Source organism: Variovorax defluvii, assembly GCF_039541515.1.
Lineage (GTDB): Bacteria > Pseudomonadota > Gammaproteobacteria > Burkholderiales > Burkholderiaceae_C > Variovorax > Variovorax defluvii.
This window is the reverse complement of record NZ_BAABGJ010000080.1, coordinates 408,441-464,184: the sequence shown is the minus strand read 5'-3', so window position 1 is coordinate 464,184 and position 55,744 is coordinate 408,441. Positions and strand designations below refer to the sequence as shown.

52 protein-coding genes and 1 tRNA gene (1 of these 53 running past the window's edge) are annotated in these 55,744 nt (G+C 66.9%); 33 read left to right on the top strand and 20 right to left on the bottom strand.

Annotation, left to right across the window (positions count from 1 at the left end):
• Both ABEA07_RS25040 and ABEA07_RS25035 read right to left on the bottom strand, forming a co-directional pair.
• Positions 1–439, bottom strand: partial view of an NUDIX hydrolase gene (locus ABEA07_RS25040; RefSeq protein ID WP_345541284.1) — the 5' portion only. Its footprint begins 68 nt before the window's first position; the window shows 439 of its 507 coding nt (coding positions 1–439); its start codon is at positions 437–439; its stop codon lies off the left edge, out of view.
• Between the two features lie 46 nt (positions 440–485).
• Positions 486–1,496: a Bug family tripartite tricarboxylate transporter substrate binding protein gene (locus ABEA07_RS25035; RefSeq protein WP_345541282.1), complete on the bottom strand. Its 1,011-nt coding sequence runs from the start codon at positions 1,494–1,496 to the stop codon at positions 486–488.
• 179 nt (positions 1,497–1,675) lie between these two features.
• On the opposite strand from ABEA07_RS25035, the gene gntR reads away from it, so the two are divergent.
• Both gntR and dusA read left to right on the top strand, forming a co-directional pair.
• Complete coding sequence (gene gntR, locus ABEA07_RS25030; protein WP_345541281.1) at positions 1,676–2,701, top strand: HTH-type transcriptional regulator GntR; 1,026 nt, start codon at positions 1,676–1,678, stop codon at positions 2,699–2,701.
• Between the two features lie 41 nt (positions 2,702–2,742).
• The gene (gene dusA, locus ABEA07_RS25025; RefSeq protein WP_345541280.1) at positions 2,743–3,825 is read left to right on the top strand and encodes a tRNA dihydrouridine(20/20a) synthase DusA; all 1,083 of its coding nucleotides are present in this window, start codon (positions 2,743–2,745) and stop codon (positions 3,823–3,825) included.
• Positions 3,826–3,859: 34 nt separating this feature from the next.
• Here dusA and ABEA07_RS25020 read toward each other — a convergent pair whose 3' ends face one another.
• Both ABEA07_RS25020 and ABEA07_RS25015 read right to left on the bottom strand, forming a co-directional pair.
• Entirely contained in the window at positions 3,860–4,738 is an 879-nt protein-coding gene (locus ABEA07_RS25020) for a TauD/TfdA dioxygenase family protein (RefSeq protein ID WP_345541279.1), read from the bottom strand.
• A gap of 52 nt (positions 4,739–4,790) precedes the next feature.
• Positions 4,791–5,786, bottom strand: coding sequence for a tripartite tricarboxylate transporter substrate binding protein (locus tag ABEA07_RS25015; protein ID WP_345541277.1), 996 nt, complete (start codon positions 5,784–5,786; stop codon positions 4,791–4,793).
• An 87-nt stretch (positions 5,787–5,873) separates the two neighbouring features.
• On the opposite strand from ABEA07_RS25015, the gene ABEA07_RS25010 reads away from it, so the two are divergent.
• Positions 5,874–6,662, top strand: a complete 789-nt coding sequence (locus ABEA07_RS25010; protein ID WP_345541276.1) for an IclR family transcriptional regulator — start codon at positions 5,874–5,876, stop codon at positions 6,660–6,662.
• An 8-nt stretch (positions 6,663–6,670) separates the two neighbouring features.
• On the opposite strand, the gene ABEA07_RS25005 is transcribed toward ABEA07_RS25010, so the two are convergent.
• Positions 6,671–7,318 (bottom strand): GntR family transcriptional regulator, encoded by a 648-nt coding sequence (locus tag ABEA07_RS25005; RefSeq protein WP_345541275.1) that lies wholly within the window; start codon positions 7,316–7,318, stop codon positions 6,671–6,673.
• A 130-nt stretch (positions 7,319–7,448) separates the two neighbouring features.
• Between ABEA07_RS25005 and scpA the strand changes: the two genes are divergently transcribed.
• The 5 genes from scpA to ABEA07_RS24980 are packed head-to-tail and all read left to right on the top strand — an operon-like array spanning position 7,449 to position 14,817.
• The gene (gene scpA, locus ABEA07_RS25000; protein WP_345541273.1) at positions 7,449–9,611 is read left to right on the top strand and encodes a methylmalonyl-CoA mutase; all 2,163 of its coding nucleotides are present in this window, start codon (positions 7,449–7,451) and stop codon (positions 9,609–9,611) included.
• A 2-nt stretch (positions 9,612–9,613) separates the two neighbouring features.
• A complete protein-coding gene (meaB, locus tag ABEA07_RS24995; protein WP_345541272.1) occupies positions 9,614–10,714 on the top strand; it encodes a methylmalonyl Co-A mutase-associated GTPase MeaB in 1,101 nt (366 codons plus the stop codon).
• A complete protein-coding gene (locus tag ABEA07_RS24990) occupies positions 10,711–12,243 on the top strand; it encodes an acyl-CoA carboxylase subunit beta (RefSeq protein ID WP_345541270.1) in 1,533 nt (510 codons plus the stop codon). The genes meaB and ABEA07_RS24990 overlap by 4 nt, the downstream gene beginning before the upstream one ends.
• Positions 12,244–12,260: 17 nt before the next feature.
• The gene (locus tag ABEA07_RS24985; RefSeq protein WP_345541269.1) at positions 12,261–14,309 is read left to right on the top strand and encodes an acetyl-CoA carboxylase biotin carboxylase subunit; all 2,049 of its coding nucleotides are present in this window, start codon (positions 12,261–12,263) and stop codon (positions 14,307–14,309) included.
• A 13-nt stretch (positions 14,310–14,322) separates the two neighbouring features.
• Complete coding sequence (locus ABEA07_RS24980; RefSeq protein ID WP_345541267.1) at positions 14,323–14,817, top strand: VOC family protein; 495 nt, start codon at positions 14,323–14,325, stop codon at positions 14,815–14,817.
• 21 nt (positions 14,818–14,838) lie between these two features.
• Here ABEA07_RS24980 and ABEA07_RS24975 read toward each other — a convergent pair whose 3' ends face one another.
• From ABEA07_RS24975 to ABEA07_RS24960, 4 genes are all read right to left on the bottom strand, one after another.
• The gene (locus tag ABEA07_RS24975; RefSeq protein WP_345541266.1) at positions 14,839–15,474 is read right to left on the bottom strand and encodes a LysE family translocator; all 636 of its coding nucleotides are present in this window, start codon (positions 15,472–15,474) and stop codon (positions 14,839–14,841) included.
• On the bottom strand, positions 15,471–16,106 hold the full coding sequence (locus tag ABEA07_RS24970; protein WP_345541264.1) for an RnfABCDGE type electron transport complex subunit B: 636 nt from the start codon (positions 16,104–16,106) through the stop codon (positions 15,471–15,473). The genes ABEA07_RS24975 and ABEA07_RS24970 overlap by 4 nt, the downstream gene beginning before the upstream one ends.
• Positions 16,107–16,108: 2 nt before the next feature.
• Entirely contained in the window at positions 16,109–17,512 is a 1,404-nt protein-coding gene (locus ABEA07_RS24965) for a polyhydroxyalkanoate depolymerase (protein ID WP_345541262.1), read from the bottom strand.
• 109 nt (positions 17,513–17,621) lie between these two features.
• Positions 17,622–18,818, bottom strand: coding sequence for an amino acid aminotransferase (locus tag ABEA07_RS24960; RefSeq protein WP_345541261.1), 1,197 nt, complete (start codon positions 18,816–18,818; stop codon positions 17,622–17,624).
• A gap of 130 nt (positions 18,819–18,948) precedes the next feature.
• Here ABEA07_RS24960 and uvrB point away from each other — a divergent pair, with 130 nt between their 5' ends.
• The 14 genes from uvrB (at position 18,949) to ABEA07_RS24890 (ending at position 30,077) form a co-directional block, all read left to right on the top strand.
• Complete coding sequence (gene uvrB / locus ABEA07_RS24955) at positions 18,949–21,069, top strand: excinuclease ABC subunit UvrB (RefSeq protein WP_345541260.1); 2,121 nt, start codon at positions 18,949–18,951, stop codon at positions 21,067–21,069.
• A 231-nt stretch (positions 21,070–21,300) separates the two neighbouring features.
• Complete coding sequence (iscR, locus tag ABEA07_RS24950; RefSeq protein WP_345541259.1) at positions 21,301–21,837, top strand: Fe-S cluster assembly transcriptional regulator IscR; 537 nt, start codon at positions 21,301–21,303, stop codon at positions 21,835–21,837.
• Between the two features lie 93 nt (positions 21,838–21,930).
• Positions 21,931–23,151, top strand: a complete 1,221-nt coding sequence (locus ABEA07_RS24945; RefSeq protein ID WP_345541258.1) for an IscS subfamily cysteine desulfurase — start codon at positions 21,931–21,933, stop codon at positions 23,149–23,151.
• Positions 23,152–23,174: 23 nt separating this feature from the next.
• Complete coding sequence (gene iscU / locus ABEA07_RS24940; RefSeq protein WP_345541257.1) at positions 23,175–23,585, top strand: Fe-S cluster assembly scaffold IscU; 411 nt, start codon at positions 23,175–23,177, stop codon at positions 23,583–23,585.
• 1 nt (position 23,586) lies between these two features.
• Positions 23,587–23,910 (top strand): iron-sulfur cluster assembly protein IscA, encoded by a 324-nt coding sequence (gene iscA / locus ABEA07_RS24935; RefSeq protein ID WP_345541255.1) that lies wholly within the window; start codon positions 23,587–23,589, stop codon positions 23,908–23,910.
• 58 nt (positions 23,911–23,968) lie between these two features.
• Positions 23,969–24,487, top strand: a complete 519-nt coding sequence (hscB, locus tag ABEA07_RS24930) for a Fe-S protein assembly co-chaperone HscB (RefSeq protein ID WP_345541254.1) — start codon at positions 23,969–23,971, stop codon at positions 24,485–24,487.
• 4 nt (positions 24,488–24,491) lie between these two features.
• Complete coding sequence (hscA, locus tag ABEA07_RS24925; protein WP_345541252.1) at positions 24,492–26,348, top strand: Fe-S protein assembly chaperone HscA; 1,857 nt, start codon at positions 24,492–24,494, stop codon at positions 26,346–26,348.
• A 7-nt stretch (positions 26,349–26,355) separates the two neighbouring features.
• The gene (gene fdx / locus ABEA07_RS24920) at positions 26,356–26,694 is read left to right on the top strand and encodes an ISC system 2Fe-2S type ferredoxin (protein ID WP_345541251.1); all 339 of its coding nucleotides are present in this window, start codon (positions 26,356–26,358) and stop codon (positions 26,692–26,694) included.
• Entirely contained in the window at positions 26,694–27,413 is a 720-nt protein-coding gene (dnaQ, locus tag ABEA07_RS24915) for a DNA polymerase III subunit epsilon (protein ID WP_345541250.1), read from the top strand. The genes fdx and dnaQ overlap by 1 nt, the downstream gene beginning before the upstream one ends.
• 61 nt (positions 27,414–27,474) lie before the next feature.
• A tRNA-Val gene (locus ABEA07_RS24910) sits at positions 27,475–27,549 on the top strand.
• A 118-nt stretch (positions 27,550–27,667) separates the two neighbouring features.
• Positions 27,668–27,811: a stereocilin gene (locus ABEA07_RS24905; RefSeq protein ID WP_345541249.1), complete on the top strand. Its 144-nt coding sequence runs from the start codon at positions 27,668–27,670 to the stop codon at positions 27,809–27,811.
• Between the two features lie 38 nt (positions 27,812–27,849).
• Positions 27,850–28,947: an NAD(P)/FAD-dependent oxidoreductase gene (locus tag ABEA07_RS24900; protein ID WP_345541248.1), complete on the top strand. Its 1,098-nt coding sequence runs from the start codon at positions 27,850–27,852 to the stop codon at positions 28,945–28,947.
• Between the two features lie 92 nt (positions 28,948–29,039).
• Positions 29,040–29,348: a glycine zipper domain-containing protein gene (locus tag ABEA07_RS24895; RefSeq protein WP_076998875.1), complete on the top strand. Its 309-nt coding sequence runs from the start codon at positions 29,040–29,042 to the stop codon at positions 29,346–29,348.
• Between the two features lie 33 nt (positions 29,349–29,381).
• Positions 29,382–30,077 carry a phage holin family protein gene (locus ABEA07_RS24890; protein WP_345541245.1) on the top strand — a complete coding sequence of 232 codons (696 nt, stop codon included), beginning with the start codon at positions 29,382–29,384 and terminating at the stop codon, positions 30,075–30,077.
• A 15-nt stretch (positions 30,078–30,092) separates the two neighbouring features.
• Here the strand turns inward: ABEA07_RS24890 and ABEA07_RS24885 are convergent, their stop codons facing one another.
• Positions 30,093–31,160, bottom strand: coding sequence for a quinone-dependent dihydroorotate dehydrogenase (locus ABEA07_RS24885; protein WP_345541244.1), 1,068 nt, complete (start codon positions 31,158–31,160; stop codon positions 30,093–30,095).
• Between the two features lie 40 nt (positions 31,161–31,200).
• Between ABEA07_RS24885 and rpiA the strand changes: the two genes are divergently transcribed.
• Entirely contained in the window at positions 31,201–31,902 is a 702-nt protein-coding gene (rpiA, locus tag ABEA07_RS24880; RefSeq protein ID WP_345541243.1) for a ribose-5-phosphate isomerase RpiA, read from the top strand.
• A 39-nt stretch (positions 31,903–31,941) separates the two neighbouring features.
• On the opposite strand, the gene ABEA07_RS24875 is transcribed toward rpiA, so the two are convergent.
• The 5 genes from ABEA07_RS24875 to ABEA07_RS24855 form a co-directional block, all read right to left on the bottom strand.
• Entirely contained in the window at positions 31,942–32,577 is a 636-nt protein-coding gene (locus ABEA07_RS24875; protein ID WP_345541242.1) for a glutaredoxin family protein, read from the bottom strand.
• Between the two features lie 34 nt (positions 32,578–32,611).
• The gene (locus tag ABEA07_RS24870; RefSeq protein WP_345541240.1) at positions 32,612–34,672 is read right to left on the bottom strand and encodes a M3 family metallopeptidase; all 2,061 of its coding nucleotides are present in this window, start codon (positions 34,670–34,672) and stop codon (positions 32,612–32,614) included.
• A gap of 34 nt (positions 34,673–34,706) precedes the next feature.
• Positions 34,707–35,552, bottom strand: a complete 846-nt coding sequence (gene folD, locus ABEA07_RS24865; RefSeq protein ID WP_345541239.1) for a bifunctional methylenetetrahydrofolate dehydrogenase/methenyltetrahydrofolate cyclohydrolase FolD — start codon at positions 35,550–35,552, stop codon at positions 34,707–34,709.
• A gap of 84 nt (positions 35,553–35,636) precedes the next feature.
• The gene (locus tag ABEA07_RS24860; protein ID WP_086924991.1) at positions 35,637–36,269 is read right to left on the bottom strand and encodes a response regulator transcription factor; all 633 of its coding nucleotides are present in this window, start codon (positions 36,267–36,269) and stop codon (positions 35,637–35,639) included.
• Complete coding sequence (locus tag ABEA07_RS24855; protein ID WP_345541237.1) at positions 36,266–38,809, bottom strand: PAS domain-containing sensor histidine kinase; 2,544 nt, start codon at positions 38,807–38,809, stop codon at positions 36,266–36,268. Before ABEA07_RS24855 ends, ABEA07_RS24860 begins: the two co-directional genes overlap by 4 nt.
• Before the next feature lie 227 nt (positions 38,810–39,036).
• Here ABEA07_RS24855 and aceE point away from each other — a divergent pair, with 227 nt between their 5' ends.
• Genes aceE through lpdA form a run of 3 tightly spaced genes read left to right on the top strand, consistent with a single transcriptional unit; the run spans position 39,037 to position 45,356 of the window.
• Positions 39,037–41,763, top strand: coding sequence for a pyruvate dehydrogenase (acetyl-transferring), homodimeric type (aceE, locus tag ABEA07_RS24850; RefSeq protein ID WP_345541236.1), 2,727 nt, complete (start codon positions 39,037–39,039; stop codon positions 41,761–41,763).
• Between the two features lie 49 nt (positions 41,764–41,812).
• Positions 41,813–43,513 (top strand): dihydrolipoyllysine-residue acetyltransferase, encoded by a 1,701-nt coding sequence (gene aceF / locus ABEA07_RS24845; protein WP_345541235.1) that lies wholly within the window; start codon positions 41,813–41,815, stop codon positions 43,511–43,513.
• Between the two features lie 10 nt (positions 43,514–43,523).
• Complete coding sequence (lpdA, locus tag ABEA07_RS24840; protein WP_345541234.1) at positions 43,524–45,356, top strand: dihydrolipoyl dehydrogenase; 1,833 nt, start codon at positions 43,524–43,526, stop codon at positions 45,354–45,356.
• A gap of 91 nt (positions 45,357–45,447) precedes the next feature.
• Here the strand turns inward: lpdA and ABEA07_RS24835 are convergent, their stop codons facing one another.
• A complete protein-coding gene (locus ABEA07_RS24835; RefSeq protein ID WP_345541414.1) occupies positions 45,448–46,005 on the bottom strand; it encodes a C40 family peptidase in 558 nt (185 codons plus the stop codon).
• A 309-nt stretch (positions 46,006–46,314) separates the two neighbouring features.
• Here ABEA07_RS24835 and ABEA07_RS24830 point away from each other — a divergent pair, with 309 nt between their 5' ends.
• Positions 46,315–47,385: a PQQ-dependent sugar dehydrogenase gene (locus ABEA07_RS24830; protein WP_345541413.1), complete on the top strand. Its 1,071-nt coding sequence runs from the start codon at positions 46,315–46,317 to the stop codon at positions 47,383–47,385.
• 86 nt (positions 47,386–47,471) lie between these two features.
• Positions 47,472–48,074, top strand: coding sequence for an isochorismatase family protein (locus ABEA07_RS24825; RefSeq protein ID WP_345541233.1), 603 nt, complete (start codon positions 47,472–47,474; stop codon positions 48,072–48,074).
• A gap of 7 nt (positions 48,075–48,081) precedes the next feature.
• Here ABEA07_RS24825 and ABEA07_RS24820 read toward each other — a convergent pair whose 3' ends face one another.
• A complete protein-coding gene (locus ABEA07_RS24820) occupies positions 48,082–49,203 on the bottom strand; it encodes a 3-deoxy-7-phosphoheptulonate synthase (protein WP_345541232.1) in 1,122 nt (373 codons plus the stop codon).
• 162 nt (positions 49,204–49,365) lie between these two features.
• Between ABEA07_RS24820 and ABEA07_RS24815 the strand changes: the two genes are divergently transcribed.
• A complete protein-coding gene (locus tag ABEA07_RS24815; protein ID WP_345541231.1) occupies positions 49,366–50,397 on the top strand; it encodes an isocitrate/isopropylmalate dehydrogenase family protein in 1,032 nt (343 codons plus the stop codon).
• Between the two features lie 9 nt (positions 50,398–50,406).
• On the opposite strand, the gene ABEA07_RS24810 is transcribed toward ABEA07_RS24815, so the two are convergent.
• The 3 genes from ABEA07_RS24810 to ABEA07_RS24800 form a co-directional block, all read right to left on the bottom strand.
• Positions 50,407–50,901 carry a flavodoxin family protein gene (locus ABEA07_RS24810; RefSeq protein WP_345541230.1) on the bottom strand — a complete coding sequence of 165 codons (495 nt, stop codon included), beginning with the start codon at positions 50,899–50,901 and terminating at the stop codon, positions 50,407–50,409.
• 34 nt (positions 50,902–50,935) lie between these two features.
• Entirely contained in the window at positions 50,936–51,703 is a 768-nt protein-coding gene (locus ABEA07_RS24805) for an alpha/beta fold hydrolase (protein ID WP_345541229.1), read from the bottom strand.
• A gap of 61 nt (positions 51,704–51,764) precedes the next feature.
• The gene (locus ABEA07_RS24800; protein ID WP_345541228.1) at positions 51,765–52,664 is read right to left on the bottom strand and encodes a DMT family transporter; all 900 of its coding nucleotides are present in this window, start codon (positions 52,662–52,664) and stop codon (positions 51,765–51,767) included.
• Between the two features lie 367 nt (positions 52,665–53,031).
• Here ABEA07_RS24800 and ABEA07_RS24795 point away from each other — a divergent pair, with 367 nt between their 5' ends.
• From ABEA07_RS24795 to ABEA07_RS24780, 4 genes are all read left to right on the top strand, one after another.
• Positions 53,032–53,367, top strand: a complete 336-nt coding sequence (locus tag ABEA07_RS24795; RefSeq protein WP_345541227.1) for an HPF/RaiA family ribosome-associated protein — start codon at positions 53,032–53,034, stop codon at positions 53,365–53,367.
• A 107-nt stretch (positions 53,368–53,474) separates the two neighbouring features.
• Positions 53,475–54,485: a TerC family protein gene (locus ABEA07_RS24790; RefSeq protein ID WP_345541226.1), complete on the top strand. Its 1,011-nt coding sequence runs from the start codon at positions 53,475–53,477 to the stop codon at positions 54,483–54,485.
• Between the two features lie 234 nt (positions 54,486–54,719).
• Positions 54,720–55,142 (top strand): DUF6640 family protein, encoded by a 423-nt coding sequence (locus ABEA07_RS24785; RefSeq protein WP_345541225.1) that lies wholly within the window; start codon positions 54,720–54,722, stop codon positions 55,140–55,142.
• A gap of 3 nt (positions 55,143–55,145) precedes the next feature.
• Positions 55,146–55,709 carry a HupE/UreJ family protein gene (locus ABEA07_RS24780; RefSeq protein WP_345541223.1) on the top strand — a complete coding sequence of 188 codons (564 nt, stop codon included), beginning with the start codon at positions 55,146–55,148 and terminating at the stop codon, positions 55,707–55,709.
• The last annotated feature ends 35 nt before the right edge of the window (positions 55,710–55,744 follow it).

Below are 55,744 nucleotides of genomic sequence, written 5' to 3'. Positions count from 1 at the left end.
GATCGATGAAGACGCGCAGCCCGTCGAGGAGGTAGGTGCGCGCCGCGGTGGTCGTCAACCAGGCCGCGCGGTCGACCTCGGGGTAGCGCATCTTCTTGCCCGACCGAGGCGGCCACTCCAGCTCGAAATCGTTCGAGACCAGCGCTGCCGGATCGCCATCGCCTTCGAAGGCCCAGGCCGACACGATCTTGCCCGAGCGCTGGCGCGCTTCGCCGAGCGCCTCGAACCGCGTGCCGACCGCGAAGCCGGTCTCCTCGGCGAACTCCCGGCGTGCCGCCTCGAGCGCGTTTTCCGTGGCCGGGTCGTACTCGCCCTTGGGGAAGGTCCACGCGCCCTCGTCGCGCTTCGCCCAGAAGGGCCCGCCCGGATGGACCAGCAGGACCTCGGGCCGGCCGCTGCGGCGACGGTACATGAGAAGGCCGGCACTGCGTCGTGGCATGGACGCCATTGTGGTCGCGTACGACCACCGGCGCCCCCCCCTTGCCTCAGTCCGCCCGGATATTGTTGGCCTTGACCACGTCGCCCCAGGTCTTGAACTGGGTTCGGACAAGGCTGCCGAGCTCCTCGGGCGTGCCGCCGCCCGGCTCGTCGCCGCGTTCGAGGATGCCCTTCGTGATGGCCTGGTCCTTCATGGCGGTGTTGAGCGCCGCGTTCGCCTTTTTCACGATGTCCTGGGGCAGGTTGGGCGGCCCGAACAGGCCGATGAACGACAGCACCTCGAAATCCTTGAGGCCGGCCTCGGCGGCGGTGGGGACGTCGGGGAAGCTCGGCACGCGCCTGGCGCTGGTCACCAGCAGCGGGCGCAACTGGCCCGACTTGATGAAGGGCGCGATCACCGAGGTGGCATCGAACATCGCATCGAGCCGCCCGGCGATCAGGTCCGTCATGGCGGGGCTGCTGCCCTTGTAGGGCACGTGGTTCATCGACACCTTGCCCAGGCGCTCGCGCAGCAGCTCCATGGTGACGTGCGGCAGCGCGCCGACGCCGCCCGTGCCGTAGTCGATGCCCTTGCCGGCCTTGCTGCGGGCCTTGACCAGCTCGACGAAGTCCGCATAGGTCTTGACCGGCGAAGTGGCCGGCACGGCCAGTACCAGCGCGGACTGCAGCATCACGCCGATCGGTGTGAGCTGGCGCGGGTCGACGAGGCCGATGGTGGTGTAGACGTGCGCGGAGATCGTCATCGAGCCGTTGCCCACCAGCAGCTTGGAGCCGTCGGGCGGCGCCTTCATCACGTCGACCGCGGCCAGGTTGCCGTTGACGCCGGCCTTGTTGTCGATGACCACCGGCTGGCCCAGGCTGTTCTGCAGGCTCGCCAGCAGGACGCGGCCCGCGAAGTCGGTCTGGCCGCCGGGCGGGTAGCCGACCAGGAGGGTGACGGGCTTGGTCGGCCAAGGGGTGGTCTGGGCCCACGCGGTGGGCGCCGCGAGGGCGGCGATGCCGAGTGCCGTGGCGAGCAGGGCACGGCGGCGCGAAGTGGGGGCGGCGAGGGATGTCATGGCGCTCCTGGTCAGGTAAGAGATGGGATAGCGCTATCCTAGGACAGCGCTATCCAAAATCGATAGGGGTTTGCACCTACCGTTTTCCCAAGAGAGAAGGATGAACGGCTGCCAGGGTCTATCGGTGTGGGCTTGGACAACGCTGTCTGATAAAGTCCGGCCAGTCGAACCGTTCCCGCATGCCGCCCCGTTCCGCCCATCCTCGTTCCACCGGCCGCGTCACCCTCGCCGACGTGGCCGCCATTGCCCGCGTCAGCCCGATCACGGTGTCGCGGGCCTTGCGGGGCGAGCGTTCGGTCGATCCGGAGCTGGTCGCCCGCGTCAAGGCGGCCGCCGACCGGCTCGGCTATGTGCCGGACCCGGCGGCGAGGGCGCTGGCCTCGCGCCACAGCACGCACGTCGCGCTGCTGGTGCCCATGCTGTCCAACTCCCTGTTCGTCGACCTGCTCGAAGCCGTGCAGGGCGCGTTGCGCCGAGAGGGCTACCAGACGCTGATCGGCGTCACGCACTATGACGCCGGCGAGGAGGAGCAACTGCTGCGCGAGCAACTGCAGCATCGTCCGGCCGGCCTGCTGGTGACCGGGCTGGAGCAGAGCGAAGGCACGCGCGCGTTGATCCATGGCAGCGGCCTGCCTTGCGTGCACCTGATGGAAACATCCGCCGCCCAAGGCGTGTACAGCGTCGGCTTCTCCCAGGCCGACGCCGGTGCGGCCCTGACCCGCCACCTGCTGGAGCGCGGCCACCGCCGCATCGCCTTCGGCGCCGCCCAGCTCGATGCGCGGACCCTGCAGCGCCTGGCCGGCTGGCGCCGCGAGATGCAGGCGGCCGGTCTGCATTCGCCGACGCTGGAGTGGCTGAACCCGGCGCCTTCGTCGCTCTCGCTGGGCCGCACGATGTTCGAACAGATGATCGCGCAGTCGCCGCCCCTCGATGCGATCTTCTTCTGCAACGACGACCTGGCGCAGGGTGCATTGCTCAGTGCATTGCGGCTTGGCATTTCGGTGCCGGAGCGCATCGCCATCGCCGGGTTCAACGACCTGACGGGCAGCGACCAGATGCTGCCGCCGCTGACGACCGTGCGCACGCCGCGCGCGGAGATCGGGGCGGCTGCGGCGGTGATGCTGCTGGGGCTGATGCGGGGTGAGGTGCCGCCTTCGGCGTGCGTGGATCTGGGGTATGAGGTGGTCGTGCGGCAGAGCAGCTGAGAGGACAGCTGAGAGGACAATGCAGGGCTGGACCAGATCGAATGACACCGAACGAGAACCGCGAAAACACGGGGCTGCAGCCCGATCCGCCTCGCAAGCCGAGCGTTGCCGAGGCCATGCGCGTGTCGGTTGCGCCCATGATGGACTGGACTGATCGGCATTGCCGCTTCTTCCACCGCCTCCTCACCCGCCGCGCGCTGCTCTACACCGAAATGGTGACCACCGGCGCCCTCCTCCACGGCGACGTGCCGCGCCATCTGCGCTTCCATGCCGAGGAACATCCCGTCGCGCTGCAACTCGGCGGCAGCGAGGCGGCGGACCTGGCGCGATGCGCGAAGCTGGGCGAGGACTGGGGCTACGACGAGATCAACCTCAATTGCGGATGCCCCAGTGAACGCGTACAGCGCGGTGCCTTCGGGGCCTGCCTGATGAAGGAGCCACAGCTGGTGGCCGACTGCGTGAAGGCGATGGTGGACGCGGTGAGCGTGCCGGTCACGGTCAAGCACCGCATCGGGGTGGACAAGACCGAGTCCTACGAATTCGTGCGCGACTTCGTCGGGCGGGTGAGCGAGGCCGGCTGCCGCACTTTCATCGTCCATGCGCGCAACGCATGGCTGAAGGGCCTGTCGCCCAAGCAGAACCGCGAGATCCCGCCGCTGCGTTACGAGCTGGTGCACCGGCTCAAGCATGACTTTCCGGACCTGTCGATCGCCATCAACGGCGGCTTTGCCGACGAGGGCGAGATGCAACAGCACCTGCGGCTGCTCGACGGCGTGATGGTCGGGCGCGAGGCCTATCACAACCCCTGGTGGCTGGCGCGCTGGGACGAGGTCTTTTTCCGGGAGGCACCTTCCGCGCTCACGCGCGAAGCGGTGGAAGCAGCGATGTGCGACTACATGGCGCGCGAGGCGGCCGAGCACGGCACGCCCTGGTCCAACATCGCGCGGCACATGCTGGGCCTGCGCAACGGGCTGCCCGGCGCGCGCCGCTGGCGGCAGGTGTGGAGCGACCACCGGCTCAAGGCGCTGCCGCCGCACGAGGTGATGGCGATTGCGCGCGCGGCCGCGCCCGCGCGTGCCGACGAGGACGCCGGGCCGCAGCCGGCGGCGCAGGCACTGCCCTGAGCCGTCCGCCTCGGCGCCTGCCGGCCGGCGAAGTTCAGGCCGCCATCAGCCGCGCCTCGGGCACGTCCTCGATGGTGGTGCGGCGCAGCTCGCGGCGCTCGGCGATGTCGTAGCGCCGGCCGCGGTGCAGGGTGCTGCGGTTGTCCCACATCACCAGGTCGCCCACCTGCCATTCGTGACGGTAGACAAACTCGCGCTGGGTTGCGTGTTCCAGCAGGTCCTGCAGGTACATGCGCGACTCGGCGGTGGGCCAGCCGATGATCTGACGCGCATGCACGCCGACGAAGAGCAGCTTGCGGCCGGAACCGGCATGCGTTTCGACCAGCGGCCAGACGGCGGGCGGGATGGTCTTCTTCTGCTCGTCGGTATAGGCCTCGTCGCCCAGCAGGATGCGGGTGTGCAGGGCGTAGTGTTCGGCGCGCAGGTCCTGCAGCTCGGCCTGGGTGCGCTCGGGCAGCGCGTCGTAGGCCGCGCGCAGGTCGGCGAACTCGGTATTGCCGCCCCAGCTCGGCAGCACCAGCGCGTGCAGCATGGAGTAGGCGGCACGCGGGTTCTGGAAGGAGCTGTCGCTGTGCCAGAGCTGGTTGGCGAAGTTCGACAAGTTCTTGGGCGAGTCGCGGCGTGCGACATTGCCCTCGGCGTCCACGTTGGAGATGTCGATCAGGCGCTCGTCCTCCAGGCGTTCCTGCCGCTTGAAGACCTTCTTGAGGCCCAGGTCCAGGGGGCCGAAGGACTTCGCGAAGTCGATCTGCTGCTGGCCGGTGAGGGGCTGCCCGCGCCACACCAGCACGGCGTACCGGTTCATGGCGGCGTTGATCTGGCGCACCTCGGTGTCGGACAGGGGGCGGGTGATGTCGATGCCGCTGGCTTCGGCGGCGAACAGGGGATGGAGGGGCTTGAGTTCGAGGGGCATGGGGTCGGGTCTTCGTCGGCGTCTGGCTAGGGTGCGGCTGGTGCTGTGGCGTTCATTCGGCCTGGATGCCGGCGTCCTCGATGACGCGGGCCCAGCGTTTCATCTCGGCCTGCACGAAAGCCTCGAACTGCTCGGGCTTGGACGCGACGACCTCCATGCCCTGTTCCTCGATGCGCTTGCGCATGTCGGGCTGACGCAGCACCTTCTCGGTGTCGGCCTGGATCTTCTGAATGATGGCTGCCGGCGTGCCGCGCGGCGCGACGAAGCCGAGCAGGGCGTTGACATGGAAGCCCGGGATGGTCTCGGCCACGGTGGGGTAGTCGAAGCCGGGGACGCGGCGGTCGCCCAGGGTCGCGATCATCTTCATGCGCCCCGCCTTGACGTAGGGCAGCACCGAGAGGAAGGGGTCGACCACGATGTCGATGCGCCCGCCCATCAGCTCGGTGTGGGCCGGCGCGCTGCCCTTGAAGGGCGAGTGCAGCATGTCGAAGCCGGCCTCGCGCTTGAGCAGCTCGGCGCCCAGGTGCGTGGTGCTGCCGGCGCCGGGCGTGCCATAGGTGAGCTTGCCGGGATTCTTCTTGGCGTAGGCGATCAGCTCCGGCAAGGTGTTGAAGGGCGCATCCGGCCGCGCGACCATGGCCAGTTGCAGGTTGGCGATCTGCGTGATGCCCGCGAGATCCTTCAGCGTGTCGTAGGGCAGGGACTTGCGCAGCGAGGGATTGACCGCGAAGGAGGAATTCACCATCCCGAAGGTCAGGCCGTCGGCCGGCGATTTGGCGACGAAATCCGCGCCGATGGCGGTGCCCGCGCCGGGCTTGTAGTCGACGATCACCGGCTGGCCCCAGATGTCCTGCAGCTTCTGGGCGATCAGCCGGCCGACGGTGTCGGTCGGGCCGCCGGGGGCGAAGGGGATGATGATCTTGACCGGACCCTTGGGGTAAGCCTGGGCGGCGGCTTCGCTTGTACCGCCGAGGCCGGCGGCGAGCAAGGCCCCGGTCATCAGGAGCTGGCGGCGGGTGGGGCGAGGAGGAAGGGCTTGTCTCGTCATAGCTGCGATTTAATGGAACAATGTTTCGAAATATGGTCGACCCGCGCTGGGAAGTCAACGATAAAATGAAACATTGTTTTGAAAATTATGACGTCATCGACTGATCAAGGCGGGGAAGTCAGCGCTCTGGCACGGGGTCTGGCGGTGCTGAAAGCGGTCGGCGACGCGTCGGGGCCCTTGAGCAACCGGGAGCTGGCCGAACTGACCGGCATTCCCAAGCCGACGGTCTCGCGCCTGGCCGCCACCTTGGTGGCGAGCGGCTATCTGCGGCAGGCGCCGGAGTCGGAGCGCTTCAGCCTGGGGCCGGCGCTGCTGGACATGAGCAACCGCTTCCTGCGCCATTTCGATCTGCGCACGCTCGCGCGGCCGCACCTCTTGGCGCTGGCCGAGTTCGCCGGCGCCAGCGTGCACCTGGGCGTGCGCGACGGGCTGGACATGCTGATCATCGATTCGATGCGCCCCCGTACCGCCATCATCAGCTCGCGCATCGAGGTGGGCGCGCGCATGACCATTGCGACCTCGGCCTCCGGACGGGCCTACCTGGCGGCGCTGCCGGCCGACGAGCAACGCGAGTTGATGGCGCAGATCAGGCAGGAGAGCGGCGAGAACTGGGCGGCCCTGGAGCTGCGTCTGATGGCCGCGGTGGAGGAATACGCGCGCATGGGCTATTGCAGCTCCTTCGGGGAATGGCACCCGCACATCCACGCGCTGGGCTTTGCGCTGCGCGGCCCGCGCGGCGAGCGCTATTCGGTGAGCTGCGGTGGCCCGGCCTACCTGCTGCCGCGCGAAGCCATGGTCGGACGCGTCGCGCCGAAGCTGCTGGAGACCGTGCAAAAAATCAACGCCGAGCTCGGCGTCGCGTCTCCGGCGGCCTGAGGCGACGCTCAGTTCGCAGCTTCGAGGCCGTTGCGGAAATGCTCCCGCATGCGGGCCATGGCGGCCGCGGGGTCGCGCGCCTTGATCGCCGCCATCACGGCCCGATGCTCCTGCAGCGATTCGGTGATGCGGCCGGCCTTGAACAGCGAGTTGTGGCGATTCAGCTTCATCACCTTGCGCAGGTCCGCCACCATCTGGTCGCGCCAGCGGTTGTCGGCGATGGCCATCACCTGCATATGGAAGCGTTCGTTGATCGCGAAGAACTGTGCACGGTCCACCTGGCCCGGTTGCGCGGCGGCTTCGAGCTCGGCATGCAGGGACTCGAGTTCGGCCAGTTGCGCCGGTGTGGCGCGCTCGGCCACCACGCCGACGGCGTCGCTCTCCAGCAGGCTCAGCAGGTGGTAGACATCGGCGAGGTCCTTCTCCGACACCTCGGTCACGTAGGCACCGCGGCGCACCTTCATCGTCACCAGGCCCTCGGCCGCCAGCACTTTCAAGGCCTCGCGCAGGGGCGTGCGGCTGATCCCGTATTCCTCGGCGAGCTTGAGTTCGTCGATCCAGGCGCCGGGCTCCAGGTCGCGGTTGAAGATGCGCTGGCGCAGCAGCTCCGCCACCTCTTCATAGAGGGCGCGCGGGGTGAGAGTGACGGCTGACATGGCCGAACTTTACCGCAACTCAAGGAGTTTGAATTAATAATTACAGATGGGTTAGACTCGCACAAAGTTTTAACCCCCGCGCTTGGCGCGGATGTCCTTCACCCGAGCCAGACCTCGCAAAGCGGCGCCCATGAGCAGCAAACCCGAACCGAATTTCCGAACCGCCACGCTGGACGACTGGGCCAAGGCTGCTGCCAAATCGGCCCCCGGCGGCGACCTGGCGGCGCTGAACTGGCGCACGCCGGACGGCATCACGGTCAAGCCCCTCTACACGGCAGCCGATCTGCAGGGGCTGAAGTACACCGATACGTTGCCGGGCTTCGAGCCCTACCTGCGCGGCCCGCAGGCCACCATGTACGCGGTGCGGCCATGGACCATTCGGCAGTACGCGGGCTTTTCCACCGCCGAGGAGTCGAACGCCTTCTACCGCAAGGCGCTGGCCGCCGGCGGGCAGGGCGTGAGCGTGGCTTTCGACCTGGCCACCCACCGCGGCTACGACAGCGATCATCCGCGCGTGACCGGCGACGTCGGCAAGGCCGGCGTGGCGATCGACAGCGTGGAGGACATGAAGATCCTGTTCGACCAGATCCCGCTGGACAAGGTCAGCGTCTCGATGACGATGAACGGCGCGGTGCTGCCGGTGCTGGCGGGCTACATCGTGGCGGCGGAGGAGCAGGGGGTGCCGCAGGCGCAACTGTCGGGGACCATCCAGAACGACATCCTCAAGGAGTTCATGGTCCGCAATACCTACATCTTCCCGCCCGAGCCCTCGATGCGGATCATCGGCGACATCATCGCGTACACCGCGCAGAACATGCCGAAGTTCAACTCGATCTCGATCAGCGGCTACCACATGCAGGAGGCGGGCGCCAACCAGGCGCTGGAGCTGGCCTTCACGCTGGCCGACGGCAAGGAGTACGTGAAGACGGCGCTGGCCAAGGGGCTCGACGTCGATGTCTTCGCGGGCCGGCTGAGCTTCTTCTGGGCCATCGGCATGAACTTCTACCTCGAAGTGGCCAAGATGCGCGCGGCGCGCCTGCTCTGGTGCCGGATCATGAAGGAGTTCAACCCCAAGAACCCGAAGAGCCTGATGCTGCGTACCCACTGCCAGACCTCCGGCTGGAGCCTGACGGAGCAGGACCCGTACAACAACGTGGTGCGCACCACCATCGAGGCGATGGCGGCGGTCTTCGGCGGCACGCAAAGCCTGCACACCAATGCGCTGGACGAGGCGATCGCGCTGCCTACCGAGTTCAGCGCGCGCATCGCGCGCAACACGCAGCTCATCATCCAGGAAGAGACCCACATCACGAACGTGATCGACCCCTGGGCCGGCAGCTACATGATGGAGAAGCTCACGCAGGACATGGCGGACGCGGCCTGGGCCATCATCGAGGAGGTCGAGGCCATGGGCGGCATGACGCGCGCGGTCGACAGCGGCTGGGCCAAGCTCAAGATCGAGGCGGCCGCCGCCGACAAGCAGGCGCGCATCGACTCGGGCCAGGACGTGATCGTGGGCGTCAACAAGTACAAGCTGGAGAACGAAGACACGCACGACATCCTGCAGATCGACAACATCAAGGTGCGCGAAAGCCAGGTCGCCCGGCTGAAGTCCGTGCGCGAGAAGCGTGACGGCGCGAAGGTGCAGGCCGCGCTGGACGCGCTGACGGCCGCCGCCGAGAGCGGCGAGGGCAACCTGCTGGCGCTGAGCATCGACGCCGTGCGCCTGCGCGCCACGGTGGGCGAGATCAGCGATGCGCTCGAGAAGGTCTATGGCCGCCACCGCGCCGACACGCAGAAGGTGACCGGCGTCTATGCCGCGGCCTACGACTCGGCCGAGGGCTGGGAGGCGCTGCAGAAGGAGATCGCCGCCTTCGCCGAGGAGCAGGGCCGGCGGCCGCGGGTGATGATCTCCAAGCTGGGCCAGGACGGCCACGACCGCGGCGCCAAGGTGGTGGCCACGGCCTTCGCCGACCTGGGCTTCGACGTCGACATGGGCCCGCTGTTCCAGACGCCGGAGGAATGCGCGCGCCAGGCCATCGAAAACGACGTGCATGCCGTGGGCGTGAGCACCCTGGCCGCGGGCCACAAGACGCTGGTGCCGGCGATCATCGAGGAGCTGAGGAAGCAGGGCGCCGACGACATCATCGTCTTCGTCGGTGGCGTCATTCCGCGGCAGGACTACGAATTCCTCTACGACGCGGGTGTGAAGGGCATCTACGGGCCGGGCACGCCCATTCCGGCCAGCGCCAAGGACGTGCTGGAACAGATCCGCGCGGCGGTCGCGGCTTGAGCATGCCTGCGGCTCGAAGCGGGGTGTCGGTCGAAGCGCTGACCGAGGCCGACGGCCTGCGGCAGCGCCGCGCCATCGCCAAGGCCATCACGCTGCTCGAATCGACGCGTGCCGACCACCGGGTCCAGGCCGACGAACTGCTGACGGCGCTGCTGCCGCGCACCGGCCGGTCGTTCCGCCTGGGCATCTCGGGTGTGCCGGGCGTGGGCAAGTCCACTTTCATCGAGACGCTGGGGCTGCACCTGATCGAGCGGGGGCACCGGGTGGCGGTGCTCACCATCGATCCGTCGTCCACCGTCTCGGGCGGCTCCATCCTGGGCGACAAGACGCGCATGGAACGGCTCTCGGTGCACGAGCGCGCCTACATCCGGCCCAGCCCCTCCAGCGGCACGCTCGGCGGCGTGGCGGAGAAGACGCGCGAGGCCATGCTGGTATGCGAGGCCGCCGGTTACGACGTCGTCATCGTCGAGACAGTCGGCGTGGGCCAGAGCGAGACGGCGGTCTCGGGCATGACCGACATGTTCGTGCTGCTGCAACTGCCCAACGCCGGCGACGACTTGCAGGCCATCAAGAAGGGCGTGATGGAGCTGGCCGACCTGGTGGTCATCAACAAGGCCGACATCGATCCCGATGCGGCGACCCGGGCGCAGGCGCAGATCACCTCGGCGCTGCGGCTGTTCGGGCACCACGGCAATCCGGCCCATGCGCACGTGGCGCATGGCACGGGGCAGGCGGCGCCGGTCCAGTGGCAGCCCAAGGTCATCCAGTTGAGCGCGCTGCACGGCACCGGTGTCGATGCCTTCTGGGAGACGGTGCTGCAGTTCAAGTCGCTCCAGACCGCCAACGGCCGCATGGCGGCCCGCCGGGAAAAGCAGGCGCTCGCCTGGATGTGGGAGCGCATAGACGCCGGGCTCAAGCAGGCCTTCAAGCAGCACCCGAGGGTGCGCGAAATGCTGCCCGAAGCACTGGCGCAGGTGGCAGCGGGCGTGCTGCCGGCCTCCACCGCCGCACGCAATCTGCTCGCCGCCCAGGCCGCGCCGGTGCAAGATCACGAAAACACACGAACCCCTGTCGGAACAACCACTGTCGGAACAGCACCATGAAAGAGATCCTCGATCAACTCGAAAAGCGGCGTGCCCAGGCGCGGCTGGGCGGCGGCCAGAAGCGCATCGACGCGCAGCATGCCAAGGGCAAGCTGACCGCGCGCGAGCGCATCGAGCTGCTGCTGGACGACAACACCTTCGAAGAATGGGACATGTTCGTCGAGCACCGCTCCAGCGACTTCGGCATGGACCAGACCAAGATCCCCGGCGACGGCGTCGTGACGGGCTACGGCATGATCAACGGCCGCCTGGTGTTCGTCTTCAGCCAGGACTTCACCGTCTTCGGCGGCGCGCTCAGCGAGGCGCATGCCGAGAAGATCTGCAAGGTGATGGACCAGGCGATGAAGGTGGGTGCGCCGGTCATCGGCCTGAACGACTCGGGCGGTGCGCGCATCCAGGAGGGCGTGGCCTCGCTCGGAGGCTATGCCGAGGTGTTCCAGCGCAACGTGATGGCCTCGGGCGTGGTGCCGCAGATCAGCATGATCATGGGCCCCTGCGCGGGCGGCGCGGTGTACTCGCCGGCGATGACCGACTTCATCTTCATGGTCCGCGACAGCTCCTACATGTTCGTCACCGGCCCGGACGTGGTGAAGACCGTGACGCACGAGGACGTGACGGCCGAAGAGCTGGGCGGCGCTTCCACGCACACCACCAAGAGCGGCGTGGCCGACATGGCCTTCGAGAACGACGTGGAGGCGCTGATGATGCTGCGCCGCCTCTACAACTACCTGCCGCTGAACAACCGCGAAAAGGCCCCGGTGCGGCCCAGCGGCGACCCGGCCGACCGCGCGGATGTCTCGCTCGACACGCTGGTGCCCGACAACCCGAACAAGCCCTACGACATCAAGGAGGCCATCACCAAGGTGGTGGACGATGGCGAGTTCTTCGAGCTGCAGCCGGACTACGCGAAGAACATCGTGATCGGCTTCGCACGCATGGACGGGCAGAGCGTGGGCATCGTGGCCAACCAGCCGCTGGTGCTGGCGGGCTGCCTGGACATCAAGTCCTCCATCAAGGCGGCGCGCTTCGTGCGCTTCTGCGATGCCTTCAACATCCCGGTGGTGACCTTCGTGGACGTGCCGGGCTTCATGCCCGGCACCAGCCAGGAGTACGGCGGCATCATCAAGCACGGCGCCAAGCTGCTCTATGCCTATGCGGAGTGCACGGTGCCGAAGATCACGGTGATCACCCGCAAGGCCTATGGCGGCGCCTACGACGTGATGGCCTCCAAGCACCTGCGCGGCGACGTCAACCTGGCCTGGCCGCGCGCCGAGATCGCGGTGATGGGCGCCAAGGGCGCGGTGGAGATCATCTTCCGCGAAGACAAGAACGACCCCGAGAAGCTGGCCGCCCGCGAGGCCGAGTACAAGGCCCGCTTCGCCAACCCTTACGTGGCCGGCACGCGCGGCTACATCGACGACGTGATCCTGCCCAGCGAGACGCGCAAGCGCATCTGCCGCAGCTTGGTCATGCTGCGCGAGAAAAAACTGGAAAACCCGTGGCGCAAGCACGGCAATATCCCCCTTTGAGGCGAGGAGAGAAGAACATGTTCAAGAAGATCCTGATCGCGAACCGTGGTGAGATCGCCTGCAGAGTGATCAAGACGGCGAGGAAGATGGGCATCGCCACGGTCGCCGTGTATTCCGACGCCGACAAGGACGCGCGCCACGTTGAGCTGGCCGACGAGGCCGTGCACATCGGCGCCGCGCCCAGCCGCGAAAGTTATCTGCAAGCCGACCGCATCATCGCGGCCTGCAGGAAGACCGGCGCGGAGGCGGTGCATCCGGGCTACGGCTTCCTGTCGGAGAACGAGGGCTTCGCCAGGAAGGTCGAGGAGGAGGGCATCGTCTTCATCGGCCCGAAGCATCATTCGATCGCGGCCATGGGCGACAAGATCGCCTCCAAGAAACTGGCCGGCGAGGCCCGGGTCAACACCATCCCCGGCTGGAACGACGCGATCGACACGGCAGAGCGTGCGGTGGAGATCGCACGCGACATCGGCTACCCCGTGATGATCAAGGCCTCGGCCGGCGGTGGCGGCAAGGGCTTGCGCGTGGCCTTCAACGACAAGGAGGCCTTCGACGGTTTCACTTCCTGCCGCAACGAGGCGCGCAACAGCTTCGGCGACGACCGCGTGTTCATCGAGAAGTTCGTCGAGGAGCCGCGTCACATCGAGATCCAGGTTCTGGGCGACGCGCACGGCAACGTGATCTACCTCAACGAGCGCGAATGCTCGATCCAGCGCCGCCACCAGAAGGTGATCGAGGAGGCGCCTTCGCCGTTCATCAGCGACGTGACGCGCAAGGCCATGGGCGAGCAGGCGGTGGCGCTGGCCAAGGCGGTGAACTACCAGAGCGCGGGCACGGTGGAGTTCGTGGTCGGCAAGGACCAGAGCTTCTACTTCCTGGAAATGAACACACGGCTGCAGGTGGAGCATCCCGTGACGGAGGCGATCACGGGCTTGGACCTGGTCGAGCTGATGATCCGCGTGGCAGCCGGGGAGAAACTGCCGCTGGCGCAGAAGGACGTGCAGCGCAACGGCTGGGCGATCGAATGCCGCATCAACGCGGAAGACCCCTTCCGAAACTTCCTGCCGTCGACCGGCCGGTTGGTCCGCTTCCAGCCGCCGAAGGAGACCATGTTCTCCGCCGACACCGAGAATTTGTACGGCGTGCGCGTGGACACCGGCGTCTATGACGGCGGCGAGATCCCGATGTACTACGACTCGATGATCGCGAAGCTGATCGTGCACGGGCGCGACCGCAAGCACGCGATCGCGATGATGCGCGAGGCGCTCAACGGCTTCGTCATTCGCGGCATCAGCAGCAACATCCCCTTCCAGGCGGCGCTCCTGGCGCATCCGAACTTCGTCAGCGGAGCCTTCAACACGGGCTTCATCGCCGAGCACTACGGCAAGGGCTTTCATGCGGAGGACGTTCCGCACGACGACCCGGACTTCCTGGTTGCGCTGGCGGCCTACATGCACCGGCGCTACCGGGCGCGGGCCTCGGGCATCAGCGGTCAGCTGTCGGGCCACGGCGTGAAGGTGGGCGAGAAGTTCGTGGTGGTCGCGCTCGATCCGAAGGGGCAGCATGTTCATACCCCGGTGACGGTGACCGACTTCCACCAGCCGACCGGTGCCAGCGCCGTCACGGTGGGCTCGAACACCTACAAGATCGACAGCCAGGCGCCGCTGGGCAACATCCGCGTCGAGGGTTCGGTCAATGGCCGCGGATTCACCGCGCAGGTCGAGCGCGGGGCGGGCAAGAACCCGCTGGCATTGCGCATCGCGCACAACGGCCGGCAGGTCGAGGCCATGGTGCTGTCGCCGCTGGGCGCGCGGCTGCTGGAGCTCATGCCCTACAAGGCACCGCCGGACCTGAGCAAGTTCCTCATGTCCCCGATGCCTGGTCTGCTGGTCGAGGTCTCGGTGCAGCCAGGCCAGCAGGTGCAAGCCGGCGAGAAGCTGGCGGTGATCGAGGCCATGAAGATGGAGAACGTGCTCTTCGCCACGCAGGACGGCGTGGTGGGCAGCATCAATGCCGCCAAGGGCGAGTCGCTCGCGGTGGACCAGGTCATCCTGGAATTCGCTTGAAGGGGGTGCGCGCATGAGCACGACATCGACGGCGGAGCGGCCCTTCAAGGTGCTCGGCATCCAGCAGATCGCGATCGGCGGAGCTGACAAGACGCGGCTCCAGACGCTCTGGGTCGAGATGCTGGGCCTCGAGCGCACCGGCATCTTCCGCAGCGAGCGGGAGAACGTGGACGAGGACATCTGCGCGATCGGCACCGGCCCCTTCAAGGTCGAGGTCGACCTGATGCAGCCCCTGGACCCGGAGAAGAAGCCGGCGGTGCATGCCACGCCGCTGAATCACGTGGGGCTGTGGATCGACGACCTGCCGGCGGCGGTCGGCTGGCTCAGCGCGCAGGGCGTGCGCTTTGCGCCGGGCGGCATCCGCAAGGGGGCGGCGGGCTTCGACATCTGCTTCCTGCATCCCAAGGGGAACGAGGAGTTTCCGGTCAGCGGCGAGGGCGTGCTGATCGAACTGGTGCAGGCGCCGCCCGAGGTGGTGAAGGCTTTCGCAGCTTTGGCGGCGGCCTGAGAGCCTGAGACGAGACCTGGCTCAGACGCCCGGCCGGCGCCAGATCGCCAGCGTGGCGGCCAGCATCCACATGCCGGCGGCGCAGCCGCGGTTGAGCATGCGCAGGCCGCGACGCGAGAGCCAGCGCACCGCCTGCGTGCCGGCGGCGGCATAGCCCAGCATGATGCAGGTGTCGATGGCGATGAAGGCGGCGCCGAGCACCAGGTACTGCGGGCCCTGGGGGCTGGCGAGGTCGATGAACTGGGGCAGGAAGGCGGCGAAGAAGAGCAGCGCCTTGGGGTTGGACAGCGCCACCGTCAGGCTGCGCAGGAAGGCGACGCGCCCGGACAGGACGTCGGCGGGCGAGGCCGCCAGCGCAGCGCGGATGTCGACCGGCGGGCTGCGCCACATCTTGATGCCGAGCCAGACCAGGTAGGCGACGCCCGCGGCCCGCAGTGCGTCGAAGAGCCACTCGGAGGCCGCCAGCAGCGAGCCCAGGCCCAAGGCGACGATCGTGATCAGGATGGCCGAGCCGGCGGACGCCCCGGCGATCCCACAGACGGCGGCACGCATGCCGCCGGCGATGCCGTTGGACATGGCCAGCAGCATGGTCGGACCGGGCGTGATCGCCAGCACGACGGAGGCGGCCAGGTAGAGGAGCAGCGTGTCGAGGGTCATGGGCGCTTCCTGGTGACGGGGGCGGATGCAGCGGCGCGCGCGCGGGCGAGGGCTGCTTCGACGACGCTGCGCTTGCGCTCGGTGGCTGTTGCCGCTTCGGCGGGCGCGGCTGCCGACGCGGCAGGTCGAGGCTCATCGTTGTCGTGGCGGCGCCGGTGGGCATCGTAGCGCCTTCGCGCTTCGTCGGCCTGCGACTGCGACCAGGCCTGCCACCCGGTGTCGCCGGGCGTGACCACCTCGAGCGAGATGCAGTCGACCGGGCAGACGGGGATGCACAGCTCGCAGCCGGTGCAATGGGCCTCGATCACGGTGTGCATGCGCTTGTGGATGCCCAGGATTGCATCGGTCGGGCAGGCATCCAGGCACAGAGTGCAACCGATGCACCAGGCCTCGTCGATCACGGCCATCGCCCGCGGACCTTCCGTGCCGAACTCGGGGTCGATGGGGCGCACGGCTTGCCCGGTGATGGCGGACAAGCGGGCCACGCCCTCAACGCCGCCGGGCGGGCATTGGTGGATGCCGGCTTCGCCGTCTGCGATGGCCCGGGCGTAGCCGGCGCAATCCGCATAGCCGCAACGCGTGCATTGCGTCTGCGGCAGTGCGTCGAGGATGCGCGCGGCCAGCGCGTTCACGGCTATTTCGCGGCGCCGCGCGTCCGGCGCGCAGGCGCGGACTTGCGCGCGGGCGCAGACTTGCGTGCCGCCGCCGCCGGCACCTTGGCCGAGGCCTTGATCGTGTCTTCCGCGGTCACGCCGCTGCGGCCGGCCGGTTTCTGCGGCTTGTCGTTCGCGATGATGAAGGCCTTGACCTCCGGATACACCTTCTCGCGCCAGCGGCGGCCGCTGAAGATGCCGTAGTGGCCGGCACCCTTGACCTCGTAGTGGCGCTGGTGCTCGGGCGAAATGCCCGTGCACAGCTCGTGTGCGGCGCGCGTCTGGCCTGCGCCGGAGATATCGTCCAGCTCGCCTTCGACGGTCAGCAGGGCGGTGGAGTGGATGTCTTGCGGGCGCACGCGCTCCAGCACGCCCTCGGGGTTGCGCACGTCCCAGGTGCCATTGACCAGGTCGAAATCCTGGAAGACGGTGCGAATTGTCTCGAGATAGTAGTCCGCGTCCATGTCGAGCACCGCGTTGTACTCGTCATAGAACTTGCGGTGGGCCTCGGCGCTGGCATCGTCGCCCTTGATCAGGTCCTTGAAGTAGTCGTAGTGGCTGCTGGCATGGCGATCCGGGTTCATCGCCACGAAACCGGTGTGCTGCAGGAAGCCCGGGTAGACGCGCCGCCCGGCGCCCGGGAAGCCCTGGGGCACGCGGTAGATCACGTTGTTCTCGAACCACTCGTAGCTTTTGTTCATCGCCAGGTTGTTGACCGCGGTCGGCGACTTGCGGGCATCGATGGGGCCACCCATCATGGTCAGCGACAGGGGCAACTTCTCGCCGCGGCTTGCCATCAGCGATACGGCCGCCAGGACCGGCACGGTGGGTTGGCACACGCTGATCACATGGCAGTTGCCGTACTGCTTCTGCAGATGGCGGATGAATTCCTCGACATAGTTGATGTAATCGTCGAGGTGGAACTCGCCCTCCGACAGGGGCACGAGGCGCGCGTTGATCCAGTCCGTGATGTAGACCTTGTGGTCCTGCAGCATGGTGCGCACCGTGTCGCGCAGCAGCGTGGCGTAGTGGCCCGACAAGGGGGCCACGATCAGGACCACCGGCTGGCCCTTGAGGGTCTGCAGGGTGTGGGGGTCGTCGGTGAAGCGCTTGAAGCGGCGCAGCTGGCAGAAGGGCTTCTCGATCTCCACGACTTCCTGGATGACGACGTCGTCGTTGTCGACGCGGGCCGTCTTGATGTCGAACTCGGGCTTCTCGTAGTCCTTGCCCAACCGGTGAAGGAGGTCGTAGCCGGCAGCCACGCGCTGCGCCATCGGCACCTGGCCAAAGATGCCGCCTTGCCCGTAAAGCTTGGAAGCGGCCTGCGCGAAATCGGCAAAAGGCTCCATCAGGGAGCGCTGCGCTTCGTAGAGGTGGTAGAGCATGGGCAGAATGTCAACGGATGTTGCAATGCAATATAGCAGCAGCAACCCCGGATGTGGTAGGCAGAAATGCCGAAAACGGGGCGCCCTGAAGCGCCCCCGCGAGCCGGTTTCAGAGCACCTTCGCGATGCTCTGGCAGACGTAGTCGATGTTCTTGCTGTTGAGCGCGGCGACGCACATGCGGCCGGTGTCGGTGCCGTAGACGCCGAACTCCTGGCGCAGGCGCACCATCTGGTCCTTGCTCAGGCCCGAGTAGCTGAACATGCCGATCTGGTCGGTGATGAAGCTCATGTCCTGCTTCACGCCCGCGGCCTTCAGGCCGTCGACCAGCTTGTGGCGCATCAGCTTGATGCGGTCGCGCATCTCGCCGAGTTCTTTCTCCCACAGCGTGCGCAGCGCGGGCGTGCTCAGCACGGCCGCCACCACTGCGCCGCCGTGAGTCGGCGGGTTGCTGTAGTTGGTGCGGATCATGATCTTGAGCTGGCTCAGCACGCGCGCCGCCTCGTCCTTGTTTTCGCACAGGACGGAGAGGGCGCCGACGCGCTCGCCGTAGAGGCTGAAGCTCTTGGAGAAGGAGGTCGAGACGAAGAAGTTGAGGCCGGCGGCGACGAACTTGCCGATGGCCGCGCCGTCCTCCTGGATGCCATAGCCGAAGCCCTGGTAGGCCATGTCGAGGAAGGCGACGAGGTTGCGGGCCTTCACCGCGCCCACCACCTGGTCCCATTGGTCGGCGCGAATGTCGTAGCCGGTGGGGTTGTGGCAGCAGGCATGCAGCACGACGATGGTTCCGGCCGGGGCGGCGTTGAGCGCGTTCAGCATGCCGTCAAAGTCGATGCCGCGCCTGGCGGCGTCGTAGTAGGGGTACTCCTCGACCACGAAGCCGGCCTGGGTGAACAGGGCGCGGTGGTTCTCCCAGCTCGGGTTGCTGATCAGCACCTTGGCGTTCGGGTTGAGCTTCTTGAGGAAGTCCGCGCCGACCTTGAGGCCACCGGTGCCGCCCAGGCCCTGGATGGTGGCGACGCGGCCGGATTTGACCGGTTCGCTGTCGGGGCCGAACACGAGACCCTTGACGGCGTCGTCATAGGCCACGATGCCGTCGATGGGCAGGTAGCCGCGCGCCTTGGGCGACTTGATCATGTCTTCCTCGACCGCCTGGACGCAGCGCAGAAGCGGGAGCTTGCCGTTGTCGTCGTAGTAGACGCCGACGCCGAGATTGACCTTGTTGGGATTGGTGTCGGCCGCGAATTGCTCGTTGAGGCCCAGGATCGGGTCGCGTGGCGCCATCTCGACGGCGGTGAACATTGACATGGGAAGAAGTCCTTTGGGGGTGATGCTGTGCGCCCCGGCTGCACCCGGGTCTGCGCCTGACTCGCGGCTGGGTTAGCCTATCGAGTTCGCTTGAATTTTACCGGCCGAGCCGCACATCACCTGGACCGCCATGCCTGAAACCACCGAAGTCATCACGGATCCGCCCCATGCCGAGCCCGTGGGGCCCGTGAAGCAGGGCGAGTTCGTCCGCTTCCCGGATTCCCCGTTCGAGCTCTATCAGCCCTACCCGCCGGCCGGCGACCAGCCTGCCGCGATCGCCGGCCTGGTCGAGGGTGTGCGCGACGGCGAGGTGTTCCAGACACTGCTGGGCGTGACCGGCTCCGGCAAGACCTACACCATGGCCAACGTGATCGCCCGGCTCGGCCGGCCGGCAATCGTGTTCGCGCCCAACAAGACGCTCGCGGCGCAGCTCTACAGCGAGTTCCGGGAGTTCTTCCCCAAGAACGCGGTCGAGTACTTCGTCAGCTACTACGACTACTACCAGCCAGAGGCCTATGTCCCGCAACGCGACCTGTTCATCGAGAAGGACAGTTCGATCAACGAGCACATCGAGCAGATGCGCCTGTCGGCCACCAAGAGCGTGCTGGAGCGGCGCGACACGGTGATCGTCGCCACCGTGAGTGCCATCTACGGCATCGGCACGCCGGAGGACTACACGCAGATGCGCTTCATCATGCGCATCGGCGACAAGATCGGCCAGCGCGACGTGATCTCGCGGCTGATCCGCATGCAGTACACGCGCAACGAGCAGGACTTTTCGCGCGGCACCTTCAGGGTGCGGGGCGACACGATCGACGTGTTCCCGGCCGAACACAGCGAGCTGGCGATCCGCATCGAGCTCTTCGACGACGAAATCGAGTCGCTGCAGCTGTTCGATCCGCTCACCGGGCGCATCCGGCAAAAGATCCCGCGCTTCACCGTCTATCCGTCGAGTCACTACGTGACGCCGCGCGACAAGGTGCTGAACGCGGTGGAGACCATCAAGCTCGAGCTCGACCAGCGGCTCAAGGAGCTGGTGGGCGACGGCAAGTTGGTCGAGGCGCAACGCTTGGAGCAGCGCACGCGCTTCGACCTGGAAATGCTGGCGGAGATCGGCCACTGCAAGGGCATCGAGAACTACACGCGCCACCTCTCGGGGGCGGCGCCGGGCGAGCCGCCGGCCACACTGACGGACTACCTGCCGAAGGACGCCCTCATGTTCCTCGACGAAAGCCACCAGATGATCGGCCAGCTCAGCGCCATGTACAACGGCGACCGGGCGCGCAAGACCACGCTGGTGGAGTACGGCTTCCGGCTGCCGTCCGCGCTGGACAACCGGCCGCTCAAGTTTGATGAATTCGAGACCCGCATGCGGCAGTGCATCTTCGTCTCTGCCACGCCGGCGCAGTATGAGAAGGACCATGCCGGCAACGTGGTCGAGCAGCTGGTGCGGCCGACCGGGCTGATCGACCCCGAAGTCGAGGTCCGGCCCGCCACCCACCAGGTGGATGACGTGCTGCAGGAAATTCGGCTCCGCGTCGAGAAGAGCGAACGCGTCCTGATCACCACCCTGACCAAGCGCATGGCCGAGCAGCTCACGGACTACCTGGGCGACAACGGCGTCAAGGTGCGCTACCTGCACAGCGACGTTGACACGGTCGAGCGAGTCGAGATCCTGCGCGACCTGCGGCTGGGCGCCTTCGACGTGCTGATCGGCATCAACCTGCTGCGAGAGGGCCTGGACATCCCCGAGGTGTCGCTGGTGGCGATTCTCGACGCGGACAAGGAAGGTTTTCTGCGCGCGGAGCGTTCGCTGATCCAGACCATCGGCCGCGCCGCCCGGAATATGCACGGCAAGGCCATCCTCTACGCCGACCGGATCACGGATTCGATGCAGAAGGCCATCGGCGAGACCGAGCGCCGCCGTGCGCGACAGATCGCCTACAACCAGGAACACGGCATCACGCCGCGGAGCATCGTCAAGCAGGTTCGCGACTTGATCGACGGGGTCTACAGCGAGAAAAGCAGCAAGGAAAGCGCAAAGCGGGAACTCGAGCGCGCCAAGGTGGAGGACATGTCGGAAAAGGACATCGCCCGCGAGATCAAGCGCCTCGAGAAGCAGATGCTGGAACATGCGCGCAACCTCGAATTCGAGAAAGCCGCCCGCGTGCGCGACCAACTTGCGCTCCTGCGCGAACAGGCTTTCGGCGCCCCCGGAAAGGACAGCATCGGCCCCGACCTGGCCACCTGATCTGGTTCTCCGATTGCCCCTCTCGGCCTGCAATGGGGTTTACCCGAGCAGGTCGGAGGGGCTTCTGTTATACTTGACCGAATTACTCAAGAACAAGAGAACTTCGCGATGAAGGACCGGCTCTTACCAACTGGATTGCACAGTTGAGGACCGGGAAGGGCGGAGACGGTGTCACCGAAGCTCACGAAGCCTTGGTGTCTTTTTAACGGTAAGCACTCATAGGAGCTTGCGATGCGTCTCACTACCAAAGGCCGTTTTGCGGTCACAGCCATGATCGACCTGGCTCTTCGCCAGAACTCCGGTCCGGTCACGCTGGCCGCGATCAGCCAGCGGCAGCAGATCTCCCTGTCGTACCTGGAACAGTTGTTCGGCAAGCTTCGCCGTCATGAGCTGGTCGAGTCGACGCGCGGCCCCGGCGGTGGTTACTCGTTGGGCCGAAAGGCATCGGAAATCACCGTCGCCGACATCATTGTTTCCGTCGATGAGCCCATCGATGCCACCCAGTGCGGCGGCAAGGAAAACTGCCTGGGCGAGGCCGGCCGTTGCATGACCCACGAACTGTGGGCGTCGTTGAACCAACGCATGGTGGAGTTTCTGGACTCCGTCACTTTGCAGAAGCTGGTCGACGATCAGATCGCCAAGGGCGTCCAGGTCGAGAACAAGCCGGCGGTGAAGCGGGCGATTTCCAGCCAACCGGTGGTCAAGCCGATCCGGGTCAATGCGCCCAATTCGGTCTTCGCCCTGGGCAACGCTTTCGCCAAGTCCTGAATGATGGCTTGATTCGTTGGCGCCTACGGGCGTCACCCTCTGAATCCGATTCCCCCAAAGAACAGCCAACCCCCACGCCAGCAAGAGCCAGCCATGGATGTCACCCCCCATTTCCCGATCTATCTCGACTACGGTGCGACGACGCCGGTCGACCCGCGCGTGGTCGACGCGATGATTCCCTGGTTGCGCGAGCATTTCGGCAACCCCGCATCGCGCAGCCACGCCTGGGGCTGGGAAGCGGAAGAGGCGGTCGAGAAGGCGCGTGCCCACGTGGCTGATCTGATCGGCGCCGACCCGCGTGAAATCGTCTGGACCTCGGGCGCCACCGAGTCCGACAACTTGGCGCTCAAGGGTGCGGCCCATTTCTACAAGAGCAAGGGCAAGCACCTGATCACCGTCAAGACAGAGCACAAGGCGGTGCTCGACACGATGCGCGAGTTGGAGCGCCAGGGCTTCGAGGTGACCTACCTGGACGTGCGGGAAGACGGCTTGCTCGACCTCGAGACCTTCAAGGCTGCCATCCGGCCCGACACCATCCTCGCCAGCGTGATGTTCGTGAACAACGAGATCGGCGTAATCCAGGACGTGGTCGCGCTGGGCAAGCTCTGCCGCGAGAAGGGTGTGATCTTCCACGTCGATGCAGCGCAGGCGACCGGCAAGGTCGAAATCGACCTCAAGACCCTGCCGATCGACCTGATGAGTCTGGCTTCGCACAAGACCTACGGCCCCAAGGGCATCGGAGCGCTGTACGTGCGCCGCAAGCCCCGCGTACGGCTGGAAGCCCAGATGCACGGTGGAGGGCACGAGCGCGGCATGCGCTCCGGCACCCTGCCGACCCACCAGATTGTCGGCATGGGTGAGGCCTTCCGCATCGCCAAGCTGGAGATGGCGGACGACATCGCCAAGGCGCGCGCCCTGCAGCAGCGCATGCTGGAGGGTCTGAAGGACGTCGAGCAGGTCTTCATCAACGGAGACCTCACACACCGCGTGCCGCACAACCTCAACATGAGTTTCAACTATGTCGAGGGCGAGTCCCTGATCATGGGCATCAAGGGCATCGCGGTGTCCAGCGGCTCGGCCTGCACATCGGCCAGTCTGGAGCCCAGTTACGTGCTGCGCGCGCTGGGCCGCAGCGACGAGCTGGCGCACAGCAGCCTGCGCATGACCTTCGGCCGCTTCACGACCGAGGAAGAGATCGATTACGCGGTTGCGACCATCAAGCACAACGTCGCCAAGCTGCGCGAGCTGAGCCCCTTGTGGGAGATGTTCCAGGACGGCATCGACATCAGCACGATCCAGTGGTCGGCGCATTGAACACAGACTGAGAGGTACCCCACATGGCATATTCATCCAAGGTCATCGACCACTACGAAAATCCCCGCAACGTCGGCTCGTTCGAGAAAAGCGACGAGTCGGTGGGCACCGGCATGGTCGGCGCCCCGGCGTGCGGCGACGTCATGAAGCTGCAGATCAAGGTCAACCCGCAGACGGGCGTGATCGAGGACGCGCGCTTCAAGACCTACGGCTGCGGTTCGGCGATCGCCTCGTCCTCGCTGGTGACCGAATGGGTCAAGGGCAAGACGCTCGACGAGGCGGCGGCGCTCAAGAATGCGCAGATCGCCGAAGAGCTGGCATTGCCGCCCGTCAAGATTCACTGCTCGATCCTGGCGGAAGACGCGATCAAGGCCGCGGTCAACGACTACAAGTCCAAGCACGGCGACGTCGCCAAGACGGCATCCGCTCACTGACATGGCTGTGACCCTGACCGAAGCCGCCGCGCGCCACGTCACCCGCTACCTCGGCAAGCGAGGCAAGGGGCTGGGCGTGCGGCTGGGCGTCAAGACCACCGGCTGCTCGGGCCTCGCCTACAAGCTCGAGTACGTGGACGAGATGGCGCCGGAAGACGTGGTCTTCGAGGACCACGGCGTGAAGGTGCTGGTCGACCCGAAGAGCCTGGCCTATATCGACGGCACCCAGTTGGACTTCGTTCGCGAGGGGCTCAACGAGGGCTTCAAATTCAACAACCCGAACGAGCGAGACCGCTGCGGTTGCGGCGAAAGCTTCCGTATCTGACCCGCCCTTACGTCCGAGCCGCCACTACCCGGTCATGGGCTGGCGGCTTTTTGACGCCATGAACCTGAACGACACCGATTTCGAACTCTTCGACGTGCCGGCGACCTTCGCGCAGGACCGCGCCGCGCTGGATGCGCGTTGGAAGGAATTGCAGCGCGAAGCGCACCCGGACCGCTTCGCGGCGCAGGGCCCTTCGGCGCAGCGCGTGGCCATGCAGTGGTCGGTGCGTATCAACGAGGCCTATCAGCGGCTGAAAGACCCGATCAAGCGTGCGAGCTATCTGTGCGCTCTGAATGGCCATCCCATCGACGCCGAGAAAAACACGGCCATGCCGGCCGACTTCCTCATGCAGCAGATGGAATGGCGCGAGGAGCTCGACGAGGCCAAAGACGCCGCCGCGATCGACCGGCTGCGCGCGCACGTCGAGGCCGGCCGTGCGCGTGCGCTGTCGTCGCTCGACTGGCTGATCGACGAGAAGGGCGACCATGCCGGCGCGGCGAAGCAGGTGAGAGCCCTTATGTTCATCGAGCGCTTTGCCGAGGACGTCGAGGCCAAGGCCGATCGGTGGGGACAATAACGCCATGGCATTGCTCCAGATTTCAGAACCCGGCCAGGCACCGGACCCGCACAAGCGCCGCATCGCCATCGGCATCGATCTCGGCACCACGCACTCGCTCGTGGCTGCCGTGCGCAACGGCGTGGCCGAGTGCCTGCCCGATGCCGCAGGGCGCGTCATCCTGCCCTCGGCCGTGCGCTATCTCGACAAGGAGCGCCGGCAGATAGGCTTCGACGCGCTCCATGCGCGCACCGCCGACCCGGGGAATGTCATCACCTCGGTCAAGCGCCTGATGGGCCGTGGCCTGCAGGACGTCTCGAACCGCGAGGCCATCGCCTACCGCCTGTCCGGCGACGCCGGGATGGTGCAGGTGCAGACCGCCGCCGGGCCCAAGTCTCCGGTGGAGGTGAGCGCCGAGATCCTTGCGACCCTGCGCTTCCGCGCCGAGGACACCTTCGACGACGAGATCTACGGCGCCGTCATCACTGTGCCGGCCTACTTCGACGAAGGCCAGCGCCAGGCGACCAAGGATGCGGCCCAGCTCGCCGGGATCAACCTGCTGCGCCTGATCAGCGAGCCGACCGCGGCGGCCATCGCCTATGGCCTGGACAACGCGAGCGAGGGCGTCTACGCCGTCTACGATCTCGGCGGCGGCACCTTCGACATCTCGATCCTGCGCCTGACGCAGGGCGTGTTCGAGGTCATTGCCACGGGCGGCGACTCGGCGCTCGGGGGGGATGACTACGACCACGCGCTGGCCAACGTCGCGCTGAGCCAGGCGGGTCTTCAGGCCCGCAGCGATGCCGACAAGGCGGCGCTGCTGACGGCGGCGCGGGCCGCCAAGGAGGCCTTGACGGACGCCGAGACGACCACCATGGCGGCCGAGCTGTCCGAAGGGGCGTTGAAGGTCGACATCTCGCGCGCCCAGTTCGAGGCCGCCACCGATGCCCTGACCGCTCGCACCCTGGCCGCCGTGCGCAAGGCACTGCGCGACGCGCGCCTGCGGCCGGCCGAACTGCAAGGCGTCGTGCTGGTCGGGGGCGCGACGCGCATGCCCCAGATCCGCCGTGCCGTCGCCGGTCTCTTCGACCGCGAACCCCTGACCAATCTGAATCCGGACGAGGTCGTCGCACTTGGCGCCGCGATCCAGGCCAACCAGCTCGCCGGCAACAGCGGCGCGGACGATCTTCTCCTGCTCGACGTGATTCCCTTGTCGCTCGGCATCGAAACCATGGGGGGGCTCGTCGAGCGCATCGTGCCGCGCAACCAGACCATCCCGACGGCGATGGCGCAGGACTTCACCACCTACCAAGACGGCCAGACCGCGCTGGCGCTGCACGTGGTGCAAGGCGAACGCGACCTGGTGGCCGACTGCCGTAGCCTGGCGCGCTTCGAGCTGCGCGGCATTCCGCCGATGGCTGCCGGCGCGGCGCGCATCCGCGTCACCTTCACCGTCGATGCCGACGGCCTGCTCAGCGTAGGTGCCAGGGAGCAGACCAGTGGCGTGGAGGCCAGCGTGAAAGTCAAGCCTTCCTATGGCCTGTCCGACGATCAGATCGCCAAGATGCTGCAAGACAGCTTTTCCACCGCGCAGCAGGACATGCAGGCGCGTGCGCTGGTCGAGGCCCGCGTGGATGCCGACCGCATGCTGCTGGCCACGCGCAGCGCCCTCGATGCCGACGGCGACCTTCTCACGGCCGAGGAGCGTGAGGCCATCGACTCGCTGATGGCGGCGCTGCAAAGTGCGCGCGCCTCGTCCGACACCGCCGCCATCGAAGCGGCGACGAAGGCTCTGGCCGACGGCACCGAAGCCTTCGCCGCGCAGCGCATGAACGCGGGCATTGCACGCGCGCTCGCGGGCCGCAAGATCGAATCCCTGTAGAGCACGCATGCCCACGATCAAGATTCTTCCCCACGCCGAGTACTGCCCCGAGGGCACGGAGATCACCGCGCCCGCCGGCACCTCGATCTGCGAGGCGCTGCTCGAGAACCATATCGATATCGAGCATGCCTGCGAGATGAGCTGCGCCTGCACCACTTGCCACGTGATCGTGCGAAAGGGCTTCGAGTCGCTCAACGAGGCGGAGGAGGGCGAGGAAGACCTCCTCGACCGCGCCTGGGGCCTGGAGCCACAATCACGCCTGAGTTGCCAGGCCATCCTGGGTCAGACCGACCTGACCGTCGAGATTCCCAAGTACTCGATCAATCACGCCAAAGAAAATCACTGATGTCGCGCCAAATCGTCCTGGACACCGAAACCACGGGCTTGTCGGCCGAGAACGGCGACCGCATCATCGAGCTGGGCTGCGTGGAGCTGTTCAACCGCAAGCTCACCGGCAACGACCTGCACATCTACTTCAACCCCGAACGCGAAAGCCATGAGGACGCGCTCAAGGTGCACGGGCTGACCAGCGATTTCCTGCGCGACAAGCCCAAGTTCGGAACGGTGGCGAACGACATCGTCGAGTACTTGCGCGATGCCGAGTTGATCATCCACAACGCGGCGTTCGACGTGGGCTTCCTCAACAAGGAGCTCGAGTTGGCAGGCCTGCCGCCCTTGCACAGCTTCGTCGGCGAAATCACCGACACGCTGTCGATGGCGAAGGCGGCCTATCCGGGCAAGCGCAATTCGCTGGACTCCCTGTGCGACCGCTTCGGCGTCGACCGCTCGAACCGCACCTTCCACGGTGCCAAGCTCGATGCACAGTTGCTGGCGGATGTCTATATCAATCTCACGCGCGGCCAGGATGCGCTGCTGATCGACATCGTGAGCAACGAGCCGGTTCAGGGCGCGGTGGTGATGGTCGATCTGCGCAGCTTCGTCCTGCCCGTGCTGACCGCCGCTGATCACGAACTTGCCGCGCACGAGGAGTTGCTGTTGCAGCTCGACAAGGCCAGCAACGGCAAGACGATTTTTCGGCAGGCAGTCCCAAATCCTGTGGCATAATCGCAGGCTTCGCACCAAACGGTGTAGAGATTCTCAAGACGCAGCCCACGGCTCGCGTCGAGGGCGGTTAGCTCAGGGGTAGAGCACAGCATTCACACTGCTGGGGTCGGAGGTTCGAAGCCTCCACCGCCCACCAAATTCCTTTCTTCTTTCATCCTGCTGGCGTGTCGGCGCGTGCCGACGTACGCTGCGGCTCAGCGCCACTTCCGCGCCTCGCGCGGCTGAGTAGAACGCTGCTGAAAGGAGACATGGCCATGGCCACCAACCCCGATCTTCCGACACCGATCAATTCCGATCCGCCGGACGTGCCGGACCTGCCGGTGGAGCCCGACGAGGGCCCCGCCGCGCCCCCGGAGCCCACCGATCCCGAGAAGCCCTTCAGCATCCAGCCCGAGTGAGCGCGCTCCGCTGCGTCCGAGCCCGCTAAGCTTGCGGGATGGACGAATTCGATTGCGCCGTCATCGGCGCCGGCGTGGTGGGCCTGGCGGTTGCGCGGGCACTGGCGCTGGCAGGCCGCGAAGTCATCGTGCTTGAAGCGGAGGGTGCCATCGGCACCGGCACCAGCTCCCGCAACAGCGAAGTGATCCATGCGGGCATCTACTATCCCGCAGGTTCCCTCAAGGCCAGGCTGTGTGTCGAGGGCAAGCAACTGCTGTATGAGTACCTGGGCCAACGCGGGCTGCCGCATCGCCGCTGCGGCAAGCTCATCGTCGCGACGGCGCCGGCGCAGGTCGAGCAGTTGGAAGCCATCCGGGCCAAGGCGCGAGCCAATGGTGTCGAGGACCTGGTCCTGCTCACGCGCGAGGAGGCCCGCACCCTGGAGCCGCAATTGGAATGCGTAGCGGCCTTGTCGTCGCCGAGCACCGGCATCGTCGACAGCCATGCGCTGATGCTGAGCCTGCAGGGCGACCTGGAAGGCGCGGGCGGCGTGCTGGCGCTGAAGTCCGGCGTGGCCCAAGCGCAGTGCGCAGACGGGGTGATCGTGCTGACCGCGCAGGACGGCACGGCATTGCGTTGCCGCAGCGTGGTCAACGCGGCGGGGCTGGGTGCGCCCGCCCTGGCGCGGCGCTTCGAAGGACTGCCGCCTTCCGTCGTGCCGCGGGACTACTTCGCCAAGGGCAGCTACTTCACGCTCACCGGTCGCGCACCCTTCACCCACCTGATCTATCCCGTTCCCGAGCCGGCGGGGCTGGGCGTGCACCTGACCCTGGATCTCGGCGGCCAGGCCAAGTTCGGGCCCGATGTCCAGTGGGTCGATTCGCCCGAGGACCTCGTGGTCGATCCGGCGCGTGGCGAAGGCTTCTACGCCGAGGTGCGCAAGTACTGGCCGGCCCTGCCCGACGGTGCGCTCGCGCCCGGCTACGCCGGCATCCGCCCGAAGATCTCAGGCCCGGGCGAGCCCGCCGCCGATTTCAGGATCGAAGGGCCCGAGGCGCATGGCGTCGCAGGGTTGGTCAACCTGTTCGGCATCGAGTCGCCGGGGCTGACCAGCAGCATGGCGATCGCACGCCACGTGGCGTCTTTGCTGCCGTAGGTGCACGCGGGCATGTACCATGGGATGCCACGCCATCTCCGGCGTGATGTCGCCGGCGCGGTGCCGGCGCGAATCACTGAGGGAAGATTCCAATGACTGCAACCTCCAATCTCGAAGCAGCGGCCAATGCCGTGGCGGAAGACATCGCCAGTGACGTGCGTGGCGTGCTGGCCAGCAAGGAGCTCGACAGCGTTCCGCACATCAAGGCCTTGCGCCAGCGCATCGACAGCAAGCTCGCCATCGCCCGCGAGTTGGCCGCCGAGAAGAGCAAGCTGGCCGCGAAGAAGGCGCGCGAGGCTGCCAGCACCGCCAACGCCTACGCGCACGACGAGCCGTGGCAGATCGCCGGTGCCGCGCTGGCGGTCGGTGTGCTGGTGGGTTTGCTGCTTGGGCGCCGCTGATCGCGGGCCCTCGGCCGCAGGCGGGGGGCGCCCATGAGCTTGCTCTCTTTCCTGGGGCTCGATGCCCGGGTGCGGCGGTGGCGCATCGCCGCGGGCGAGGGTGCGCTGGCCGCCGAAGATCGCGTCCGGCTGCTTCGGCTCGCCTGGGAGCAAGAGCGGCAGCGCCTCCGGACGCTGTTGGCCCTGGCGATCGCCGTGATCGGCCTGACCACCGTGACGGTGGCGCTGCTGTCGGTGGCAGTGGTCGTGCATTTCTGGGACACGCCGAGCCGCGTCACGGCCGCCTGGTCGGTGGCTGTGCTGTGGATCGTGCTCTGGGTCATCGCCGTGCTGGCGCTGGCGCGCACGGTGCGCGGTGCCTCGGACGCCTTCGAACCCGCGCGCCGGGAGTTCGAACGCGACTGGGAATGGTTGCAGGTGCGTTTCAATCTGGGGCGGGAGGACGAGCCATCCGCGGGCGAGCGCGCTTCGCTCACCCGCGAGGAAGTGCTGGCCCGCATCGCGCGCCAGCGGGAGCGAATTGCGACTCTCCAGGCCCCTCCGTTGAGGTCAGCCGCTGCGGCCGCGCCCCCCGACGAATCACCCAGCGCGGCGGCGCTGCGCATCGCGCGAGAACACCCGGTGGCTACCGGCGCCGTGGCGGCCGCCTCCGTGGCGGTGATCGGTCCGCGCCGCCTGCTACGTTGGGCCGCCGTGATCGTGCCCGTGCTCTGGCGCATGCGCCGCTGAGCGGCGCCCGCTCGATCAGCGGCCGCGCCGGCGCAGCGCCTGGGCAGCCTCGCGCACGAGGGCCGGCCCTTTGTAGATGAGCCCGGTGTAGATCTGGACCAGGTCCGCACCGGCCGCGATCTTGGCTTCGGCATCGCGCCCGCTCAGCACGCCGCCCACCCCGATGATGGGGAAGCCGGTGCCGAGGGCGGAGCGTAGCTGACCGATGACGCGGTTACTTGCCTCGCGCACGGGAGCGCCCGAGAGCCCCCCGGCTTCCTGCGCGTGCGGCAGCCCGGCTACCGCTTCGCGCGAGAGGGTGGTGTTGGTGGCGATCACGCCGTCCATGCCATGGCGACGCAGGGTGGCGGCGATCACCTGCACCTGTGGCTCCTCGAGATCGGGCGCGATCTTGACGAACAGCGGCACCCGCTTGCCATGACGATGTGCGAGCGCCGCGCGCTTGTCCGCAATGGCGCCGAGCAAGGCATCCAGCGCCTCGTCGCTTTGCAGCGAGCGGAGGTTGGCGGTGTTGGGACTGGAGATGTTGATCGTCACGTAGTCGGCATGCGGGTACACGCCGTCGAGGCAGATCAGGTAGTCGTCCACCGCGCGCTCGATCGGCGTGGCGGCGTTCTTGCCGATGTTGAGGCCCAGCAGCATCGGCGCCCGGGCGCCGTTGCGTCGGAAGCGGGCGCGCTGCACGTTGGCGAGGAAGGCGTCGAGGCCTTCGTTGTTGAATCCCAACCGGTTGATCAGGGCATCGCGCTGCGGCAGCCTGAACATGCGCGGCTTGGGATTGCCGGGCTGTGCCTTGGGCGTCACCGTGCCCACCTCGACGAAGCCGAAGCCCATTGCGGCGAAGGCGTCGATGCACCGCGCATTCTTGTCCAGTCCCGCCGCCAGACCCACCCGGTTAGGAAAATGCAGCCCCGCCAGCGCCAGGCGATCGTCTACGCGCGGCGCGGCATAGGCGCAGGCGAGCGGTGTGTTCTGCGTGCGCGCAAGCGCATCGAGGGTCAGTTCATGGGCGTGTTCGGGATCGAAGCCGAAGAGGAAAGGTCGGGCAAGGGTGTAAAGAGAGGAGGGCAGCAGCAAGGGCATCGGATAATGTCGGGCTTCGTCAACTCATGGATTTTCCGCGATGAATTCCCCCGCTGGCGCGTCGGCCCTGTCCCAGGATGAGCTGAAGGCGCAGGTCGGTCGTGCTGCACTCGCCTACGTGGGGAGGGGCGACATCATCGGCGTCGGCACCGGCTCGACGGTGAACAAGTTCATCGAAGCGTTGGGCGGTATCCGCAAGGATATTCGTGGCGCGGTGTCCAGTTCGGTGGCCTCGACCGAGCGCCTGCAGGCGTTGGGCATCCCGGTCTTCGACAGCAACGACGTCGAGGAATTGGCGGTCTACATCGATGGCGCCGACGAGATCGATGGCCGCGGCTACATGATCAAGGGCGGTGGCGCCGCGCTGACGCGCGAGAAGATCGTCGCTGCCCAGTCGCGGCGCTTCGTCTGCATTGCCGACGTGTCCAAGCGCGTCAACACGCTCGGTGCCTTTCCTTTGCCGGTGGAGGTGATCCCCATGGCGGCCCGGCGCGTGATCCGGCAGTTCGCCCGGCTGGGCGGAACGGCGACTGTGCGGGAGAAGAACGGGGCGCCCCTGGTCACGGACAATGGTCAGCACATCGTCGACGTGACGGGCCTTCGCATCACCGACCCGCTGGGCTTCGAGTCCGAGGTGAATCAGTGGCCTGGCGTGGTGACCGTCGGCGTCTTCGCGCACCAACGTGCGAGCGTTTGTCTGCTGGGCACGCCCTCCGGCGTGCAGACGCTGCGCTTCGACTGAGGGAGTGGGGCGCCTGCGCGGCGCTCTTGTCTCTGGAATTTAGAACTTGATGCCTGCCGGATTGCTCGGCGTGGGACCTTCTGCGGCGGCCGGGCTTGCGGCCTGTGGCGCTGCCGCAGGTGCTGCGGGGGTTTGCGTGGCCGCCTGCGGCGCGGCCTTCACGGCCACCAACGGCGCAGCCGGCGGGTTGCGGTAGCCTGCGGGCAATTGCGCGCTCTTGGGATATCCGGCCGCATCGAGGTATTGAGACCACTCGGCATCGGAGAAGCCCTTGAGTTGCTGCGCGCCGATGCTGAGCACCGGCAGCGAAGTCTGGCCGCTCAGGCGCTGGAGTGCCTCCACGTCCTCGTTCGACTTGACGGTGCGCTCCTCGAAGGGAACGCCGCGGGTCATCAGCAGCGACCGGCCCGCGCCGCAGGGCGCACATTCGTCGCCGGTGTAGATCGTCACCGGATAGCGCTGCGCGACCCGCCGCAGCTCGTAGGGCAGGGCCGGCCCACCCGTGGCTGCCGCGGCACCGGCGGACGGCGCCGCAGGCTGGGCATTGGCGGCCGGTGGCTGGTCGGAGAAGGTGACCTTGCCGTTCTTGTCGACATGCCGGTAAACCGTCTGCGCCGCGGCGGCGCTCGCAGCCAGCGCGAGGAGCAGGAGCGTGAGACTTGGGTGGAGCTTCATCGATGGCTTTCGTGGTCCGACCTCTCGAAGTATCTCAGGCCGCCTGCACCTCCACCATGCCCTGGTGTCGCAACAACGCATCAAGCTGGGGCTCGCGTCCACGAAAGGCCTTGAACGACTCCATCGCGGGACGGCTGCCGCCAGCCTCGAGGATGGCCTGCCGGTACTTGCGGCCGGTTTCGATGCTGGGCCTGCCGTTGGCTTCGGCTGTTTCCTCGAAGGCCGCGTAGGCGTCGGCGCTCAGCACCTCCGCCCACTTGTAGCTGTAGTAGCCCGCCGCGTAGCCGCCCGCGAAGATGTGGCTGAAGGTGTTGGGGGTGCGGCTGAAAGGTGGCGTGGGCATCACGGCGACCTCGGCGCGCACCCGTTCCAGCAGCGCCAGCACGTCGCCGGGCTGGGCGGTGCTCGCGTCGTACTCGGTGTGCAGCAGCATGTCGAATAGCGAGAACTCGATCTGGCGCAGGGTCTGCAAGCCGCTCTGGAAGTTCTTGGCGGCGATCATCTTGTCGAACAGGCTGCGCGGAAGCGGCTCGCCGGTGTCCACGTGCGCCGTCATGTGGGACAGCACATCCCATTCCCAGCAGAAGTTTTCCATGAACTGGCTGGGAAGCTCGACCGCATCCCATTCGACGCCGCTGATGCCCGAGACGTCGCGCTCGTTGACCTGGGTCAGCATGTGATGCAGCCCGTGGCCGAATTCGTGAAAAAGGGTCGTCACGTCGTCGTGCGTGAGCAGCGGCGGCTTGCCGTCCACGCCTTCGGCGAAGTTGCAGACCAGGTGGGCGATCGGTGTCTGCAGCGTGCCGGTATCGGGTCGCAGCCAGCGCGCGCGCACGTCGTCCATCCACGCGCCCCCGCGCTTGGCTGCGCGGGCCGAGGGATCGAGGTAGAACTGGCCGACCTTCTGCGGCCCTTCCGGCGTCTGGCGCTCGATGCGGTAGAACTCGACGCTCGGATGCCAGACCGGTGCGCTGTCACGGCGGATCGAGACCTCGAACAGCGTCTCGACGATCTTGAAGAGGCCGGCCATCACCTTGGGCGCGGTGAAATACTGCTTGACCTCCTGTTCGCTGAAGGCGTAGCGCGCCTCCTTGAGCTTTTCGCCGATGTAGCTCCAGTCCCAGGGCTGCGGATCGAGCATGCCAAGCTGCTGGGCGGCAAAGACCTTCAGGTCTGCCAGGTCGCGCTCGCCGAAGGGGCGCGCCTTCACGGCCAGGTCGCGCAGGAAGCGGATCACCTGGTCGGCCGAGTCGGCCATCTTGGGCACGATCGACAGCTCGCCGAAGTTCGGGTGGCCCAGCAGCCTCGCCTCTTCCTGGCGCAGCGCGAGGATCTCGCGGATCAACGGGGTGTTGTCCAGCGCCGGGTCGCCGAATTCGCTCGCACGCGTGACGTAGGCTCGGTAGAGCTTCTCGCGCAGGGCGCTGCTCTTGGCGAACTGCATGACTGGCAGGTAGGAGGGCATCTTCAGCGTGAGCTTGTAGCCCTGCTTGCCCTCGGCTTCGGCGGCGGCGCGAGCGGCGCTGATCACGTCCTCCGGCAACCCTTCGAGTTCGCCCAACGAGGCGTAGTAGGCGAAGGCGTCAGTGGCGTCCAGCGCGTTCTCGCTGAACTTCTGGCTCAACTCGGCCTGCCGCTCCTGGATCTCGGCGAAGCGCTTCTTGGCCTGGCCTTGCAATTCCGCACCGCCCAGGACGAAGTTGCGAATGGCGTTCTTGTGGGCCTGACGCTGCTCTGCGTTCAACGTGGCGGGATCGATCGCCTTGTACTTCGCATAGAGGCGCTCGTCCGAGCCCAGACGCGTCCAGAAAGCGGTCACGCGCGGCATGGCCTCGTTGTAGGCCGCGCGCAGCTCGGGCGTGTCGGCCACGGCGTTGAGGTGGCCCACCGCACCCCAGGCGCGGCTGAAGCGTTCGGAGGCGACGTCCAGCACCTCGGCAATGGCGGTCCAGTCGGCCGGGAAGTCGGGCGCGGTCACGGTCTGAAGCGCCGCCTCGGCATCGGCCAGCAGCGTGTCGACGGCGGGCGCGACGTGCTCGGGCTTGATCTGGTCGAACAGCGGCAGGTCTTGGAAGTCGAGGAGCGGATTGGTCATGGTCTCAGGAAGTTGGCGGCCGGGCGGCGAAGGTTCAAGAGCGCTCGGCGGCTTCGAGCGTGTTGACGAGCAGCATGGCGCGGGTCATCGGTCCCACGCCGCCCGGCACCGGCGTGATCCAGCCGGCCACCTGGCGCACGGTTTCGAAATCGACGTCGCCGCAGAGCTTGCCCTCGTCGTTGCGGTTCATGCCCACGTCGATGATCACAGCGCCCGGCTTGACCATGTCGGCGGTGAGCACATTGCGTTTACCGACCGCCGCCACCACCACGTCGGCCTGGCGGGTGAGGGCGCCCAGGTCCTGCGTGGCGCTGTGGCAGATGGTCACGGTGGCGCTCCTGGCAAGCAGCATCATGGCCATCGGCTTGCCCACGATGTTGCTGCGGCCGATGACGACCGCGTGCTTGCCGCGCAATTCGTAGCCGATGGAGTCCAGCATCTTCATGCAGCCATAGGGCGTGCAGGGCCAGAAGCCGGGCTGGCCGGTCATGAGCGCGCCGGCGCTGGCGACGTGGAAGCCGTCCACGTCCTTGGCCGGGGAGATGGATTCGATGACGCGGGCCGCATCGATGTGCCTGGGCAGCGGCAATTGGACCAGGATGCCGTGGATGGCCGGGTCCCGGTTGAGCGCCTCGATGCGGGCGAGCAGTTCGGCTTCCGACAGCGTGGCCGGGTGGCGCTCCAGCACGGAGTTCAGGCCGGCCTCTTCACTGTCCTTGACCTTGTGGCGCACGTAGACCTGGCTGGCCGGGTCTTCGCCCACCAGGATGACGGCGAGGCCGGGCGTGACGCCGCGGGCCTTGAGCGCCTGCACGCGGCGTGCGACGTCGGCCCGGGTCCGCGCTGCCAGGGCATTGCCGTCGATCAGTTCAGCAGTCATCGTTTTCGATTCTCCAAGTAAAAACGCCCGCTTGCGCAGGCGTCGGATTTGATTGTGGCCATGGCGGCGATGGCCGGAAGGAGATCAGGCCTTGGCGGGCGAGGCGGCCTGCCCCAGCGCGATCTTGAGCAGGTCGGCCACCGTGTTGGCGTTGAGCTTTTCCATGATGTTGGCGCGGTGCGCCTCCACCGTCTTGATGCTGATGCCCAGGTCGTCGGCGATCTGCTTGTTCAGGCGGCCGGCGACGATACGCTCGAGCACCTGTGCCTCGCGCCCGGTCAGCTTGGACAGCAGGGCATCGCGGCTCGCCGACTGCTGGTGCTGGGCGAAGGCGCCGCGGGCATGCTCCAGCATGCGCTCCACCAGGGCCACCAGGGCCTCGTCGTTGAAGGGCTTCTGGATGAAATCCATGGCGCCCTTCTTCATGCTGTCCACCGCCATCGGCACATCGCCGTGGCCGGTGATGACCACGATCGGGAGGGGCGAGCGGCGTTCGATCAGGCGGTCCTGGAGTTCCATCCCGGACATGCCGCCCATGCGGATATCGACGATGAGACAGGCGACTTCGCGGGGGTCGTAGCGCGACAGAAAGGATTCGGCGGAATCGAAGCAGCGGACCCGGTAGTCCTTGCCTTCGAGCAGCCACTGCAACGAATCGCGGACTGCTTCGTCGTCGTCGACGACATAGACCGTGCCCTTCTTCGGAATCAAACTCATGCAGGTACTTTCGTCTCGTTGCTTGCTACGGAATCGGTAGCGTCCAACACCGGAATCCAGAAGGAGAAACGGCATCCGACGACATCCGGGCCATTGTAGATGTTCTCCGCCCGCATCCGGCCGCGGTGCGACTCGACGATGGTGCGGCAGAGGTTGAGCCCGATGCCCATGCCCTCGGGCTTGGTCGAGAAGAAGGCTTCGTAGAGGCGGTCCATCACCTCGGGGGCCAGGCCCATGCCGGTGTCCTGCACCGAGAACTCGATGGCGTTCTGGCTGTCGATGATCTTGGGCAGCACCCGCAGCTCGACGCTGCGGCGTGCCAGCGGGCGGTTGGCCAGGTCGATCGATTCGGCCGCGTTCTTCAGCAGGTTGACCATCACCTGCTCGATCAGGATCGGATCGACCCGCACCACCGGCAGCCGCGCCGCCACGTAGTGGTTGAGGCGCACGTTGCGCCGCCGCAGCTCGATGCCGGCGAGCTCGACCGCTTCGCTCACCATGGTCGCGACCTCGGCCGGCGTGCGGTTGGGTTCGCTGCGCTTCACGAAGGAGCGGATGCGCTGGATGATCTGGCCGGCCCGCTGGGCCTGCTTGGAGGTTTTGTCCAGCGCCGCGAGCAGGGCCTCCGAATCGATCTGCTGGCCGCGGATGCGCGACATCATCCCGTTGCAGTAGTTGGTGATCGCGGTCAAGGGCTGGTTGAGTTCGTGCGCCACGCTCGACGCCATCTCGCCCATGGTGATCAACCGGCTGGCGGCCTGGGCGCGGTCGGCCTGCGCGGCCGAGAGGTCCTCGGCCATGCGCCGCGGCGTGATGTCGGTGGCAATCACCAGCTGCGCGAGCCGGCCATCGACCCAGGTCAGGTAGCGCGAGCGCACCTCCAGCCACTTGCCCAGCGCGGGCACGAAGATCTCGTTGTTGGCGGGCTGGGCGGCGGTGAGCTGGTCGATCGGCAGGCCGGCGAAGGGGTCGACGTCGTCCAGCGTGTCGTCGTGCGCATGCGAGGCCGGCACGCCGGCCTGCGCCACCATGTTCAGGTGCCCGACCGTGTCGGAGCCGAACCAGAGACGGTACAGCTTGTTCGCGAACAGCAGCTCCTCGCTGCCCAGCGGGGCGACCGAGACCGAGGCGTCCAGGGCTTCCAGCACGGTGGTGAAGCGTTCGTACGAGGCCGACAGCTGTTCGCGGATGCGGGTGGGCTCGGTGATGTCGGTCATCGAGGTCATCCAGCCGGTCTGGTGGCCGCGCGCATCGATCAGCGGGGAGACGTACAGGCGGGCGTTGAACACCGTGCCGTTCTTGCGCTTGACTCGCACCTGGAAGCCGCCGGGCAGGGCGCGTCCGTGCAGTTCCTCCTCGAGCCGCTCGTTCATGATCTCGCGGTCCGATTCAAGCCAATAGGGAAAGGGCGGCGTTTGGCCGACCAGCTCGCTCTCGTCCCAGCCGGTCATCGCGCAAAAGGCGGCGTTGACGTAGGTGATGCGGCCTTCGAGGTCGAGCACCCGCATGCCGGTGAGCATGGAGTTTTCCATCGCCCGCCGGAAGTTGGTCTCGGCCACCAGGGCTTGCTGGGCTTGCAGGCGGCGCCGCGTGTGGCGCCAGGTGCCGATCAGCATCCAGCTCGTCATCACGCTGAGCGCGCCGACCAGCCAGAAGAGGCCGTTGCCCACCACGCCTTGCGAGGTGCGGTAGGACTGGGCGCGCAAGACCAAGGCGTTGCCCACCGGCGAGACCGGCACCTCGTATTCGTTGCTCGGCTCGGTCCAGGGCAGGAGCCGCGTCTCGGCTTCGCGCGGGCTGGCCACCGTGTTGCCGGCGATCAGTCCGCCCTTGGCGTCGATCAGCGAGACGGCGTAGCGCGCCGACACCTCCGAAGGCATGCCGTAGCGCAGCAGACCGTCGATCGAAAACTCGCCGAGCACCTCGCCGGCGAACAGGCCCTGGTCGTAGAAAGGAATGTGCAACTGCAGCATGGGCGTCGGGTCGCCGCCCGCCACCGGTTGGGAGAACACGGGCTGGCGCAGCTCGCGCGCCAGGGCGTAGTTGCTTTCGATATCGCCGGGCCGAAGCACTTCGCCCACCGCGTGCTGCTGCGCCGGGTGCACGCTGGGCGCTGCATAAGTGGCCTTGAAACGACGCCGGTCGTCGATCCAGCTGATGGTCTGCAGCTCCGGAAACTGGCTGACCAAGGACTCCGCGCGGCTGACGAACTCGGTGGCGTCGATCTCGCGGTTGGAGGCGTCGCGCGCAAGGCGCATCAGCTGCTCCTGCCGCTCCAGCAGCCGCAGGCGCACGCGCTGCTGGGCGTACTCGACATCGCGCCGGACCGACTCCTGCTCGCGTTCCACCTCCTCCGCGCGCAGGTACCAGAAGGCGGCGACGATGGCCGCCAGGAACAACACCACGGCGGCCAGAGGGGCGAGCATCGCGACCGCATCTTGCAGCACCGGCGTCTGCCGGCGCCACCAGCGCCGCCACCAGGACAGCGGCGACGCTTGCACGGCGCTGCGCGCCACCGCGATCGGTGAAGAAAAAGGCATTTGGCGAGTTTAGGGGAAGGCCTGCACGCCGAAGGGCGGCGCTCTGGAGCGACACGCCCGCGGACAGGGGCACATGCTTCACGTCTTCATCGATGAAACTCAATTGATTTCATATTGCGACAATGAAGCGCACTATTTGAAATCAAAACATTTCTGTGAGAAACTCCGCGCGCCTGCCGCATACGGCACTAAATTAACCAGCCACAACCCTCGAAAAGGAGACAAGCATGTCGGCACTTCCCGAGAACCGCTTCGGTTCGGCCGCCAATGACACGGACGCCCAGGAAACCCGTGAGTGGATGGACGCCCTGTCCGCCGTGATCGACAGCGAAGGCCCCGAGCGTGCGCATTTCCTGCTCGAACAGCTTCTGGAACACGCCCGCCAGAACAGCATCGACAAGCCGTTCTCCGCCAACACCGCCTACGTCAACACGATCGAGCCCGACCAGGAAGAGCGTTGCCCCGGCAACCTGGAGATCGAGGAACGCCTGCGCGCCTACATGCGCTGGAACGCGATGGCGATGGTGGTGAAGGCCAACCGCCACCACCCGCCCGAGGGCGGCGACCTGGGCGGCCACATCGGCTCCTTCGCCTCGCTGGCCAACATGTTCGGCGCCGGCTTCAACCACTTCTGGCACGCGGAGAGCGAAAACCACGGCGGCGACTGCCTCTACATCCAGGGCCACGTCTCCCCCGGCATCTATGCCCGCGCCTACCTCGAAGGCCGGCTGACCGAGGAGCAACTGCTCAACTTCCGCCAGGAGGTCGACGGCAAGGGCCTGTCGAGCTACCCGCACCCGAAGCTGATGCCCGAGTTCTGGCAGTTCCCCACCGTCTCGATGGGCCTGGGCCCGCTGATGGCCATCTACCAGGCACGCTTCCTCAAGTACCTGCACGCACGCGGCATCGCCGACACGGCCAACCGCAAGGTCTGGGTGTTCTGCGGCGATGGCGAAATGGACGAGGTGGAATCGCTGGGCGCCATCGGCCTGGCCGCGCGCGAGCGCCTCGACAACCTGATCTTCGTCATCAACTGCAACCTGCAGCGCCTGGACGGCCCGGTGCGCGGCAACGGCAAGATCATCCAGGAACTGGAGGCCGAATTCCGCGGCTCCGGCTGGAACGTCATCAAGCTCCTGTGGGGCAGCAACTGGGACCCGCTGCTGGCGCGCGACAAGGACGGCGCGCTGCGCAAGATCATGATGGAGACGAACGACGGCGACTACCAGTCGTTCAAGGCCAACGACGGCGCCTACGTGCGCAAGCATTTCTTCGGCCGCGATCCGCGTACGCTGGAGATGGTCTCCAAGATGAGCGACGAGGACATCTGGCAACTGCGCCGCGGCGGCCATGACTCGCAGAAGGTCTATGCGGCTTTCGACGCGGCCGTCAAGCACACCGGCCAGCCCACGGTGCTTCTGGTCAAGACGGTCAAGGGCTTCGGCATGGGCAAGATCGGCGAGGGCAAGAACACGGTCCACCAGACCAAGAAGCTCGGCGACGACGACATCCGGGCCTTCCGAGACCGCTTCAACATCCCAATCCCCGACAGCCAGCTCGGTGACCTGCCGTTCTACAAGCCGGCCGACGATACGCCGGAAATGAAGTACCTGCACGAGCGGCGCAAGGCGCTGGGCGGCTACCTGCCGCACCGCCGCGTCAAGGCCGACGAGAGCTTCACCGTGCCCTCGCTCGACACCTTCAAGGCCGTGCTCGAACCCACCGCCGAAGGCCGCGAGATCTCCACCACCCAGGCCTATGTGCGCTTCCTCACGCAGCTGTTGCGCGACAAGGCGCTGGGCCCGCGCGTCGTGCCGATCCTGGTCGACGAGGCGCGCACCTTCGGCATGGAAGGCCTGTTCCGCCAGGTCGGCATCTACAACCCCGATGGCCAGCAGTACACCCCGGTCGACAAGGACCAGGTCATGTACTACAAGGAAGACAAGAGCGGCCAGATCCTCCAGGAAGGCATCAACGAGGCCGGCGGCATGGCCAGCTGGATCGCCGCGGCCACCTCGTACAGCACGAACAACCGCATCATGGTGCCGTTCTATGTGTACTACTCGATGTTCGGCTTCCAGCGCATCGGCGACCTGGCCTGGGCGGCGGGCGACATGCAGGCGCGGGGCTTCCTGCTGGGTGGCACATCGGGCCGCACCACGCTCAACGGCGAGGGCCTGCAGCACGAGGACGGCCACAGCCACATCCTGGCCAACACCATCCCCAACTGCGTGAGCTACGACCCGACCTTCGCGCACGAGGTCGGCGTGATCCTGCACCACGGCCTCAAGCGCATGGTCGAGAAGCAGGACAACGTCTATTACTACCTGACCCTGCTCAACGAGAACTACCCCATGCCCGGCCTGCAGCCCGGCACCGAGGAGCAGATCATCAAGGGCATGTACCTGTGCAAGCAGGCGCCGGCGATCAAGGCTGCCAAGGGCAAGGAGGCGCCCGCCGTGCAACTGCTGGGCAGCGGCACCATCCTGCGCGAGAGCATCGCGGCGCAGGAGCTGCTCGAAAAGGACTGGGGCGTTGCGGCCTCGGTGTGGAGCTGCCCGAGCTTCAACGAGCTGACCCGCGACGGCCAGGATGCCGACCGCTGGAACCTGCTGCATCCCACCGAGACGCCGCGCGTGCCCTTCGTGGCCGAGCAGCTGTCCGCGACCAGCGGCCCGGTGGTGGCATCGACCGACTACATGAAGGCCTATGCCGAGCAGATCCGGCCCTTCATACCGAAGGGCCGCAGCTACCGCGTGCTGGGCACCGACGGCTTCGGCCGCAGCGACTTCCGCAGCAAGCTGCGCGAGCACTTCGAGGTGAACCGCCATTACATCGTGGTGGCCGCCCTCAAGGCCCTTGCCGACGACGGCGTCCTGCCGGCGCAGAAGGTGGCCGATGCGATCAAGAAGTACGGCATCAACGCCGACAAGATCAACCCGCTCTACGCGTAAACAACCAACAAGCAACAACCCCAAGCGCCTCTAGGGCGGGAGACACGATATGGCTATGGTGGAAGTGAAGGTGCCGGACATCGGCGATTTCGACGAAGTCGCGGTGATCGAAGTGCTGGTCAAGGTGGGTGACACGGTGAAGGCCGAACAGTCGCTCATCACCGTGGAGTCGGACAAGGCCTCGATGGAGATTCCGTCGAGTGCGTCCGGCGTGGTCAAGGAACTCAAGGTCGCGGTCGGCAGCAAGGTCAGCGAGGGCTCGGTCGTGCTGGTGCTGGACGGCGAGGGGGGCACGGCTGCGCCCGCACCTGCAGGTGCAGGTGCAGGTGCAGGTGCAGGTGCGCCGGCGCCCGCCCAGGCGGCGGCCCCCGCGCCTGCTGCCGCGACGCCTGCGCCCGCCGCTGCCGCGCCCGCGGCGGCGACCGGCCCGGTCGAGGTCAAGGTGCCCGACATCGGCGACTTCAAGGACGTCGCGGTAATCGAGGTGCTGGCCAAGGTCGGTGACGCGATCCAGGTCGAGCAATCGCTGATCACGGTCGAGTCCGACAAGGCCTCGATGGAGATCCCGTCCTCCGCCGCCGGCGTGCTCAAGGAGCTCAAGGTCAAGGTCGGCGACAAGGTCAACGTCGGCGACCTGATCGCCGTGCTCGAAGGCAGTGGCGGTGGTGCCGCGGCAGCTGCCCCGGCAGCGGCAGCGCCTGCCAGCGCACCGGCGGCTGCGGCTGCCGCACCGGCTGCGCCTGCCTCGGCATCCGCGGCTGCGCCTGCGCCGGCCGCCGCCCCCGCACACGACCCGACCGTGCCGCCCAGCGGCAAGCTGCCGCACGCCTCGCCCTCGGTGCGCAAGTTCGCCCGCGAACTCGGCGTGCCCCTGGAGGAGGTCAAGGGCACCGGCCTCAAGGGCCGCATCACGCAGGAAGACGTGCAGAGCTTCACCCGCGACGTGATGAGCGGTGCCGCCAGCACCAAGGCCGCGGCCGCCAAGGCCCCGGCCGGCGGTGGTGGCGGCGGCGAGGCGCTGGGCCTGCTGCCCTGGCCCAAGGTCGACTTCGCCAAGTTCGGCACGGTCGAGCGCAAGGACCTGTCGCGCATCAAGAAGATCAGCGGCGCCAACCTGCACCGCAACTGGGTGATGATCCCGCACGTCACCAACAACGACGAGGCGGACATCACCGAGCTGGAAGCCTTCCGCGTGGCGACCAACAAGGAGAACGAGAAGTCCGGCGTCAAGGTGACCATGCTGGCCTTCGTGATCAAGGCCGTGGTCTCGGCTCTGAAGAAGTTTCCCGAGTTCAACACCAGCCTGGACGGCGACACCCTCGTCTACAAGCAGTACTACCACATCGGCTTCGCGGCGGACACGCCCAACGGCCTCGTGGTGCCGGTGCTCAAGGACGCGGACAAGAAGGGCATCCTGCAGATCAGCGCCGAGATGGGCGAACTCGCCAAGAAGGCGCGCGAAGGCAAGCTCGGCGCGGCCGACATGCAGGGTGGCTGCATGTCGATCAGCTCGCTCGGCGGCATCGGCGGCACGCACTTCACGCCCATCATCAACGCGCCCGAAGTGGCCATCCTCGGCCTGTCGAAGGGCCAGATGAAGCCCGTGTGGGACGGCAAGCAGTTCGTGCCGCGCCTGACGCTGCCACTGTCGCTGTCCTACGACCACCGCGTGATCGACGGCGCCGCCGCGGCACGCTTCAACGCCTACCTCGGTCAGGTCCTCGCGGACTTCCGCCGCGTTCTCCTGTGAGGTGCCGACCATGAGCGAAGTGCAAGTCAAGGTTCCTGACATCGGCGATTTCTCGGAAGTCGCGGTCATCGAGGTGCTGGTCAAGGCGGGCGACACGATCAAGGTCGAGCAGTCGCTGATCACCGTCGAATCCGACAAGGCCTCGATGGAGATCCCGTCCTCTCATGCCGGCGTCGTCAAGTCGGTGGCGGTGAAGGTGGGCGACAAGGTGAGCGAAGGCTCGGTCGTCCTGACGGTCGATGCGGCGGAGGCGGGCGCGGCAGCACCCGCGCCCGCACCGGCCGCCGCGCCGCCCGCGCCGGCCCCTTCCGCGAGCGCGCCGGCTCCCAAGGCGGCCGCGCCGTCGCCTGCGCCTGCCGTGGCCTCGAGCTACGGTGGCGCGGTCGATCTCGACTGCGACGTGCTGGTGCTCGGCGCCGGCCCGGGCGGCTATTCCGCCGCCTTCCGCGCGGCCGACCTCGGGCTCAACGTGGTGCTGGTCGAGCGCTACGCCACCTTGGGCGGGGTCTGCCTCAACGTGGGCTGCATCCCTTCCAAGGCGCTGCTGCACGTGGCGGCGGTGATCGACGAGGTCAGGCATTTCGCCGACTTCGGCGTGGCCTTCAACGAGCCCGTCATCGATCGGGCCAAGCTGAAGGAGCGCAAGAACAAAGTGGTCGGCAAGCTGACCGGCGGCCTCACCGCGATGGCCAAGATGCGCAAGGTCACCACCGTGCGCGGCATCGGTGAGTTCGTCGACCCGTACCACCTCAAGGTGCAGGAAACCTCCGGCGACGGCAAGGACACCACCGGCGCCGGCAAGACGGTGCGCTTCCGCCATTGCATCATCGCCGCCGGCTCCCAGGCCGTGCACCTGCCCTTCATGCCCAAGGACCCGCGCGTGGTCGACTCCACCGGCGCGCTGGAGCTGGGCGTGGAACCCAAGCGCATGCTGATCCTGGGCGGCGGGATCATCGGCCTGGAGATGGGCTCGGTGTACTCCACCCTGGGCGCCCGCCTGGACGTGGTCGAGATGCTCGACGGCCTGATGCAGGGCGCCGACCGCGACCTGGTCAAGGTGTGGCAGAAGCTCAATGCGCCGCGCTTCGACAACATCATGCTCAAGACCAAGACGGTCGGCGCGGAAGCCACCAAGGAAGGCATCCGCGTCAGCTTCGAAGGCGAGCAGGCGCCCAAGGAGCCGCAGGTCTACGACCTGGTGCTGCAGGCGGTGGGCCGCAGCCCCAACGGCAAGAAGATCGGCGCCGAGAAGGCGGGCGTGAACGTCAGCGACCGCGGTTTCATTCCGGTGGACATCCAGATGCGCACCAACGTGCCCCACATCTTCGCCATCGGCGACATCGTGGGCCAGCCCATGCTGGCGCACAAGGCGGTGCACGAGGCCCACGTGGCGGCCGAAGTGATCGCCGGCGAGCTCAAGGGCGACAAGGAGCTGGCCAGCGCCGCCTTCAATGCCCGCGTGATCCCGAGCGTGGCCTACACCGATCCGGAAGTGGCCTGGGTCGGCCTGACCGAGGACCAGGCCAAGGCCGAGGGTGTGAAGGTCGAGAAGGGCCTGTTCCCATGGACGGCCTCCGGCCGCGCCATCGCCAACGGCCGCGACGAGGGCTTCACCAAGCTGCTGTTCGACGCGCAGACGCACCGCATCGTGGGCGGCGGCATCGTCGGCACGCACGCCGGTGACATGATCGGCGAGATCGCCCTGGCGATCGAGATGGGGGCCGACGCGGTCGACATCGGCAAGACCATCCACCCGCACCCGACGCTCGGCGAGAGTATCGGCATGGCGGCCGAGGTGGCGCACGGCACCTGCACGGACGTGCCGCCGGTCAGGAAGCGCTGAGGACCGCCCAGGGGCGCCCAGGCCCCGGCGCGTCCGGCGTGTCCAACGAAAAACCCGCCAGCGGCGGGTTTTTCGTTGGCAGGGACGGCGTTTACTCGCCCGACGCGGCGTTGATTTCTTCCGGACCGGTCAGTACGCGGCGGGCCCCGTTGAAGCGGCGCTGCCAGTAGCTGCCGTTCAGATCCTCGACCCGCACTTCGGCGCCTGTGCGCGGCGAATGGATGAACTTGCCGTCACCCACGTAGATCCCGACATGGCTGAAGGCGCGGCGCATGGTGTTGAAGAACACCAGGTCGCCCGGCTTGAGTTCGCTGCGGTCGATCTTCTGGGTGGCGGCGGCCTGCTCTTCGGCGCGCCGCGGCAGCAGGTGACCGACGGTCTGGTTGTACATGGCGCGGACGAAGCCGCTGCAGTCGAAGCCGGTTTCTGCGGTGTTGCCGCCGCGCTTGTAGGGCACGCCCAGGAAGCCAATCGCGGTGACGACGAGGTCGGAGGTCCGGTCTACGACGGTCTGGCGGACTTGATGGAACTGGCCGATCAGGCCCTTTTCCGCCAGCATGGCTTCCATCGCTTCGGAGCGCTCCTGCTGCGGGGCGGCGTGAGCGGCGCAAGCGAACAGGAGGCAGGCGGGTAGGATGAAAAATCGCATGGCGCGTAGGATATGGATGACAAATAACGATGTCAATTTCAAGCGAATCCGAGATTTTGCACGCAACTTGTTGTCACGCGGCGCATTTTTCCTATTCAGTTTTGAATGAAAAGTAAAGTTGTACGTTATCCGGCATAAGCTTTTGGCTTGATGTAAACCAAAAGTTTTGAAATAAAGGCGGTCCGCATTGCAGTTTTTTTCAGGTCGGCCGGCGGGTCGTCCAAGCCGAGGAGCAAGATGCATTCCCAACTGACCCGCTCGTTCTCGATCATGGTGTGCTGGCGGACCGCCGGGGCAGCGTTCCTGGCAATGACGGTCCTTGGCACGGCGGATGCCGCACCGCGTCCGGAAGTCGTCGCCTCCGGCCTGGAAAACCCCTGGGGCCTGAGCTTCCTGCCCGAGGGTCGCTTCGTGGTCACGGAAAAACCGGGCCGCATGCGCATCGTCGGCGCCGACGGCCAGGTCGGCGCCCCGCTGGCTGGCCTGCCGCCCATCGCCGCGGGCGGGCAGGGCGGCCTGCTGGACGTGCTGGCCGACTCAGCCTTCGAGCGCAACCGCATCCTGTACTTCTGTTTCTCCGAGCCCGACACCGCCGGTTCGGCCAACAGCACCGCACTGGCGCGTGCCCACCTCTCGGCCGACGGCAGCCGCCTCGAAAATCTGCGCATTCTCTTCAGCCAGCGTCCCAAGATCGCGAGCCGCGCCCATTTCGGCTGCCGCATCGTGGAGGCCAGGGATGGCACCTTGTTCCTGACCCTGGGGGACCGCTTCAGCCGCAAGGAAGACGCCCAGAAGCTCGACAACCACATCGGCAAGGTGGTGCGGATCACCAAGGACGGCGCCGCGCCGCAGGACAACCCCTTCGTCGGACGGGCGGGCGCGCTGCCCGAGATCTGGAGCTTCGGTCACCGCAACGGCCAGGGCGCCACCCTGGGGCCTGATGGCAAGCTGTGGATGCACGAACATGGCCCCCAGGGCGGCGACGAGATCAACGTGCCCGCGCCGGGCCGCAATCACGGCTGGCCGGTCATCACCTACGGCGAGAACTACGGCGGCGGCAAGATCGGCGACGGGATCACGCAGAAGGAGGGCATGGAGCAGCCGCTGCACTACTGGGTGCCTTCCATCGCGCCCTCCGGCATGGCCTTTCTCACCAGCGACCGCTACGGCGCCGCCTGGAAGGGCAACCTCTTCGTGGGCTCGCTCAAGTTCGGCTATCTCGACCGCATCGAGCTGCGCGACGGCAAGGTGGCGGCCGAGCATCGCCTGCTGGAGGACGGGCGGGCGCGCATCCGCGACGTCAAGCAGGGTCCCGATGGCCTGCTCTACGTTCTGACGGATGAGGCCAATGGCAAGCTGATCCGCCTGCGGCCCGATTGAGTCCGCAAGCTCGGCGTGGCGGCGACTGGGTTGGTGGTACGGTCCAGGGTTTGTCCAGTTTCCTGCTTTCCCGAAAGACCTTTCCCATGCTGCTCGATGCCTCGCATTCCCAACTGGTCCTGGTCGACTACCAGCAGCGCCTGATGCCTGCCATCTTCGACGGTGAGGCCGTGCTGGCCAATGCCGTTCGCCTGGGCCGGATGGCGCGCCTCGCGGAGGTCCCGGTCTGGGGCACCGAGGAAAACCCGTCCAGGCTCGGCGAGAACCTGCCCGACGTGCGCACGCTGTGCCAGCGCACCCTGTCCAAGATGCATTTCAGCGCCATGCAGGAGGGCCTGGCCGACTGGCTGCGCCCGCCCGCGAAGGCGCCCCAGGGCAACGCCCGCAGCCTGCCCAAGCACCTGCAGAAACCGAAGCAGCCTGCCGAGGAACGCAACATCATCGTGATCGCCGGCTGCGAAGCCCACGTCTGCCTGCTGCAGACCGCGCTCGAGCTGCTGGAGGACGAGTTCGAGGTCTACGTCGTGACCGATGCCTGCGGCTCGCGCACCGAGCGCAACCGCGATGCCGCCTTCGACCGCCTGGCCGGTGCCGGCGCCGAGCTGGTGACCACCGAGATGGTCGGCTTCGAGTGGGTGCGCAGTGCCGAGCATCCCAAGTTCAGGGATGTGCTGGCGTTGATCCGTTAAGGCCGGTTCAGGCCGCCACCTTTCGCCGCGCGCGCACTGCCGCGGCCAGCGCGTGCAGCACCGGCACCGTCTGCGCAAAGCCGATGCATGCATCGGTGACCGACACGCCGTGCTTCAGCGGCACGCCGGGCACCAGGTCCTGCCGACCTTCCTCCAGGTGGCTTTCGATCATCACACCGGCGATGCGGCGCTCGCCCGCGGCGATCTGCGCCGCCACGTCGCCGGCGACCTCGACCTGGCGCCGGTGCTGCTTGCTGCTGTTGCCGTGCGAGACGTCGATCATCACCCGCTCCCGCAGGCCCTGGGCGCGCAGCGCCTCGCAGGTCGCGGCCACGTCGGCGGCCGAGTAGTTGGGCGTCTTGCCGCCGCGCAGGATGACGTGGCAGTCGTCGTTGCCGCGCGTCTCGAAGATCGCGGCCATGCCCATCTTCGTCATGCCCATGAAGGCATGCGGCGCCCGCGCGGCGAGGATGGCGTCGGCCGCGACCTTGATGCTGCCGTCGGTGCCGTTCTTGAAGCCGACCGGGCAGCTCAGGCCCGAGGCCAGCTGGCGATGGCTCTGGCTCTCGGTGGTGCGCGCGCCGATGGCGCCCCAGGCGATCAGGTCGGCAATGAACTGCGGGCTCAGCAGGTCCAGGAACTCGGTGCCGGTCGGCAGGCCCAGCACGGTCAGTTCCAGCAGCAGGCGGCGGGCGCGTTCCAGGCCCTCGTTCATCGCGAAGCTGCCGTCCAGGTGCGGGTCGTTGATGTAGCCCTTCCAGCCCACCGTGGTGCGCGGCTTCTCGAAGTAGGTGCGCATCACGATGAGCAGGTCCTCTCGCAGTTCGTCGGCCACCGCCTTCAGCTGGTGGCCGTATTCGAGTGCCTGGTCGTGATCGTGGATCGAGCAGGGGCCGACCACCACCACCAGCCGGTCGTCGCGGCCGTGCAGCACGTCGGCGATGGCGGCGCGGCTGGCTTCCACCAGCGCGAGCGTGTCGCCCTGCACCGGCACGCGCTCCTGCAGCAGGGCCGGGGTGATGAGGGGACGGACGGCGCCGATGCGCACGTCGTCGATGCGGGTGGTGTCGAGGGTGCTGTCGCGGGAGCCGATCTCGGCATCGTGAAGAGGGTCATCCAGGCGAGGCATGGGCGTGGGCGTGGGTTGGTTCGAGGTGCGGCAGATTGTCCGCTCATAATCGGTGAGGGTCTGTCAACGCTGTGCAAGGGAACCACCTTGCACAGCGTTGACAGGCCCTCTGGCCCTCGCCACGAACGGGGCTCGTTTTTCCACTGCCCCAGGAGGCCCCGCATGTCCCAAGTCATCCCCGCCACCCTCATTGCCGGGGACGGCATCGGCCCCGAAATCGTCGACGCGACGCTGGCCGCCCTCGATGCCTTGAAAGCCCCGTTCGAGTGGGAGCGCCAGGTGGCCGGCCTGGCCGGCGTGCAGCAGGCGGGCGACCCGTTGCCCCAGGCCACGCTCGACAGCATCCGTCGCACCCGCCTCGCGCTCAAGGGCCCGCTGGAAACGCCTTCCGGCGGCGGCTACCGTTCCTCCAACGTGCGCCTGCGCGAGGCGTTCGGCCTCTACGCCAACCTGCGGCCGGCGCGCACCATCATCCCCGGCGGACGCTTCGACAACATCGACCTGGTGGTGGTGCGCGAGAACCTGGAGGGCCTGTACATCGGCCACGAGCACTACGTGCCCATCGACGGCGACCCGCACGCCGTGGCCATGGCCACCGGCATCAACACCCGGCAGGGCTGCCGCCGCCTGCTCGAGTTCGCCTTCGACACCGCCATCGCGATGGGCCGCAAGAAGGTCACGATCGTGCACAAGGCCAACATCATGAAGGCGCTCACCGGCATCTTCCTGGAGACGGGCCTCGAGCTGTACGAGCGCAAGTACAAGGGCAAATTCCAGCTCGACAGCGTCATCGTCGATGCCTGCGCGATGAAGCTGGTGCTCAATCCCTGGCAGTTCGACATGCTGGTCACGACCAACCTGTTCGGCGACATCCTGTCCGACCTGGTGGCGGGCCTGGTCGGCGGCCTGGGCATGGCGCCGGGCGCCAACATCGGCAGCGAAGCGGCCATCTTCGAGGCGGTGCACGGCTCGGCGCCTGACATCGCGGGCAAGGGCGTGGCCAACCCCACGGCCCTGATGCTGGCCGCCGCGCTGATGCTCGACCACTGCCGGCTGCCGGACCTGGCCGCGCGACTGCGCAAGGCCATCGACGAGACCCTCAACATCGACAAGGTGCGCACCGGCGACCTGGGCGGCAGCGCCGGCACCGAGGCCTTCACCCAGGCCCTGGTGAGCCGGATCGCCAACGGCTGAAGAGGGGGCCTAGAACACGCCCAGCGCCAGCCCCGCCGCCATGGCCTCGCCCAGCACCCTACAGCGCGCGAGATCATCGTCCCCGATGGTCTTGGCCGCGAGGATGGCCTGCGGCGTCTGCGCATGGGTGCAGACGATGAGCGGCTCCGCCACCGGCCTGAGCCGCCATCCGGTGGCGATGCGTTCGATCTGGCGGGCGGCGTTCTGCCCGTCGCTGCCGGCGCAGATGAGCGTGGCATAGGGGCGGCCGTTGACCTGGTCGAGTGCGCCGTAGTAGCTGCGATCGAAGAAATCCTTGAGCTGCCCGCTCATGGCCGCGAGATTCTCGGGCGTGGCGAAGAGATACCCGTCCGCGGCGAGCACGTCGGAGGCGCCCGCCTGCGCTGCCGTCAGCAGCCGCACGTCGATGTCCGTGTCCGACAAGGCCCCCGCGCGCGCAGCCTCGACCATTTGGCGCGTGCCGCCCGTCATCGTGTGGTAAACGATCAGCAGCGTCTTCGGCATGCCCGTGACCCTTGCGCGTCGTCTTTCCCTTGCTTCATGCGGCCGAGGCAACCCAGTCCCACACGCGCGCAGGCGCCTCGACCATGACGTTGTGGCCGTGCGGCCCGAGTCCTTGCGCACCGGGATCGAGCGCACGCAACTGCTCGAGGGTCACCATTGCGTCATGATCCCCGCGCCCAAGATGCACGGGGCAGCGGGCCAGCGCCATCAACTCTGTCATCGGCGGCGGGCCCACGCCATGGCCCCGGGGATCCATGGAGAGGCGCCAGCCGTCGGCATCGCGCGCGATGCCGCGTGCCGTCACGGGCGACGCGGCCTCCGCGATCCCGGCCAGGCCGGCGACCTTCAGGTAGCGCTGCGAAGCCTCCTCCTTCGTAGGCAATCGCTTGGCGGGCTGGGCGGCCAGACTCTCCATGCGCTGGAGTTCCTCATCGGTCCACGCGACCTTGATGCCCGCGCCGAAGACGCTGTGCGGCGCGACCCCGAACCAGCCCGTGGCCAGGGCCAGCGCAATCACTCCGCCGAGCGAGTGGCCGAGCACCACGAGGCGGCCCGCCGGATCGACATGCGGCAGCACGGCGCGTGCAACCGTCGCGGCGTACTGGCCGATGCCGTAGCTCTCCTGCCGATCGGAGCTTCCATGCCCTGGCAGGTCCATGGCGAGCCAGCGGCCGCGCCAGCGCGCGCCGGCCTCCGCGCAGAAAGGCGACCAAACGGCTCCTGTCGCCCCCATCCCGTGCAGCAGGAGGAGCAGGTCCGAGCCTTTACCGCCGTGTTCCATGTGCATGCGCATCGCCTTCATTGCCTCCGCCGCATTCTCGAAAAGGACCGAGGTTAATCGACCGCCCTGCAAGGCCGTCGGCTCAGGGCTGTGCGGAGGGCTTGGCGCGCTGCAGGGACCAGCCCAGGGTCATGCCCGCAGCCGCCAGCAGGATGGCGGCCGAGCCGACGAACTGCAGCGGCTTGAGCCGGTGGTCGAAGGCGAGGAAGTCCACCACCATGGCGACGATCGGGTAGAGGAATGACAGCGCGCCAATCGAATGCGTCGGCAATTTCTGGATGGCGCCGTAAAGCAGCGCGAAAACCAGCCCGGTGTACACGGCGCCCATCACCAAGAAATCGGCCCAGACGCGGGTGCCGGCCGGAAGATTCGTGAGGTCCGCGAAGGGCGCGATCATGAGGGCGCCGACGCAGACGTGGATCAGGGCGATGAGGTGCGGGGGCATATCGCCGAGCTTCTTGGTCACGATCGACGCGACCGCGTAGAAGAACGCTGCGCCGAGCGCCATCACGACGCCCGCAATGTACGCGGTGTCGGGGCCCGCATAGGCCGCCGCGGACGGCCTGGCCTGCACGATCAGCAGCACGCCGGCGAACGCGATGGCCAGCCACATGAGCTTGGTGGCAGTGATTCGCTCGGAAAAGAACAGCGCGCCGAGGCCGATCAGCATGAACGGCTGGGTGTTGTAGACCGCGATGGCGACGGAGATCGACGCCCTGGAAAAGGAGGCGAAGATCAGCAACCAGTTCAGCACGATGGCCACGCCACCCACGGCGGCCCATCCGATCTGCCTGAGCGTGAGCCTGCGCGGCAGCGAGCCGGTGAGGGCGCACACCAGCGCCAGGGTGGCCGCGCCGAAGACACAGCGCCAGAACAGCAACGGGATGATGGGCTGCCCCGAATAGACGACGAACCAGCCGATGGTGCCGGAGATCAGCATGGCTGCCATCATCTGCAGCGTACCGATGGATTTCTCGTTCATGTTCGACAGGGCGCTCCGCCGGGTGGGGGTCGCGTATTGTCCACCGTCTCGTGGCCAGGACTTCATCCGGGCTCAGGCATTCGCTTGACAAGCGCTCATTCGATAGGCGGATGACGCCATGCGTTCAGCCCTGCCGTGCAAGCAGGCGCTGCACGAGTCGGTGCTGCACCCTGCGCTCGGCGACATGGCAAACGAGCCGAAGCGCCTGCGTGTGCAGGATCGGCTCCAAGCAGGGTCATCGGGCCTCCGGTCGACGTCGGGATATTCCTGTTTTTCAGAACTAATCTTCCGTGATTATCTGGTTTTTCAGGCGGGTCGACGTGTCTAATCTTCGCTGCATCTTCAATCCTTCCGACGGAGGTCTGTGATGCAGGTGTTGTTCAACGCCCGCGGCGCCGAGGCACTGGCGTGGCGCGAAGTGGCCGTGATGCGCACCCGGTTCGTGATGCGCAGGCTGCATTGGATGGTGCCGCGTGCCTACGTCCACCTGGACGATGTGAACGGGCCGCGTGGCGGACCGGACAAGCGCTGCCGCATCGAGTTGCGCGCACCCGGCGCCGATCCGCTGGTGGTCACCTCGATCGCGACCGACTGGCGCCGCGCGCTCGACACCGCGCTGAAGCGCGCAGCGCATGCCTTGATGCGGTGGTGGCGGCGCCGCCGCACCCAGCCGCCGGCCCTGCGGCGGGTGCCTTCGCGCTAAGCCCGTCCTGCCACCCTTTCGAGATTCAGGGGGGCGGCGGCCACTCGCTGCTCCCTGCGCACGCCGGCCGAGCCGGTCACATCACCCACCCGCAAACCCCTACCGCCGTGGACACGCTCCCTCACTTCCTGAATGCCGACTTGCTCGGCACCGCCGCCTGGATCTGGCTGGTCTTTGCCACCTTGGTGGTGGCGTTGCTTGCGTTCGACCTTGGCGTCCTTCACAAGGACGACCGCGCCATCGGCGTCGGCGAGAGCCTGGTGCTGTCGGCTGGCTACATCGGCGCGGCGCTGGCCTTTGGCGCCTGGGTGTGGTGGATGAAAGGTGCCGGCAGCGGCATCGAGTACTACACCGGCTTTCTGATCGAGAAGTCGCTGTCGATGGACAACGTCTTCGTGATCGCGCTGATCTTCGGCTACTTCGCGATCCCGCCGAAGTACCAGCATCGCGTCCTGTTCTGGGGCATCCTGGGTGTGATCGTGCTGCGCGCGATCCTGATCGGCCTGGGCGCCACGCTCGTCAGCCAGTTCTCGTGGATCCTCTACCTCTTCGGCGCCTTCCTCGTCGTCACGGGCATCAAGATGTGGCTGATCGCAGATCATCAGCCCGACATCGCGAGCAATCCGTTGCTGAAGATGCTGCGTCGCCGGCTCAACGTGACTCCAGAACTGCATGGCAACGCGTTCTTCGTGCGCCAGACCGATCCGGCGACCGGCCGCAGCCTGCGCTACGCGACGCCGCTTTTCCTCGCGCTGTGCCTGGTGGAGGCAGTGGACCTGGTGTTCGCGGTCGACTCGGTGCCGGCCATCTTCGCCATCACCACCGATCCGTTCATTGTCTACACCAGCAATATCTTCGCCATCCTGGGCCTGCGCGCGCTGTACTTCGCACTGGCCGCAATGATCGAGCGCTTCAGGTACCTGAAGTACGCGCTGGCGCTAGTGCTGGTGTTCATCGGCACGAAGATCTTCCTGGTCAACATCATCGGCAAGTTCCCGCCGGCGCTGTCGCTGTCGGTGACCTTCGGCCTGATCGCGGGCGGCGTGATCGTCTCCCTGTGGAAGACGCGGCCCGGCGCGCCGCACATTGCCGCCACGACTGCGCGTTCAGAACATTGAGGCTTGCAGGCTGGACGCTCGACAGGCGCGGCCAGCTGGCTCGAGCTGCCAGCGCGACTCGTCCATCGGAACAAGCCCGCGTCCTTGCGAGGCAACGGGTGGGCCGGGATCTGGCGCGGCCTATCGAACGGCAGCTGTGCAGAAAATGTGTTGACTCCAATTAATCAACCTTGTACTCCGTCGGGACGCCGATTCATACTGCCATTCGGGCATCCTTGAAGAATCGGAGAAAACATGAATCGCAGGAGCTTCGGGCGCGGTCTGTTGACGTTCGTACTGGCAAGCAGTTGCATCGTGTCCACCCTTGTCGACTTGAACGGGACACACCTGTTCAACCCTGCCTGGCATCCGCACGCGGTTTTTCACGATGCGCTCATGCTTCTGTTCCTGGCGGCTGTGACGGCCATTGCGCTGTGGATGCTCTGGCGAAAAGACGGAGACCGAAGAGTTGCAGTTCTTGTGGCCACACTGGTACCCATCGCGTTCTGGACGCCTTTCTTCTATATCACCTGGATACTTCCGAACAGCAGTCTTAACGCCTTCGATGAACCGCTGCCCAAGCTCGCCGGCATCACCATGTACCCCAACGTCATCATCGCCTTTGTGATGTGCCTGTTGGCAGTTGTGGGCTACCGGTTTGCCCGTGCGGAGGAATAAGCGGTGCAACGCTTCCGTGCCGGCTCGACTCGACTGATCTGTCTTGCAGCCTGTGTGCCGCAACTCGCGTTGGCTCACGGAGACTTCCGGGCCGGTGGGGTGGTCTCCGGATTCTTGCATCCCATCCTCGGGGTCGACCACCTCTCGTGCATGGTTCTCCTCGGCGCGCTCAGCACACTGGGCTCGCGCTTTGACCTGATGAGGGTTCCGGCCGCTTTCGTCATCACGGCCTCGGTGGGTACGGTGTGGGGATTTCAGCTTGGAGTGCCCTCCTGGACGGAGCCGGCAGTTCAGGTTTCAGCGGTTCTGCTTGCGGGACTTCTGTTTCATGTCTTTCTATGCAGACTCCTGCTGATTCCCTCGGCTCTCGCATTCGGCATGCTCCACGGAATGGCTCACGGCGCGGAACTCACGCGCGCTGCTCAGCCCGTCGCCTATGGGGTTGGATTCGTGCTTGCCACCATCTCCTTGCATGTCCTGGGCATTGGGCTTGCCGAGGGCATGAAGGAGCGGCAGGCGCAAATTCGAGGTGCCGTGGGTCGCCTGCGGCAGCAGCTGCGAAGGTGAGCAATGGAGGGCTCGACCGCAGCATGAAGCCGTGA

Excerpts from the sequence above, each read along its gene's own strand:
- dnaQ (WP_345541250.1), top strand. The coding sequence starts at position 26,694 with ATGTCGCGCCAAATCGTCCTGGACACCGAAACCACGGGCTTGTCGGCC.
- ABEA07_RS24810 (WP_345541230.1), bottom strand. The coding sequence starts at position 50,901 with ATGCCGAAGACGCTGCTGATCGTTTACCACACGATGACGGGCGGCACG.
- ABEA07_RS24990 (WP_345541270.1), top strand. The coding sequence starts at position 10,711 with ATGAAAGAGATCCTCGATCAACTCGAAAAGCGGCGTGCCCAGGCGCGG.
- ABEA07_RS24975 (WP_345541266.1), bottom strand. The coding sequence starts at position 15,474 with ATGACCCTCGACACGCTGCTCCTCTACCTGGCCGCCTCCGTCGTGCTG.
- iscR (WP_345541259.1), top strand. The coding sequence starts at position 21,301 with ATGCGTCTCACTACCAAAGGCCGTTTTGCGGTCACAGCCATGATCGAC.
- ABEA07_RS25010 (WP_345541276.1), top strand. The coding sequence starts at position 5,874 with ATGACGTCATCGACTGATCAAGGCGGGGAAGTCAGCGCTCTGGCACGG.
- lpdA (WP_345541234.1), top strand. The coding sequence starts at position 43,524 with ATGAGCGAAGTGCAAGTCAAGGTTCCTGACATCGGCGATTTCTCGGAA.
- ABEA07_RS24905 (WP_345541249.1), top strand. The coding sequence starts at position 27,668 with ATGGCCACCAACCCCGATCTTCCGACACCGATCAATTCCGATCCGCCG.
- iscA (WP_345541255.1), top strand. The coding sequence starts at position 23,587 with ATGGCTGTGACCCTGACCGAAGCCGCCGCGCGCCACGTCACCCGCTAC.
- ABEA07_RS24800 (WP_345541228.1), bottom strand. The coding sequence starts at position 52,664 with ATGAACGAGAAATCCATCGGTACGCTGCAGATGATGGCAGCCATGCTG.
- ABEA07_RS24980 (WP_345541267.1), top strand. The coding sequence starts at position 14,323 with ATGAGCACGACATCGACGGCGGAGCGGCCCTTCAAGGTGCTCGGCATC.
- ABEA07_RS24875 (WP_345541242.1), bottom strand. The coding sequence starts at position 32,577 with ATGAAGCTCCACCCAAGTCTCACGCTCCTGCTCCTCGCGCTGGCTGCG.
- ABEA07_RS24795 (WP_345541227.1), top strand. The coding sequence starts at position 53,032 with ATGCAGGTGTTGTTCAACGCCCGCGGCGCCGAGGCACTGGCGTGGCGC.
- ABEA07_RS24960 (WP_345541261.1), bottom strand. The coding sequence starts at position 18,818 with ATGTCAATGTTCACCGCCGTCGAGATGGCGCCACGCGACCCGATCCTG.
- ABEA07_RS24945 (WP_345541258.1), top strand. The coding sequence starts at position 21,931 with ATGGATGTCACCCCCCATTTCCCGATCTATCTCGACTACGGTGCGACG.
- ABEA07_RS25015 (WP_345541277.1), bottom strand. The coding sequence starts at position 5,786 with ATGACGAGACAAGCCCTTCCTCCTCGCCCCACCCGCCGCCAGCTCCTG.
- ABEA07_RS24815 (WP_345541231.1), top strand. The coding sequence starts at position 49,366 with ATGTCCCAAGTCATCCCCGCCACCCTCATTGCCGGGGACGGCATCGGC.
- ABEA07_RS24885 (WP_345541244.1), bottom strand. The coding sequence starts at position 31,160 with ATGCCCTTGCTGCTGCCCTCCTCTCTTTACACCCTTGCCCGACCTTTC.
- ABEA07_RS25005 (WP_345541275.1), bottom strand. The coding sequence starts at position 7,318 with ATGTCAGCCGTCACTCTCACCCCGCGCGCCCTCTATGAAGAGGTGGCG.
- ABEA07_RS24830 (WP_345541413.1), top strand. The coding sequence starts at position 46,315 with ATGACGGTCCTTGGCACGGCGGATGCCGCACCGCGTCCGGAAGTCGTC.
- ABEA07_RS24835 (WP_345541414.1), bottom strand. The coding sequence starts at position 46,005 with ATGCGATTTTTCATCCTACCCGCCTGCCTCCTGTTCGCTTGCGCCGCT.
- uvrB (WP_345541260.1), top strand. The coding sequence starts at position 18,949 with ATGCCTGAAACCACCGAAGTCATCACGGATCCGCCCCATGCCGAGCCC.
- ABEA07_RS24870 (WP_345541240.1), bottom strand. The coding sequence starts at position 34,672 with ATGACCAATCCGCTCCTCGACTTCCAAGACCTGCCGCTGTTCGACCAG.
- ABEA07_RS24785 (WP_345541225.1), top strand. The coding sequence starts at position 54,720 with ATGAATCGCAGGAGCTTCGGGCGCGGTCTGTTGACGTTCGTACTGGCA.
- meaB (WP_345541272.1), top strand. The coding sequence starts at position 9,614 with ATGCCTGCGGCTCGAAGCGGGGTGTCGGTCGAAGCGCTGACCGAGGCC.
- gntR (WP_345541281.1), top strand. The coding sequence starts at position 1,676 with ATGCCGCCCCGTTCCGCCCATCCTCGTTCCACCGGCCGCGTCACCCTC.
- aceE (WP_345541236.1), top strand. The coding sequence starts at position 39,037 with ATGTCGGCACTTCCCGAGAACCGCTTCGGTTCGGCCGCCAATGACACG.
- ABEA07_RS24825 (WP_345541233.1), top strand. The coding sequence starts at position 47,472 with ATGCTGCTCGATGCCTCGCATTCCCAACTGGTCCTGGTCGACTACCAG.
- ABEA07_RS24860 (WP_086924991.1), bottom strand. The coding sequence starts at position 36,269 with ATGAGTTTGATTCCGAAGAAGGGCACGGTCTATGTCGTCGACGACGAC.
- ABEA07_RS25035 (WP_345541282.1), bottom strand. The coding sequence starts at position 1,496 with ATGACATCCCTCGCCGCCCCCACTTCGCGCCGCCGTGCCCTGCTCGCC.
- ABEA07_RS24890 (WP_345541245.1), top strand. The coding sequence starts at position 29,382 with ATGAGCTTGCTCTCTTTCCTGGGGCTCGATGCCCGGGTGCGGCGGTGG.
- ABEA07_RS24895 (WP_076998875.1), top strand. The coding sequence starts at position 29,040 with ATGACTGCAACCTCCAATCTCGAAGCAGCGGCCAATGCCGTGGCGGAA.
- fdx (WP_345541251.1), top strand. The coding sequence starts at position 26,356 with ATGCCCACGATCAAGATTCTTCCCCACGCCGAGTACTGCCCCGAGGGC.
- ABEA07_RS24805 (WP_345541229.1), bottom strand. The coding sequence starts at position 51,703 with ATGAAGGCGATGCGCATGCACATGGAACACGGCGGTAAAGGCTCGGAC.
- aceF (WP_345541235.1), top strand. The coding sequence starts at position 41,813 with ATGGCTATGGTGGAAGTGAAGGTGCCGGACATCGGCGATTTCGACGAA.
- folD (WP_345541239.1), bottom strand. The coding sequence starts at position 35,552 with ATGACTGCTGAACTGATCGACGGCAATGCCCTGGCAGCGCGGACCCGG.
- ABEA07_RS24900 (WP_345541248.1), top strand. The coding sequence starts at position 27,850 with ATGGACGAATTCGATTGCGCCGTCATCGGCGCCGGCGTGGTGGGCCTG.
- ABEA07_RS25020 (WP_345541279.1), bottom strand. The coding sequence starts at position 4,738 with ATGCCCCTCGAACTCAAGCCCCTCCATCCCCTGTTCGCCGCCGAAGCC.
- dusA (WP_345541280.1), top strand. The coding sequence starts at position 2,743 with ATGACACCGAACGAGAACCGCGAAAACACGGGGCTGCAGCCCGATCCG.
- ABEA07_RS24985 (WP_345541269.1), top strand. The coding sequence starts at position 12,261 with ATGTTCAAGAAGATCCTGATCGCGAACCGTGGTGAGATCGCCTGCAGA.
- hscB (WP_345541254.1), top strand. The coding sequence starts at position 23,969 with ATGAACCTGAACGACACCGATTTCGAACTCTTCGACGTGCCGGCGACC.
- ABEA07_RS24965 (WP_345541262.1), bottom strand. The coding sequence starts at position 17,512 with ATGCTCTACCACCTCTACGAAGCGCAGCGCTCCCTGATGGAGCCTTTT.
- rpiA (WP_345541243.1), top strand. The coding sequence starts at position 31,201 with ATGAATTCCCCCGCTGGCGCGTCGGCCCTGTCCCAGGATGAGCTGAAG.
- scpA (WP_345541273.1), top strand. The coding sequence starts at position 7,449 with ATGAGCAGCAAACCCGAACCGAATTTCCGAACCGCCACGCTGGACGAC.
- ABEA07_RS24820 (WP_345541232.1), bottom strand. The coding sequence starts at position 49,203 with ATGCCTCGCCTGGATGACCCTCTTCACGATGCCGAGATCGGCTCCCGC.
- iscU (WP_345541257.1), top strand. The coding sequence starts at position 23,175 with ATGGCATATTCATCCAAGGTCATCGACCACTACGAAAATCCCCGCAAC.
- hscA (WP_345541252.1), top strand. The coding sequence starts at position 24,492 with ATGGCATTGCTCCAGATTTCAGAACCCGGCCAGGCACCGGACCCGCAC.
- ABEA07_RS24855 (WP_345541237.1), bottom strand. The coding sequence starts at position 38,809 with ATGCCTTTTTCTTCACCGATCGCGGTGGCGCGCAGCGCCGTGCAAGCG.